Source organism: Halomonas sp. YLGW01, assembly GCF_014840935.1.
Lineage (GTDB): Bacteria > Pseudomonadota > Gammaproteobacteria > Pseudomonadales > Halomonadaceae > Onishia.
Window position 1 is genome coordinate 2,718,990 of sequence record NZ_CP062005.1, and the last position, 57,671, is coordinate 2,776,660.

44 protein-coding genes (2 of these 44 cut by a window edge) are annotated in these 57,671 nt (G+C 67.0%); 23 read left to right on the forward strand and 21 right to left on the reverse strand.

Features of this window, described 5'->3' with window-relative positions; genetic code table 11:
- The 7 genes from IEJ03_RS12465 to IEJ03_RS12495 all read left to right on the forward strand — a co-directional run.
- Window positions 1-60, forward strand: the 3' portion of a protein-coding gene (locus tag IEJ03_RS12465; RefSeq protein WP_242457966.1) for an FCD domain-containing protein. 744 nt of this gene lie to the left of the window's left edge; only the last 60 of its 804 coding nucleotides appear in the window; the start codon falls outside the window, past its left edge; its stop codon occupies window positions 58-60.
- Between the two features lie 55 nt (window positions 61-115).
- Window positions 116-1,264: a galactonate dehydratase gene (gene dgoD / locus IEJ03_RS12470; protein WP_192035164.1), complete on the forward strand. Its 1,149-nt coding sequence runs from the start codon at window positions 116-118 to the stop codon at window positions 1,262-1,264.
- A gap of 157 nt (window positions 1,265-1,421) precedes the next feature.
- The gene (locus IEJ03_RS12475; protein WP_192035165.1) at window positions 1,422-2,216 is read left to right on the forward strand and encodes an SDR family oxidoreductase; all 795 of its coding nucleotides are present in this window, start codon (window positions 1,422-1,424) and stop codon (window positions 2,214-2,216) included.
- The gene (locus IEJ03_RS12480; protein ID WP_202884374.1) at window positions 2,213-3,214 is read left to right on the forward strand and encodes a 2-dehydro-3-deoxygalactonokinase; all 1,002 of its coding nucleotides are present in this window, start codon (window positions 2,213-2,215) and stop codon (window positions 3,212-3,214) included. The genes IEJ03_RS12475 and IEJ03_RS12480 overlap by 4 nt, the downstream gene beginning before the upstream one ends.
- 133 nt (window positions 3,215-3,347) lie before the next feature.
- Window positions 3,348-3,962: a 2-dehydro-3-deoxy-6-phosphogalactonate aldolase gene (locus IEJ03_RS12485; protein ID WP_192035166.1), complete on the forward strand. Its 615-nt coding sequence runs from the start codon at window positions 3,348-3,350 to the stop codon at window positions 3,960-3,962.
- A 50-nt stretch (window positions 3,963-4,012) separates the two neighbouring features.
- A complete protein-coding gene (locus IEJ03_RS12490) occupies window positions 4,013-4,942 on the forward strand; it encodes an SMP-30/gluconolactonase/LRE family protein (protein ID WP_192035167.1) in 930 nt (309 codons plus the stop codon).
- Window positions 4,943-5,053: 111 nt separating this feature from the next.
- Window positions 5,054-7,279, forward strand: a complete 2,226-nt coding sequence (locus IEJ03_RS12495; RefSeq protein WP_192035168.1) for an alpha-galactosidase — start codon at window positions 5,054-5,056, stop codon at window positions 7,277-7,279.
- Between the two features lie 163 nt (window positions 7,280-7,442).
- On the opposite strand, the gene IEJ03_RS12500 is transcribed toward IEJ03_RS12495, so the two are convergent.
- Window positions 7,443-9,035 (reverse strand): solute:sodium symporter family transporter, encoded by a 1,593-nt coding sequence (locus IEJ03_RS12500; RefSeq protein ID WP_192035169.1) that lies wholly within the window; start codon window positions 9,033-9,035, stop codon window positions 7,443-7,445.
- A 235-nt stretch (window positions 9,036-9,270) separates the two neighbouring features.
- On the opposite strand from IEJ03_RS12500, the gene IEJ03_RS12505 reads away from it, so the two are divergent.
- The 4 genes from IEJ03_RS12505 (at window position 9,271) to IEJ03_RS12520 (ending at window position 14,746) form a co-directional block, all read left to right on the forward strand.
- Window positions 9,271-10,149, forward strand: coding sequence for an AEC family transporter (locus tag IEJ03_RS12505; RefSeq protein WP_192035170.1), 879 nt, complete (start codon window positions 9,271-9,273; stop codon window positions 10,147-10,149).
- 156 nt (window positions 10,150-10,305) lie between these two features.
- Window positions 10,306-11,046, forward strand: a complete 741-nt coding sequence (locus tag IEJ03_RS12510; RefSeq protein ID WP_242457967.1) for an ABC transporter ATP-binding protein — start codon at window positions 10,306-10,308, stop codon at window positions 11,044-11,046.
- Window positions 11,047-11,101: 55 nt separating this feature from the next.
- The gene (locus IEJ03_RS12515) at window positions 11,102-13,465 is read left to right on the forward strand and encodes an FtsX-like permease family protein (RefSeq protein WP_192035171.1); all 2,364 of its coding nucleotides are present in this window, start codon (window positions 11,102-11,104) and stop codon (window positions 13,463-13,465) included.
- Between the two features lie 3 nt (window positions 13,466-13,468).
- Window positions 13,469-14,746 (forward strand): HlyD family efflux transporter periplasmic adaptor subunit, encoded by a 1,278-nt coding sequence (locus IEJ03_RS12520; RefSeq protein ID WP_192035172.1) that lies wholly within the window; start codon window positions 13,469-13,471, stop codon window positions 14,744-14,746.
- Between the two features lie 204 nt (window positions 14,747-14,950).
- Here IEJ03_RS12520 and IEJ03_RS12525 read toward each other — a convergent pair whose 3' ends face one another.
- The gene (locus IEJ03_RS12525) at window positions 14,951-17,236 is read right to left on the reverse strand and encodes a CehA/McbA family metallohydrolase (RefSeq protein ID WP_192035173.1); all 2,286 of its coding nucleotides are present in this window, start codon (window positions 17,234-17,236) and stop codon (window positions 14,951-14,953) included.
- 195 nt (window positions 17,237-17,431) lie between these two features.
- Between IEJ03_RS12525 and IEJ03_RS12530 the strand changes: the two genes are divergently transcribed.
- Window positions 17,432-18,640 (forward strand): PQQ-dependent sugar dehydrogenase, encoded by a 1,209-nt coding sequence (locus IEJ03_RS12530; protein ID WP_242457968.1) that lies wholly within the window; start codon window positions 17,432-17,434, stop codon window positions 18,638-18,640.
- 79 nt (window positions 18,641-18,719) lie between these two features.
- On the opposite strand, the gene IEJ03_RS12535 is transcribed toward IEJ03_RS12530, so the two are convergent.
- Complete coding sequence (locus IEJ03_RS12535; RefSeq protein WP_192035174.1) at window positions 18,720-19,826, reverse strand: hybrid-cluster NAD(P)-dependent oxidoreductase; 1,107 nt, start codon at window positions 19,824-19,826, stop codon at window positions 18,720-18,722.
- Between the two features lie 349 nt (window positions 19,827-20,175).
- Here IEJ03_RS12535 and IEJ03_RS12540 point away from each other — a divergent pair, with 349 nt between their 5' ends.
- From IEJ03_RS12540 to IEJ03_RS12570, 7 genes are all read left to right on the forward strand, one after another.
- Window positions 20,176-21,462, forward strand: a complete 1,287-nt coding sequence (locus tag IEJ03_RS12540) for an aromatic ring-hydroxylating dioxygenase subunit alpha (protein ID WP_192035175.1) — start codon at window positions 20,176-20,178, stop codon at window positions 21,460-21,462.
- A gap of 186 nt (window positions 21,463-21,648) precedes the next feature.
- Window positions 21,649-22,095: an Lrp/AsnC family transcriptional regulator gene (locus tag IEJ03_RS12545; RefSeq protein ID WP_192035176.1), complete on the forward strand. Its 447-nt coding sequence runs from the start codon at window positions 21,649-21,651 to the stop codon at window positions 22,093-22,095.
- A 479-nt stretch (window positions 22,096-22,574) separates the two neighbouring features.
- Complete coding sequence (gene dctP / locus IEJ03_RS12550) at window positions 22,575-23,672, forward strand: TRAP transporter substrate-binding protein DctP (RefSeq protein WP_192035177.1); 1,098 nt, start codon at window positions 22,575-22,577, stop codon at window positions 23,670-23,672.
- 32 nt (window positions 23,673-23,704) lie between these two features.
- On the forward strand, window positions 23,705-24,241 hold the full coding sequence (locus tag IEJ03_RS12555; RefSeq protein WP_192035178.1) for a TRAP transporter small permease subunit: 537 nt from the start codon (window positions 23,705-23,707) through the stop codon (window positions 24,239-24,241).
- Between the two features lie 102 nt (window positions 24,242-24,343).
- Window positions 24,344-25,666: a TRAP transporter large permease subunit gene (locus tag IEJ03_RS12560; protein ID WP_192035179.1), complete on the forward strand. Its 1,323-nt coding sequence runs from the start codon at window positions 24,344-24,346 to the stop codon at window positions 25,664-25,666.
- Between the two features lie 64 nt (window positions 25,667-25,730).
- On the forward strand, window positions 25,731-26,564 hold the full coding sequence (locus tag IEJ03_RS12565; protein WP_192035180.1) for a sulfite exporter TauE/SafE family protein: 834 nt from the start codon (window positions 25,731-25,733) through the stop codon (window positions 26,562-26,564).
- An 8-nt stretch (window positions 26,565-26,572) separates the two neighbouring features.
- Window positions 26,573-28,174: a gamma-glutamyltransferase family protein gene (locus IEJ03_RS12570; RefSeq protein WP_192035181.1), complete on the forward strand. Its 1,602-nt coding sequence runs from the start codon at window positions 26,573-26,575 to the stop codon at window positions 28,172-28,174.
- A gap of 113 nt (window positions 28,175-28,287) precedes the next feature.
- On the opposite strand, the gene IEJ03_RS12575 is transcribed toward IEJ03_RS12570, so the two are convergent.
- The 3 genes from IEJ03_RS12575 to IEJ03_RS12585 all read right to left on the reverse strand — a co-directional run bounded on the left by IEJ03_RS12575 (window position 28,288) and on the right by IEJ03_RS12585 (window position 33,186).
- On the reverse strand, window positions 28,288-28,542 hold the full coding sequence (locus IEJ03_RS12575; RefSeq protein WP_192035182.1) for a hypothetical protein: 255 nt from the start codon (window positions 28,540-28,542) through the stop codon (window positions 28,288-28,290).
- Window positions 28,543-28,605: 63 nt separating this feature from the next.
- Complete coding sequence (gene fdhF / locus IEJ03_RS12580) at window positions 28,606-31,455, reverse strand: formate dehydrogenase subunit alpha (RefSeq protein WP_192035183.1); 2,850 nt, start codon at window positions 31,453-31,455, stop codon at window positions 28,606-28,608.
- Between the two features lie 12 nt (window positions 31,456-31,467).
- Window positions 31,468-33,186, reverse strand: a complete 1,719-nt coding sequence (locus IEJ03_RS12585) for an NADH-ubiquinone oxidoreductase-F iron-sulfur binding region domain-containing protein (RefSeq protein WP_192035184.1) — start codon at window positions 33,184-33,186, stop codon at window positions 31,468-31,470.
- A gap of 444 nt (window positions 33,187-33,630) precedes the next feature.
- Here IEJ03_RS12585 and IEJ03_RS12590 point away from each other — a divergent pair, with 444 nt between their 5' ends.
- The gene (locus IEJ03_RS12590; RefSeq protein ID WP_192035185.1) at window positions 33,631-34,053 is read left to right on the forward strand and encodes a universal stress protein; all 423 of its coding nucleotides are present in this window, start codon (window positions 33,631-33,633) and stop codon (window positions 34,051-34,053) included.
- 50 nt (window positions 34,054-34,103) lie between these two features.
- Complete coding sequence (locus tag IEJ03_RS12595) at window positions 34,104-35,774, forward strand: BCCT family transporter (RefSeq protein ID WP_192035186.1); 1,671 nt, start codon at window positions 34,104-34,106, stop codon at window positions 35,772-35,774.
- Between the two features lie 196 nt (window positions 35,775-35,970).
- Here IEJ03_RS12595 and IEJ03_RS12600 read toward each other — a convergent pair whose 3' ends face one another.
- From IEJ03_RS12600 to dctP (IEJ03_RS12620), 5 genes are all read right to left on the reverse strand, one after another.
- Window positions 35,971-36,699: a 3'-5' exonuclease gene (locus tag IEJ03_RS12600; protein ID WP_192035187.1), complete on the reverse strand. Its 729-nt coding sequence runs from the start codon at window positions 36,697-36,699 to the stop codon at window positions 35,971-35,973.
- 22 nt (window positions 36,700-36,721) lie between these two features.
- Entirely contained in the window at window positions 36,722-38,617 is a 1,896-nt protein-coding gene (locus IEJ03_RS12605; RefSeq protein ID WP_192035188.1) for a DUF294 nucleotidyltransferase-like domain-containing protein, read from the reverse strand.
- 177 nt (window positions 38,618-38,794) lie between these two features.
- Window positions 38,795-39,187, reverse strand: coding sequence for a DUF4168 domain-containing protein (locus IEJ03_RS12610; protein WP_192035189.1), 393 nt, complete (start codon window positions 39,185-39,187; stop codon window positions 38,795-38,797).
- 244 nt (window positions 39,188-39,431) lie between these two features.
- Entirely contained in the window at window positions 39,432-41,636 is a 2,205-nt protein-coding gene (locus IEJ03_RS12615) for a TRAP transporter large permease subunit (protein WP_192035190.1), read from the reverse strand.
- A 147-nt stretch (window positions 41,637-41,783) separates the two neighbouring features.
- Window positions 41,784-42,938: a TRAP transporter substrate-binding protein DctP gene (dctP, locus tag IEJ03_RS12620; protein ID WP_192035191.1), complete on the reverse strand. Its 1,155-nt coding sequence runs from the start codon at window positions 42,936-42,938 to the stop codon at window positions 41,784-41,786.
- A 611-nt stretch (window positions 42,939-43,549) separates the two neighbouring features.
- On the opposite strand from dctP (IEJ03_RS12620), the gene IEJ03_RS12625 reads away from it, so the two are divergent.
- Both IEJ03_RS12625 and IEJ03_RS12630 read left to right on the forward strand, forming a co-directional pair.
- Window positions 43,550-44,335, forward strand: a complete 786-nt coding sequence (locus tag IEJ03_RS12625; protein ID WP_192035192.1) for an EAL domain-containing protein — start codon at window positions 43,550-43,552, stop codon at window positions 44,333-44,335.
- A 10-nt stretch (window positions 44,336-44,345) separates the two neighbouring features.
- Window positions 44,346-45,275 (forward strand): sensor domain-containing diguanylate cyclase, encoded by a 930-nt coding sequence (locus IEJ03_RS12630; RefSeq protein WP_192035193.1) that lies wholly within the window; start codon window positions 44,346-44,348, stop codon window positions 45,273-45,275.
- 7 nt (window positions 45,276-45,282) lie between these two features.
- Here the strand turns inward: IEJ03_RS12630 and IEJ03_RS12635 are convergent, their stop codons facing one another.
- From IEJ03_RS12635 to IEJ03_RS12680, 10 genes are all read right to left on the reverse strand, one after another.
- Complete coding sequence (locus tag IEJ03_RS12635) at window positions 45,283-46,140, reverse strand: electron transfer flavoprotein subunit beta (RefSeq protein ID WP_192035194.1); 858 nt, start codon at window positions 46,138-46,140, stop codon at window positions 45,283-45,285.
- Window positions 46,130-47,488, reverse strand: coding sequence for an electron transfer flavoprotein subunit alpha/FixB family protein (locus tag IEJ03_RS12640; RefSeq protein WP_192035195.1), 1,359 nt, complete (start codon window positions 47,486-47,488; stop codon window positions 46,130-46,132). The genes IEJ03_RS12635 and IEJ03_RS12640 overlap by 11 nt, the downstream gene beginning before the upstream one ends.
- On the reverse strand, window positions 47,488-49,503 hold the full coding sequence (locus IEJ03_RS12645) for a (Fe-S)-binding protein (RefSeq protein WP_192035196.1): 2,016 nt from the start codon (window positions 49,501-49,503) through the stop codon (window positions 47,488-47,490). The genes IEJ03_RS12640 and IEJ03_RS12645 overlap by 1 nt, the downstream gene beginning before the upstream one ends.
- A 67-nt stretch (window positions 49,504-49,570) precedes the next feature.
- Window positions 49,571-51,670, reverse strand: coding sequence for a dimethylglycine demethylation protein DgcA (dgcA, locus tag IEJ03_RS12650; protein WP_192035197.1), 2,100 nt, complete (start codon window positions 51,668-51,670; stop codon window positions 49,571-49,573).
- A 12-nt stretch (window positions 51,671-51,682) separates the two neighbouring features.
- On the reverse strand, window positions 51,683-52,243 hold the full coding sequence (locus IEJ03_RS12655) for a DUF5943 domain-containing protein (RefSeq protein WP_192035198.1): 561 nt from the start codon (window positions 52,241-52,243) through the stop codon (window positions 51,683-51,685).
- 92 nt (window positions 52,244-52,335) lie between these two features.
- Window positions 52,336-53,313, reverse strand: coding sequence for a dipeptidase (locus IEJ03_RS12660; protein ID WP_192035199.1), 978 nt, complete (start codon window positions 53,311-53,313; stop codon window positions 52,336-52,338).
- Between the two features lie 181 nt (window positions 53,314-53,494).
- Window positions 53,495-54,196 carry a monofunctional biosynthetic peptidoglycan transglycosylase gene (mtgA, locus tag IEJ03_RS12665; protein ID WP_192035200.1) on the reverse strand — a complete coding sequence of 234 codons (702 nt, stop codon included), beginning with the start codon at window positions 54,194-54,196 and terminating at the stop codon, window positions 53,495-53,497.
- A 176-nt stretch (window positions 54,197-54,372) separates the two neighbouring features.
- Window positions 54,373-55,545, reverse strand: a complete 1,173-nt coding sequence (locus tag IEJ03_RS12670; RefSeq protein WP_192035201.1) for a GlxA family transcriptional regulator — start codon at window positions 55,543-55,545, stop codon at window positions 54,373-54,375.
- 470 nt (window positions 55,546-56,015) lie between these two features.
- Window positions 56,016-56,873, reverse strand: coding sequence for an S-formylglutathione hydrolase (fghA, locus tag IEJ03_RS12675; RefSeq protein WP_192035202.1), 858 nt, complete (start codon window positions 56,871-56,873; stop codon window positions 56,016-56,018).
- Window positions 56,874-56,890: 17 nt separating this feature from the next.
- On the reverse strand, window positions 56,891-57,671 hold the 3' portion of the coding sequence (locus IEJ03_RS12680) for an S-(hydroxymethyl)glutathione dehydrogenase/class III alcohol dehydrogenase (RefSeq protein ID WP_192035203.1). It continues 329 nt past the right edge of the window; only the last 781 of its 1,110 coding nucleotides appear in the window; its start codon lies beyond the right edge, outside the window — the gene reads right to left on this strand; its stop codon occupies window positions 56,891-56,893.

A 57,671-nucleotide genomic window follows, 5' to 3' on the forward strand; every position in this document is an offset into this window, starting at 1 on the left:
GGTGGGCGCCAGCTCAGGCAGTCGGCGACGTTGTCTGACGGATCAGCACTCGCCGACTGAGACCGGCCGCGCCGCGCCACCTTCTGCCATTTGCCCGACAAAAAGGATCCATCGCATGAAAATCACCCGACTCAAGACCTGGCAGGTGCCGCCGCGCTGGCTGTTTCTGAAGATCGAGACCGACGAGGGCTGCTACGGCTGGGGCGAGCCGGTGGTAGAGGGCCGTGCCGCCACCGTCGAGGCCGCCGTCCACGAGCTGTCCGACTACCTGATCGGCCAGGACCCGCGCCACATCGAGCACCTGTGGAACGTGATGTACCGGGCCGGCTTCTACCGCGGCGGACCGATCCTGATGTCGGCCATCGCAGGCATCGACCAGGCGCTGTGGGATCTCAAGGGGCGCGATCTGGGGGTGCCCGTGCACCAGCTGCTCGGCGGCCCGGTGCGCGACAAGATGCGCATGTACGCCTGGACCGGCGGCGATCGCCCCTCGGACGTGGGTGCCGGCGCCAAGGCGCTGGTCGAGCAGGGCTTCACCGCCTTCAAGATGAACGGCACCCCGGAAATGCAGATCGTCGACTCCCACAAGAAGATCGATGACGCCGTGGCCCGCGTGGCCGAGGCCCGTGACGCCGTGGGACCGGACGTCGGCATCGGCATCGACTTCCATGGCCGCGTGCATCGCCCGATGGCCAAGGCGCTGATGCGCGAGCTCGAGCAGTTCCACCCGATGTTCATCGAGGAGCCGGTGGCGCCCGAGCATCTGCCGGCCCTCAAGCACATCGCCGAGGGCATCGCCACGCCCATCGCCACCGGGGAGCGCCTGCACACCCGCTTCCAGTTCCGCGACCTCCTGGCCGACGGCATGGTCGACGTCATCCAGCCCGATCTCTCGCACTGCGGCGGCATCAGCGAGGGGCTCAAGATCGCCACCCTCGCCTCGGCCCATGACGTGGCGCTGGCCCCGCACTGCCCGCTGGGCCCGCTGACGCTGGCCGCCTCGCTGCAGCTGGATGCGGTGTGTCACAACGCCTTCATCCAGGAACAGAGCATGGGCATCCACTACAACCAGGACAACGACGTGCTCGACTATCTGGTCGACAAGTCCGCGCTGGCCATCGAGGACGGCTTCTGTGCCATCCCCCAGGGCCCGGGGCTCGGTGTCGAGATCGACGAGGCCTTCGTCGAGGAGCGCGCCAAGGTCGGTCACCGCTGGCGCAACCCGGTATGGCAGCACGAGGATGGCTCGGTCGCCGAGTGGTAAGTTCCGGCCGATCCCGGGCATCCGCCCCCGTCGGGCGACGGCCGTAGGCGCCGACTCGTCCGTCCCCAATCACGCCACACCCACGCGGCTCCCATGGGCCTGCGTGGGTGACCGACAGGCCGCCGGCGGCCTGTCATGAATGAAAGATGGAGCCCTCATGACCGCTCAGACAGCAGCCTCTAATGCCCCCGCCTTCGCCGACTTCCGCTACCCGGACCTCGACGGCGCCAGCGTCTTCATCACCGGTGGCGGCTCCGGCATCGGCGCCGCCCTGACCGAGGGCTTCCTCGCCCAGGGGGCCAAGGTGGCCTTCGTCGGCCTGTCCGACGCCACGCCCTTCTGCGATGCCATGGAGGCGAAGTACGCCAATCGCCCGCTGTTTATCCGCTGCGACATCCAGGACATCGCCGCCCTTCAGGGCGCCATCGTAAAGGCCCGCGAGGCTCACGGCCCGATCGGCGTGCTGGTCAACAATGCCGCCCGCGACACCCGCCACAAGCTCGAGGAGTGGACGGTGGAGCAGTGGGACGAGTCGATCGCCACCAACCTGCGCCCGCAGTTCTTCACCGCCCAGGCGGTGGCCGCCGACATGCGCCGCCTGGGCGGCGGTGCCATCATCAACCTGTCCTCCAACAGCTATATGCTGGGCCTCGATGGCTACCCGACCTACGTCACCGCCAAGGCCGGCATCATGGGCCTGACCAAGGCGCTGGCCCGGGAGCTGGGGCCGGACGCCATCCGCGTCAACTGCCTGATTCCCGGCTGGGTGATGACCGAGCGCCAGCGCGAGCTGTGGGTCAACGACCGTGACCTCAAGGAGTGCATCGATCAGCAGTGCCTCAAGGAAGCGATCCCGGTCGAGGACATGATCAATCCCTGCCTGTTCCTGGCCTCCTCCGCCTCGCGGATGATGACCGGCCAGCCGATGGTGGTCGACGGGGGCCGGGTGTGAGCGCCGTGGTCATAACGCCCCGCTGGATCGCCGTCGACTGGGGCTCCAGCAACCTGCGCGCCTGGGCGCTGGACGGCGATGATCGGGTGGTCGCGCAGGCCAGCAGACCCCGCGGCATGCTGGGCCTCGCCCCGGACGACTTCGAGCGCGTGCTGCTGGAGGTGATCGGCGACTGGCTCCCGGCGGCGACACAGGGCCAGGCCATTGATGTGCTGATCTGCGGCATGGCGGGCGCTCGTCAGGGCTGGGTGGAGGCCGCCTATCTGCCGCTGGAGCAAGGCGCGACCGATCCCCTCGACCGTCTCGGCAGCCAGCTGAAACCGGTGACCACCCAGGACGCGCGCTTGCACGTGCAGATCGTGCCGGGGCTTTGCCAGCGCGCCGCACCGGACGGCGGCGACGCCTTCGACGTGATGCGTGGCGAGGAGACTCAGCTGTCCGGTCTGGTCGCCAGGCGTCCCGGCTTCGAGGGGGCCGTCTGCCTGCCCGGCACCCATGCCAAGTGGGTGCGACTCGAGGCGGGCCACGTCTCAGGCTTCACCACCTTCATGAGTGGCGAGCTCTTCAAGCTGCTCAGCCACGACTCGGTGCTCAAGCATTCATTGGGCGCCGCTGAACGTGCCGGGAGCCTCGCCGATGAGGCTCAGCGGGCGGCCTTCCTGGATGGCATCGACACCGCCATGGCGGCCCCCGAGCGCCTGAGCGCCGAGCTGTTCGGCATCCGCGCCCGGGACCTGCTCGATACCCGGCTGCCCGCCGACGAGGCTCGGGGCACCCGGCTCGGTGCCCGGCTCTCGGGCCTGGTGCTGGGCCTCGAGCTTGCCGGTGCCACGGCTGGCTTGCCCGCCGGCAGCCAGGTGGTGCTGATCGGCGACGAGGCGCTGTGCCGGCGCTATCGGCTCGCGCTGGAGTATCTGGGCTTCTCGGTCGAGATCGAGGCCAATGCCGACATGATCCTGGCCGGGCTGGGGCGCATTCATCACGCCACCGCCCACTGACCCGGACCATTGCCCCATACCGCGGCCCAGACCGCTGACAGATCCAAGCCCTGCCCGGAGCCTGAACGGCCGAGGGCGCCGCTGACGGCGTCTGTCCCTGATGTTTCATCCTTCCCCCTGCCAAGGAGTTGTCATGAGCCTGCCACTGGTTGCCATCCTGCGCGGCGTCACGCCGAACGAAATCCTCGCCATTGCCGATGAAATCATCGCGGCCGGCATCACCCGCATCGAGGTGCCGCTCAACTCGCCGCAGCCCCTCGAGAGCATCGCGAAGCTGGCGCGTCACTGCGCCGAGAAGCACGGCGGCGAGGTTCTGGTCGGGGCCGGCACCGTGCTGACCCCCGAGCAGGTGCGCGACGTGCACGCCGCGGGCGGTCGCCTGACCGTCTCGCCCAACATGAACGAGGCGGTGATCCGCGAGAGCCGCCGACTGGAGATGGTCTCCATGCCCGGCATCGTCACCCCGACCGAGGCCTTCGCCGCCCTGGCCGCGGGCGCCTCCGGCCTCAAGCTGTTCCCGGCCACCCAGGTCGGTCTGGCGGGCATGAAGGCGATGCTGGCCGTGCTGCCCCAGGGCACCGAGCTGTATGCCGTCGGCGGCATCGGCGTCGACAACTTCGCCGAGTGGCGCGCCGCCGGCGTGCAGGGCGCGGGCCTCGGCACCGCCCTCTATACGCCGGGGCTGTCCGCCGAGGAGGTGGGCGAGCGGGCCCGTGCCCTGGTCGCCGCCTGGCAGGCGAGCGACTGATTCACACCCACCGACCTGGCGCGTCTCGCGTATCGACAAGGAGCACCAGAATGAGTGATGTCCCGACACCGTCGTCCCCCTGCCTCGGCCGGGCCGAGGTCCGTGTCGCAAGCGCCTGCGAGCTGGGCGAAGGCCCGGGCTGGGATGGGGCGCGCGGCGACGTGCGCTGGCTGAACATCCTGGCCGCCGAGCTGCACCGCGCCCGCGCCGATGGCAGTGAGCATCGGGTCACGCAGCTTAAGCGCCGCACCTCCTATGCGGCCCTGACCCGTGATGGCGACTACCTGCTGGTGGCGGAAGGCCAGCTCTCGCGCTTCGACCCGCAAAGCGGCGAGAGCACCGCCTTCCTGCCCTTCGAGGCCGACAACCCCGTCACCCGCAGCAACGATGCCCGTGTCGATACCCACGGCAGCCTGTGGCTCTCCACCATGGGGCTTGGCGCCGAGAAAGGCGCCGGCAGCCTCTATCGCCTGCATCGTGGCGAGCTCACCTGCCTGCGCCGGGGGCTCACCATCCCCAACGCGTTGTGCTTCTCGCCGGATGGCCGCCATGCCTACTTCACCGACACCGCGATCGGCTGGGTGATGCGCTGGACACTGGACGCCCAGGGCTTCCCCGAGCGCGGCGACGATGGCGCGTTCAGGGAGCCCGAGCCCTGGGCCGACCTGCGCCACTCGGGCGGCGGCCCGGATGGCGCCGTGATGGATGCCGAGGGCTGCATGTGGATCGCCCTGTGGGGTGCCGGTCGTGTGGCCCGGCTCAACCCCCAGGGCAAGGAGATCGCTCATGTGGCGCTGGCCGCCCGTCAGCCCTCCTGTCCGCTCTTCGGCGGACCTGGCCTCTCCACCCTCTACATCACCACCGCACGGGAGGGCATGACGGCGCCCATGGAGCATGACGGCGCGCTCTTTGCCATCGACCTCGCCGACGCTCTGCCCGGCTGCCACGGCGCCGCGGAACCCGCGCTGCGCCTCGGTTGAGCGCTGCCAGAACGTTTCCAGAGCTTGGCCAGAAATGCGCCTAGGCGCTGTCTGAAACCTGCCTGCGCTCGCCAAGCCCGACGCCCCGAACGAGCCCAAGAGACTGACCGCATGACGACCACCGATTCGACCTCAGCGCCCCACAGCCGCCACCTGCCGGAGGCGCAGTGGCTGACCCTGACCGCCGCCGGCGTCCAGCTGCAGCTGGACCTCGACCAGGGCAGGCTCAAGCTCGCCCACTTCGGCCGCCCCCTGGCGGTGGACCCCGCCACCCAGCGTCGCCTGAGCGGAGGCGCCACACCCCAGGCGAGCCTCGACCGGCTGCCGCTCAACACCCTGTTCAACGACGCCGGCCGCGGCTTCGCCGGCCAGCCGGCGCTCAGCGGCGACCGCGACGGCCGGGACTGGCTCAGCGACCTGCACCTGACCGACGTCGACTGTCGCCACGATGCGCAGGCCGCCCGCGCCCTGCTGACCCTGCGCGATGAGCAAGGCCAGCTGGCGGTGCATCTCTCGCTTCAACTGACCGCCGAGGGCGTGCTGCGACAGCAGACCACCCTGAGCAACCTGGCCGCGACCCCCTATCGCCTCGAGTGGCTGGCCGCGTCCTGCCTGCCGCTGCCGGTGCGCTACGAGGAATACCTGACCTTCGGCGGCCGCTGGGTGCAGGAGTTCACCGAGACCCGTCATGCCATCGGCGAGGGCCTGTTCGCCCTGGAGAACCGTCGCGGCCGCAGTTCGCACCAGCGCGTGCCCTCGATCGTGGTCGGCACCAAAGGCTTCAGCGAACAACGTGGCGAGGTCATCAGCGCCCATCTGGCCTGGAGCGGCAACCATCGGGTGCTGGTCGAGCGACAGTTCGACGGCAGCACCCAGCTGCAACTGGGTGCCCTGCTGCTGCCAGGCGAGCAGAGCCTGGCGGCCGGTGAGTCGATCACCACCCCGGAGGTGGTGCTGGCCTGGTCCGACAGCGGCATCAACGGCGCCAGTCAGCGCCAGCATGCCGCCCTGCGCGCGCGCCTCGACTGGCCGCAGGCGGACAAGCCACGCCCGGTGCACGTCAACACCTGGGAAGCGCTCTACTTCGACCACGATGCCGCCCGTCTCGATGAACTGGTGGTGGCCGCCGGGGAAGTGGGCGCGGAGCGCTTCGTGCTGGATGACGGCTGGTTCGTCGGCCGCGACGACGAGCGCGCCGCCCTGGGCGACTGGTATCTGGACGAGGACAAGTACCCCCAGGGCCTCGGCCCGCTGATCGAAGCGGTTCACGCCCAGGGCATGGAGTTCGGCCTGTGGGTCGAACCCGAGATGGTCAATCCGGACAGCGACCTGTATCGCCGCCACCCGGACTGGATCCTCGGGCTCGAGGGCCGCGACCAGCCGCTGGGTCGCTACCAGTGCGTGCTGGACCTGACCCGCCCCGAGGTCGGCGACTACCTGTTCGAGCGCCTCGATGCGCTGCTCGCCGAGTACCCGATCCGCTATCTCAAGTGGGATATGAACCGCGACCTGACCCATGCGGCCAGCCAGGCCGGCGAGCACGCCGGTCGCCCGGCGGCTCATGCCCAGGTCGAGGCTCTCTATGCCCTGTTGGCCCGCCTGCGCGCCGCGCATCCCGAGGTCGAGATCGAGAGCTGCGCCTCGGGCGGGGCCCGCACCGATCACGGCATCCTGCGCCACACCCATCGCGTCTGGACCTCGGACTGCAACGACCCTCACGAGCGCGTGCACATCCAGCGCGGTGCCGGGCGCTTCCTGCCGCCGGAGCTCCTGGGCGCCCACATCGGGCCCGAGCATGCCCATACCACCTCGCGCCGTACCAGCCTGGCCTTCCGCGCCAGCACCGCCCTGTTCGGGCATCTGGGCCTGGAGCTGGATGTCAGCCGGCTCGACCGCGACGAGCGCACCGAGCTCAGGGGCTGGATCGTGCGCTACAAGGCGCTGCGCGGCCTGCTCCACGGCGGTGTCGGCTGGCGCCTGGATTGCCTCGACCCGCACCAGCAGGCGCATGGTGTGGTCAGCCCCTCCGGCGACGAGGCGCTCTACAACGTCAGTCAGCTGGCCATGCCGCGCCATGCCCTGCCGGCGCCGCAGCCACTGGCGGGACTCGACCCGGCCCGCCGCTACCGGGTCGAACTGCTCGAGCTCCCCGAGCATCCCGAGCGTCGCATGAAGGATCTGCCGGCCTGGATCGACGCCCAGCTCACCCGGGGCGAGGCGCTGGAAGCGAGCGGCGAGCAGCTGATGACCCTGGGCCTGGCCCTGCCGGTGCTCGACCCCGACCAGGCCCTGCTGCTGCACCTGCGCGCCTGCGACTGCGACTGCAACTTCGACTAAGAACACCCCGGCGCCCTGGAAGCCGGGTGCAGACACTGGGTACCAGCCACGAATTGCCAATGACGGACTCAGAATCCGTCCGACCCTCGCACCATCCCCCAACGACAGACGCCCGGGCCAATGGCCCGGGCGTCTGTCGTGATCGGGTGTCCCCGATGATGCCTCAGATGAAGGCGATATAAATCGTCAGCACCAGCACCACCAGCACCGCACCCGCGACCTTGGCGCCGGCCCAGGGCGTCATGTCGATGGCCTTGACGTCTTCCTGCACCCAAGGCTCGCTGCGCGGCGCAAACTTGCCGAAGGCCAGCATCATCGCGATCAGCGCCACCAGCACGATGGTGATGAAGTGGAACTCGTGCAGCCCGTTCAGCAGGCCGTTGAAGAAGGGCACGAAGGAGAACAGGCCAATCACCACGCAGCCCAGCACCAGCGCCAGGCTGGCCGCCTTGGCGGGCACGTAGCGGCTCAGCAGGCCGACCAGTACCACCGCGAACAGCGGAATGTAGTAGATCGAGCTGACCTTCTGCAGGTAGATGAACAGGCTTTCCTGCCCGCTCAGCAGCGGTGCGATGGTCATGGCGGCCGCGGCCATGATCCAGCCGGCCCACTTGGAGACCCTCACCACCTGCTCGTCGCTGGCGTCAGGCTTCAGGCGGGCCTTGTAGATGTCGAGGCTGAACAGGGTGGTGGTGGAGTTCAGCGCCGAGTTGAAGGACGACAGGATGGCCCCAACCATGGCGGCGGCGAAGAAGCCGGTCAGCGGCGCCGGCAGCACGTCGAACACCAAGCGGCCATAGGCGGCATCGGCCTTGATGCCTTCGCCGGCATAGAGGTAGAAGGCGATGATGCCGGGAATCACCAGATACAGCGGCCCGAGCAGCTTGAGCAGGCCGGTCAGCATCACGCCCTTCTGGCCCTCGGCCAGGGTCTTGGCGGCGAAGGTACGCTGGATGATCTGCTGATTGGTGCACCAGTAGAACATGTTGAGCACCAGCACCCCGGTAAACAGGGTCGAGAAAGGCACCGACTGACCCTCGCCGCCCAGCGAATGCAGTTTCTCCGGGTTGGCGGCCTTGAGTTCCTCCCAGCCGGCCAGCGCACCCTGGCCATCGCTCACGGCGTCCAGGCCGAAATAGACGATCAGCAGCCCGCCGATCAGCAGGCCGATACCGTTCAAGGTGTCGGAGATGGCGATCGAGCGCAGGCCACCGAACAGTGCATAGACCGAACCACCTAGGCCGACCGCGACGATGGTGCCGACCAGCAGCACCTGGTTGGATTCGATGCCGGTGAGCGTCTTCAGGTCGAGCAGGCCCATCAGGCCCAGGCCGCCGGAATAGAGGATGCTCGGCAGCAGGATCACCGCGTAGGCCAGCATGAAGATGATGTTGGCGATCAGCTGGGTGGTGCGGTCGAAGCGCAGCGCCAGCAGTTCCGGGATGGTGGTGATGCCACTCTTCAGGAAGCGCGGCAGGAAGAACAGCGCCGCCGCCACCAGCGCCACCACCGCGATGACCTCCCAGGCCATCACCGAGAGGCCATCGGTGAAGGCGGCCCCGTTGAGGCCCACCATCTGCTCGGTGGACAGGTTGGTCATCAGCAGCGAGCCGGCGATGACGGGGAAGGTCAGGCTTCGCCCCGCCAGGAAGAAGCCGGTGGAGTGCCGGTGGTCGTCATTCCGGGTCATTCGCCAGGTGATGAAAGCGACCAGCCCGGTGAAAAAAACGAAGGAAATTAGTGTAAGCGCATTCATGGGTTGTCCTTTTTGTGGACGCAGGCGTGTACTCGCAAGAGAGCTGACCGACAGTCTAGCGAGTCAAATAACCGACACCATTACCCATTTGTCTTACTTGTATTGTCATTTGTCTGACAATTAGGGCACATTTCTCATGATCAAGCCCCCAGGCCGGCGTTGCATGGAAGTTGCATGGCGGTGGACAGGATCATGACAATACCCGGACTCGCTCCCCCACCGACAAGGACCGCCGATGCTTGCCCAACTCTTCGCCGTCATGGCCCCCGTGCTGATCGGAGCCGGTCTGGGCTTCACCTGGGTGCGGCTGGGCCACGACTTCCCGGTGCCCTTCGTCACCAAGCTGGTCTTCAACATCGGCACCCCAGCGCTGATCCTGGCCTCGCTATCGGGCGCCGAGGTCGATGCCCAGAGCTTCACCCTGACGATGCTCGGCACCCTGCTGGTGCTCGCCGTCATGGCCATGGCGACCTTGCTGGTGGCGCCGCTGCTCGGCAAGCCCTGGCAGGTACTGCTGTCGCCGATGATGTACCCCAACACCGGCAACATGGGCCTGCCGGTGGTGCTCTATGCTTTCGGCCCGTCGGCCTTCGCCTTCGCGGTCGCGGTGATGGTCACGGTGTCGTTGGTGCAGTTCACCTTCGGCATCGCCATGTCGAGCCGCAGCGGCCGGCCACTGCGCACCCTGGCCCGCACTCCCGCCCTCTATGCCATCGCCATCGCGCTGACGCTGCTGCTCACCGATACCGACCTGCCGCTGTGGCTCGACAACACCCTGGAGCTGATCTCGGGCTTCACCGTGCCGCTGATGCTGATCACCCTCGGGGTGTCGCTGGCCAACATCCGCGTCAGCAACCTCGCCGCCGGCCTGGGCTTCAGCGTGATGCGCATCCCGCTGGCCGCGCTGCTGGCCTTCGGGATCGGGCACCTGCTCGCCCTGCCGCCGCTGGCCCAGAGCATCCTGGTGGTGCAGATGAGCATGCCGGTCGCGGTGTTCAACTACCTGTTTGCCCAGCGCTCCGGCCGCGAGCCCGAGTACGTGGCGAGCCTGGTGTTCTGCTCGACGCTACTGGCCTTCCTCTATCTGCCGGCGCTGCTGGCCTTCCTGCTCTGAACTCGGCTCCCGGTCCCTGCTCCCTGCCTGGATCGCCGGCCAGCCGATCACTTGATCCATAACAGCCGTCGCTCGGGCGGCAGTCGCTATACTTCCTGCAGGGGCTTCTCTAGCGGGTGGCTTCTCGAGAAGCAAGCCGTCAGAGAGGCTCGACCGGTGATCACTCCATCGCCCCAGCAGGACTCCAGCACGCCGCCGGTGGCGCTCAAGGCCCGCGGCCTGACCAAGACCTATCGCATGGGCGCGGTGGAGGTCGCGGCCCTGCGCGGCGTCGATGTCGACTTCGCCGAAGGCGAGCTGGTGGTGCTGCTCGGCCCCTCGGGCAGCGGCAAGTCGACGCTGCTCAACCTGCTCGGCGGGCTGGATGTGCCGACGAGCGGCGAGGTGTGGTTTCACGACCAGCGATTGACTCACCATGATGAGCGCGCCCTGAATCGCTATCGCCGCGAGCACGTCGGCTTCGTCTTCCAGTTCTACAACCTGATCCCGAGCCTCACCGCCCGGGAGAACGTGGCCCTGGTCACCGAGATCGCCCGCCATCCCATGACGCCCGCCGAGGCGCTTGGCATGGTCGGCCTCGGCGAGCGCCTCGATCACTTCCCCGCCCAGCTCTCCGGCGGCGAGCAGCAGCGGGTGGCGATCGCCCGGGCCATCGCCAAGCGCCCCGATCTGCTGCTCTGCGACGAGCCCACCGGGGCTCTGGACAGCGCCACCGGCATCCTGGTGCTCGAGGCGATCCTCACCGTCAATCAGACGCTGGGGACCACCACGCTGCTGATTACCCACAACGCCGTGATCGCCGACATCGCCCATCGGGTGCTGCGCTTCGCCGACGGCCGCCTCGTCGAGACTCAAGTCAACACGAGCCGCCGCGCGCCGGCCGAGCTGGCCTGGTGAGCGCCATGCCGCGACTCACCCCACTCACTGTCCCACTACCACGGGACGCGCACCGATGAAGGCGCTGGATCTCAAGCTCGCCCGCGGACTGTGGCGACTGCGCGCCCAGGTGCTGGCGATCGCCCTGGTGATCGCCTCGGGCACGGCGCTGCTGGTCATGGCGCTGACCACCATCGAGGCGCTGGAAGACACCACCGACGCCTACTACGAACGCGCCCGCTTCGCCGATATCTTCGCCCAGGCCAAACGCGCCCCCGAGGGCCTGGCCCGGGAGATCGCCGCCCAACCCGGCGTGCGGCTAGTGGAGACCAGCATCCGCGAGGGGGCGATCCTCGACATGCCCGACCTGGCCGAGCCGGTGACCGCCCAGCTGGTGTCGCTGCCCGCTTACGGCCCCCAGCGGCTCAATGTGCTGACCCTGCGCACCGGCCGCCTGCCTGCCCGCCATCGCCCCGACGAGGTGGTGGTCAACGAGGCCTTCGCCGAGGCCCATGACCTGGTGCCCGGCGATAGCTTCGGGGCGGTGCTGAGCGGCCAGCAGCGCACCCTGCGTCTGGTCGGCATCGCCGGAAGCCCCGAGTTCGTCTATGTCATCGCCCCGGGGGCGCTGATGCCGGATGACGCCCGCTACGCCATCCTGTGGATGCACCGTGAGGCCCTGGAAGCGGCCTATGATATGGACGGCGCCTTCAACAGCATCGCACTCACCCTCGAGCGCACCGCGCAGACCGAGGAGGCGATTCTGCGCCTGGACAGTCTGCTTGCTCCCTACGGAGGCACCGGCGCCATCGCCCGTCCCGACCAGCTCTCGAACTGGTTCTTGCAGAACGAGATCCGCCAGCAGAAGAACATGTCGCGGATCATGCCGAGCATCTTCCTGGCGGTCGCCGCCTTCCTCACCCACATGGTGATGGCGCGGCTGATCGCCACCGAACGCCACGAGATCGGCCTACTCAAGGCCTTCGGCTACAGCGACGGGGCGATCGGCGCCCACTACGCCAAGCTGGTGCTGGTGATCGCCACCCTCGGCGTGGGGCTCGGCGCGGTGATTGGCGGCGTGCTCGGGCACTGGAACACCCAGCTCTATGCCGCGCTGTTCCGCTTTCCCTTCCTGCTCTATCAGCCGGGGCCTCTGAGCTTCGTCATCGCCGGCGGCGTGAGCCTCGCCGCGGCGCTGGCCGGCAGCCTCTTCGCGGTGCGCCAGGCCATCGCCCTGCCGCCGGCAGAGGCGATGCAGCCGCCTTCGCCGCCGATCTATGCGCAGAGCCGAATGTCGCGCTCTGGGCTTGCCCGCTTCCTCGACGAGCCCACCCGGATGATCCTGCGCCGCCTGCTGCGCTGGCCGCTGCGGGCCTTCATGGCAAGCCTGGGACTCGCCATGTCGGTGGCCGTGCTGGTCACCGCCCTGCAATGGCTGGACGCCATCGACGCCATGGCCGACAGCGTCTTCATCAGCGGCCAGCATCAGGACGCCACCCTGAGCTTCCACCAGCTCAAGCCCTGGGCCGTCATCGAGGCGGTCGAAGACCTGCCCGGGGTGCTGGCCGCCGAGCCCTTCCGCGGCGTCGCGGCGCGCCTCTCACACGGGCGCAATCACAAGCGCCAGGGGCTCAGCGGCGTCCCCGCCGGGGCCACCCTGAGCCCGGTGATCGACAGCGCTGGCCAGCGGATCCCGCTGCCCGAGGACGGCCTGCTGCTGTCGCGCATGCTGGCCGAGGTGCTCGAGGTCTCGGTCGGCGACCCGGTGCGGGTGGAGGTGCTCGAGGGGCGCCGCCCCATCCTCACCCTGCCGGTGGTACGCCTGTTCGAGACTCACCTCGGCACTCCGGCCTATCTCGACCTTCAGGCCTTGAACCGTCACCTGGGCGACGGTCGGGTGGCGGGTGGGGTGCATATCACCGTCGACCCCGCCGGGCGCGCCGAGTTGCTCGCCCGGCTCAAGGAACTGCCGGAGGTGTCGTCCATCCAGTTTCGACAGGCCGCCATCGACACCTTCTACGAGACCCTGGGCAGCTTCCTGTACATCTTCGTCGGCTTCTTCATCGCCTTCGCCACCACCCTCTCGGCGGGCGTGACCTACAACGCCATTCGCATCGCGCTATCCGAACGGGCTCGGGAGCTCGCCACCCTGCGGGTACTGGGCTTCAGCCGCTGGGAAATCTCCTACCTGCTGCTTGGCGAGATCGGCCTGCTCACCTGGCTGGCCATGCCGCTGGGCTGCGTGATCGGCTACGGCCTGGCCTGGTACCTGACCTCGGCCTTCGAGACCGAGCTGTTCCGGGTGCCGCTGATCGTGATGGACGCCACCTACGCCAAGGCCTGCCTGATCACCCTGGCCGCGGCCATCATCTGCGCGGCCATCGTACGCCGTCGCCTCGACCACCTGGACCTGATCGCGGTCCTCAAGACCCGGGAGTAGCGCGTGGACGTCAAGCGTCGCCGAACCCTCATCTGGGGCGGGCTGGTGCTGGTACTGGCGGCCGGCCTCGGCTATGCCCTGCGGCCCCAGCCCGTGCCAGTGGATCTGGCCGTCGCCGAACGGGGCCGGCTCACCGTGACCATCGACGAGGAAGGCGAGACCCGGGTGCGCGACGTCTACACCCTGGACGCGCCGCTGGCCGGTCACCTTCAGCGCATCGATGCCGAGGCCGGCGACCCGGTCGAGGCCAACGTCACCGAGCTCGCCCGCATCGCCCCCGCCCCGCCGGACTTCCTCGATGTGCGTAGCGAGGCCGAACAGCGCTCCGTCATCGCGGTGGCCGAGGCGGCCCACGACCTGGCCCGGGCCGAACGCGAGCGTACCGAGGCCGATCTGACCTTCGCGGCAAGCGAACTCGAGCGCGCCCGGCGCCTGCGGCGTGCCGGCAACATCGCCCAGCGCGGCCTGGACGACGCCGAGCACCTCCACCGGGTCGCCCGCGCGGCGCTTGCCAGCACCCGGGCGGCGCTCGCCATGCGCGAGCATGAACTCGCCAAGGCCCGCTCACGGCTGCTCAGCCGCGTCGAGATCGCCAGCGCCAGCGAGGCATGCGAATGCCTGCCGGTGACCGCCCCGGTCAGCGGCGTGGTGCTGCGGGTACTGCGCGAGAGCGCCGGCGTGATCCCCGCCGGCACGCCACTGCTCGAGGTCGGCGACCCCACGGCGCTCGAGATCATCGTCGATCTGCTCTCAGAGGATGCGGTACGCATCGCCCCGGGCCAGCGGGCGCGGATCGTCGGCTGGGGCGGGCCGGCGCTGGAGGCCCTGGTGCGGCGTATCGAACCGCTGGGCCGCACCCGGGTCTCGGCGCTGGGCATCGAGGAGCAGCGGGTCGATGTGCGCCTCGACCTGACCGGCCCGCCCGCCGGCTGGGCGCGGCTCGGCCACGGCTACCGGGTCGATGTACAGGTGATCCTGTTCGACGAGACGGTGCTGAAGCTGCCGCTGGGGGCGCTCTTTCGCCCAGACGATGGCGCAGGCAACGATGTCGTCGGCAACGATGCCGCTGACAAAGACACCGCTGAAGACACTCGCGTCGCCCCGGAAAATGGCTGGGCGGTGTTCGTGGTCGAGGACGGCGAGGTGCACCAACGCAGGGTGACCGTCGGCGAGCGCTCGAGCCTCGAGGTGGAGATTCGCGAGGGGCTAACGCCCGGCGAGCGGGTGGTGCTCTACCCGAGCGACCGGCTCGGCGATGGGGTGAGGGTGACGGCGCGCTGAGGGCGCCGCCGGCGGGCTCGATCCAAAGGCTTATCGGAATATCCGGGACCAGGAGACAGGAGCCAGTGAACAGGAGCCAGACGACAAGAGGCCGCGCCCGGGCGCGGCCTCTTGCCAAGCATCTGGCGATGGCGAGATGAGGGAGAGCGAACGGCCCAATCGGCATGGTCCGCCCCTCCGCCTCATTCAGCGCGCATCAACCGATCATTCGCCGGCGGCCGAGACGTAGGCCGTGCGGTCCTGACGCTTGATCCACACCGGGTTGCTCCAGGCCTGATCGCCGTCGGCATCCTCGACTTCCAGGGCGACCCAGCCGTCGATTTCTGCGTCCAGCGGGAAGGCCAGGGTGGCCTGCTTACCGTCGAGCTCGCGGGTGGCGAGCACCTCGCCGCCGCGGCCAAGCAGGCGCGCCTCGGCCAGACCGTCGACCGCCGCGACATCGACATGCCAGGTGGCGGGCTCGTCACCGGCCAGGCGCAGGGTATCGCCGAACAGGACGTTCTGCGGATACAGCAGCGGCCCCTGGGTCGCATAGCCGTGGCCATCCTTGAGGGCACGGGCGAAGGCGCGCGGCGACAGCTCGCCGGGTACCCGTGCCATCATGCGGATGCGACCGGTCAGGTCGTTCCAGGCGTCGTGGGTATCGGTGCCGGCGGTGAAGTAGATCGCCGTGCCTTCGTCCCACAGCGCATGGGCACTCTCGAGGGTCTTGGCGTTGTCGACCTCGGCGTTGAGCTCGAGCAGGTCGAAGTTCGGGGTGAAGCCACCCGGCACCTTGTCACCCGCCAGGTTGCTCAGGTAGCCGTAGTCGTTGTGCGGGTGGTTCATCGGAATCACCTCGGCGCCCAGGCGACGGGCATCCTGAATGATGTCCTGTACCTCATCGGTGCCCGGATCGACCATCAGCTCACCGCCCAGGGCGATGGGGAAGGGATTCATGTGACCCCAGGACGGCGAGATCTCGATCGACGGAATGAAGGGCACGCCGCGGCTGTCGGACAGGGCCTGGAAGGCCTCATGATTGGCCGTGGAGTCGTGGTCGCTGACGAAGGTCAGGTCCAGATCGGTGGCGAGCTGCGCGCTGACCACGGTCTCCGGGGGCGTGGTGCCCTCGAGGATATTGGCGTGGTGGTGCAGGTCGGCGCCGTACCAGCCGCGGGCGTTGGGCTCGGCCAGACGGTCGATCTCGACGGTGCGCGCGAGACGCTCGCCGGACTCGAGGCTCACCTCGAGGGTCTCGCCCTCGGCGGTGAAGCCTGCCCCGGCATTCACCGCCAGGCGATAGTCGCCCGGTGCCAGCGACAGCTTGGCACTGCCGGCCGGGTCGAGGTCGGTGAAGAAGGTCTGCTTGCCGAGGAACTCCACCGCCGGCTGCTGGCCCTCGAGAATGGTCAGGCGGGCATCCCGCGGGAGATCACTGCCGCTCTCGACGACATCCAGCGCCAAGGTGCCCGGCCCCTCGAGGCCCGCGAAGTCCAGCGTCTGCTCACCATCGGCGGCCACGCGGATCTCGCGGGGCGCGCTGTTGGCATGGCCAAGCCCGGTGGCATAGACCTGATAGTCGCCCGCCGGCAGATCCATCGCGAACCGGCCGTCCTCGGCCAGGGTCCAGGCATAGGGATGGCCCTGCTGCTCGACCATCACCAGGCCGTCTTGCGGCGCCTCGCCGTCATCGTTGGTCAGGCTGCCACTGATCCGCCCGGCCGGCTGATCCTTGCGCTCTATCTCGTTGGCCACCACCGGCGCCAGGTCGCCCTTCGGCACCACCTGCAGCGAGCCCTTGAAGACCCGGCGCTCGCCCGGCGCCAGGTCATGCTCGAGATACATGTCCTGGCCTTCGTAGTTGACGCGGTCGAAGTAGGGCGCGTGCAGGGCGATCACCCAGTCCCGGTCATAGGCGACCATGCGATCGGTCAGGGCCTCGTCGGCGACGGTTTCCTTGGCATCGCCAAGCCCCGGCACGCCGAACAGAAACCCGGTGTCCGGCCAGAGGGTGAAGCCGGAACGGATCGCGGTCAGGGCCTCGTCACCGCCGTTCTCCATTTCGGTCTCGAGGCGAATGCGGTCGCTGCCGGCATCGAGCCGGTAGGTGGTGATCACCCAGGCATCGCCCCAGTTGCGGCGCACCTGCACGATGGCACGCTCGGGGCTGTCCTCGAGGATCATGACCTCCTTCTCGCTGTTCGGCCAGGCCGACCAGTTGTTGGGAATGAAGTCGGCAAAGGCGACGCGATCCAGGTCCATCTCACCATCCTTGACGGCCGCCAGATCCACCAGCGTGCCGCGCGGCACGCCCCAGGGCGGCTGGGACTCGACGGCCAGGGAAAAGGCCAGGTGGTCGTTGGCGATGGTCAGGTCGTCGGCGGCGGTGGCTTCCCCATCGGGAATCGAGGTAGCGCCCCGGGTCAGGCTGACCTCGGCCTGAGCGGGGGCGGCAAGGCCGAGTGCCAGCCCGGCCACCAACCAGGTGCGTCGCGAATGCAGCAACATGGGCATGATCCTTTTTTATTTCCATGTATTATCAAAGTAGACAAAATGCATTATCAATTATTTTATTTGGCCATTCAAACTAACGAGTAGTCCTAGGTTCAACGCCTGGCGTACTCTCGTATGAATGCCGGTGACACGCCAGGCTCCCGCGGGTGCTAGGGTAAGGAGGACTGCTCAAGGATGGGAGTTCTTGCCGTGACACACCTGATGCGCCTTGCCGTAACACGACTGACAACGACATTGCTGACCACGAGCCTGCTGACCACCACATCGTTGGCGATGACGCTGCTGGCTCCGGGGACGGCCCTGGCCGCGGAAACGATCGCCGAGCGCCTGCCCGGCACGCCACATGCGTTTCGCCTCGAACGCCTGGCCGAGGGCCTCAGGCATCCTTGGTCGCTGGCCTTCCTGCCCGACGGCCGCTTTCTGGTTAGCGAACGCCCGGGGCGGCTGGCCCTGGTCGACATAGGGGGCAGGGTCGCGCGCCTCAAGGGCGTGCCGCGGGTAGTGGCCAAGAGTCAGGGTGGCCTGCTCGACCTGTCCCTGCACCCGGACTTTGGCGATGGCGAACATGACTGGCTCTACTTCAGCTATGCCAAGGCCGGTCCCGGGGGCAGAGGCACCGCAGTGGCCCGGGCGCGGCTCTTCCTGAACGGCCCGGGCGGGCCGCGGTTGGAGGACGTGGAGCCGGTGTTCGCGCAGAACCACTTCACCTCGCCCAAACACCACTACAGCGGGCGGCTGGCCTGGCTGCCAGACACCACTCTGCTGCTGAGCATCGGCGATCGTGGCGATGCCGATCGGGCCCAGGACGGCGCCGATCACGCCGGCAGCGTGCTGCGTCTGACCGCGGCTGGCGAGGCCCCCGCCGACAACCCCTTCGTCGGCGACGCCTCAGTGGCCGACGAGGTCTTCACCCTGGGCAATCGCAACATCCAGGGGCTGACGGTGTTGCCGGACGGCCCCATCTGGTCAAGCGAGCACGGCCCGCGCACCGGGGACGAGATCAACCGCCTCGAGGCGGGGGTGAACTACGGCTGGCCGGAGGTGACGCTCGGGCGCGACTACAGCACCAACCTGCCGATCGGTCGCGACCACGCGCCGGGCATGCGCGATCCCGCCTATGTGTTCGAGGGACGCTATGCGCCGTCGGGGCTCGCCTGGGTGGATAGCCCGCACTTTCCGGGCTGGCGGGGGAACCTGCTGGCCGGGGGGCTGCGCAGCGAGACGCTGACGCGCCTGACGATCGAGGGTGATACGGTCAGTCGCGCCGAGGTGCTGCTCGAAGGCGAGATCGGCCGCATCCGCGATGTGCGCCAGGGACCGGACGGGCTGATCTACCTGCTCAACGACCGCCCCAGGGGCGGCCTGTATCGCCTCGTCCCCGTCGACCACCCGCGCTAGCCACGCCGGAGACGGCTAGAAGACACGACAGCGCCGCCGAGAACAGGCCCCTCGGCGGCGCGACATCAGGACGAGGAAATCAGAAATCCACCACCACGTTGCCGGTGGGCTTGCTGCAGCAGGACAGGATATAGCCCTCGTCGATATCTTCCTCGGTGATGCCACCGTTGTGCTCCATCTCCACCTGCCCCGCGCTCAGCGGCACCCGACAGGTGCCACAGATGCCCATGCCGCAGGCCTTGGGGATATGCAGGCCGAGCTTGGCCGCGGCGGCATGCACGGTCTCGCCGGGCTGCACCCGCACGCTCTTGCCGGTGGCGCTGAACTCGACGCTGTACATGTCGGAGACGTCGAGCTCCTCGGCCTCCGCCTCGGCCTGTTCGGCAAGTTCCAGCACCTCTTCCTGCACGTCCAGCGGCGTGGCGCCGAAGGATTCCTCATGGTAGCGGCTCATGTCGAAGCCGTTGTCCCTAAGGATGCGCTTGACCGCGTTCATGTAGGGCGTCGGGCCGCAGCAGAATATCTGGCGTTCCATGAAGTCCGGCGCCATCAACTCGAGCATCGGCTGGTTCAGATAGCCACGGAAGCCCGCCCAGGCCTCGCAGAGCTCGTCGCTGCGCTCGCAGATGATATGCAGTTTGAATTCGGGGATGCGCGAGAAGATATGATCCAGCTCGCGGTGGAAGATGATGTCCTTCGGCGAGCGGGCGCTGTGCACGAAGGCTAGATCCACCGAGGCGTTGGTATCGAACAGCCAGCGGGTCATCGACATCAGCGGCGTGATGCCGACCCCGCCGGAGAGCATCAGCACCTTGTCGGCGGCATGATCGATGATGTTGAAGTTGCCGACCGGCCCGTGCACCGCCAGTTCGTCGCCGGCCTTCAGGGTGTCATGCAGCCAGTTGGAGACCTGTCCTCCCGGCATGCGCTTGACGCTGATCGAAAAGCTGTAGGGCACCGAGGGCGAGCTGGAGATGGTATAGGAGCGCATCACCTGTTCGCCGTCGATCTCGAGCTCCAGGGTCACGAACTGCCCCGGCTTGAAGAAGTACAGCACCGGCTGCTCGGCCATGAAGCAGAAGGTGCGCACGTCCCAGGTCTCCTGGATGACCTTCACGCAGCGCACCTGATGGCGGCCGTTGGTCCAGGTCTGCGTGGTTACCGGATTGAGGAAGGCTGACATCATGATGATTTCTCGCTTGGACGTGCCGGCAGGCGCCTCGAGGGCGCCCCGCGCCTGGCACCTGAGCCGGTGAAGCCTTGCCTGAATTCTGCGCCACGAGAACGCCTGCCCACTTGTCTGTCTGCGACACGCACATGTCCATGGCGTCCAGCCACCCTGCCACCGGCGGCGGGCCTCGTCGCCGGCGAATCACCAGATGTCGCCGGCAGACAACTGCTCCCCTGCTTACCGCTCCACACTTCATGGCATCTTCTTTCATGGCATGTCGCACGCCCCTCGCGGCGATGCCTCCCCCTCACCGCGACTGAGCGTTCGGCTCGCGCATTGGCCCTGTTTGATGAGGAAACGCGCCATGGACTCCCTCTCCCCTGTCCGTCTGGACGATCCCCTGGCCGGCGCACGAGAAGCCACGGTCGAGATGCTTAATCAGCGCACGCCGAAGTTCTCGCTGCCGCAGCCCTTCTACAACGACGAGCGACTGTTCGCCCTGGACATGCAGGAGATCTTCGAGAAGGAGTGGCTGTTCGCCGCCCTGAGCTGCGAGATTCCCGCCAAGGGCAACTACGTGACCCTGGAGGTCGGCGACAACTCGATCATCCTGGTGCGCGGCGGCACCGGGGAGATCCATGGCTTTCATAACGTCTGCCGCCACCGCGGATCGCGGCTGTGTCTCAAGGAGAAGGGCAAGGTGGCCAAGCTGGTGTGCCCCTATCACCAGTGGACCTATGAGCTCGACGGTCGGCTGCTGTTCGCTGGCAGCGACATGGGGGCGGACTTCGACCTCGCCGCCTACGGCCTCAAGCCGGTGCAGGTGCGGGTGGGCGGCGGCATGATCTATGTGAGCCTGGCCGAGAACCCCGCGCCGATCGACGACTTTATGGCCAGCCTTGAGGAGTACCTCGCCCCCTACCAGATGGACGACGTGAAGGTGGCGGCGGAATCCAGCATCGTCGAGCAGGCCAACTGGAAGCTGGTGGTCGAGAACAACCGGGAGTGCTATCACTGCAACGGCTCGCACCCGGAACTGCTCAACTCCCTGCTGGAGTTCGACGACAGTGACGACCCGCGTGCGACCCCGGCCTACCGGGCGCACGTGGCCCGCAAGCAGGGCGACTGGGAGGCCGCGGGCATCCCCTGGCGACTCAGGCGACTCGGCCGGCGCAACCGCCTGACCCGTACCCCGCTGCTCGCGGGCACCGTTTCGATGACGATGGACGGCACACCGGCCTGCCAAAAGCTGATGGGCCGGCTGCCCAATGCCGACATGGGCTCGCTGCGCATCCTGCATCTGCCCAACTCATGGAACCATTTCATGGGTGATCATGCCGTGGTGTTCCGGGTGCTGCCGCTGGGCCCGCAGACGACGCTGGTGACCACCAAGTGGCTGGTGCACAAGGACGCCGTGGCCTCCGTCGACTACGACCCGGAGGCGATGCGTAAGGTCTGGGACGCCACCAACGACCAGGATCGCCGCCTCGCCGAGGAGAACCAGCGCGGCATCAACTCCCGGGGCTACGAGCCGGGCCCCTATTCGGAAACCTACGAGTTCGGCGTGATCGATTTCGTCGACTGGTACAGCGAACGGATGCTCGCCAACCTGGGGGAGAATGTGCCCTCCCTGCAGCTGGTGCAGCCCTGAGCGAGCGGCCTGCCGGTACCGGCAGGCCGCTGATCCCGGAACGACGCCCCGACCACCATGCCTCGACATGGTGGCTTTATTTGTCGCCGCTTTGTCGCCACCGGCCGGATGAGGGAAGATAGGGTCTTGTCATAGCGTGTCTCGCCACGGCGTAGGCGAGCCTCGCGTCCGCAAAGGCCCCTTGCCATGAACACGACCGATACCGAACTGCTGAACCTGCTGATCAAGGACGGGCGCATGTCCTATGCCGATATCGCCCGCCAGTTGGGCATCTCACGGGCTCATGCCCGCACCCGGGTCAACGCCCTGGTGGAGGAAGGCGTGATCGAGCAGTTCACCGCGGTGGTCAACCCGGAGAAGCTCGGCAAGGCCATCTCCACCTTCGTCGACCTGAGGGTCGCACCCGCTGCCCTGCAGCAGGTCGCCGAAGAGCTGTCCGACTGCCCCGAGGTGGTCAGCCTCTACATCATGAGCGACCTGCAAAGCCTGCATATCCACACCCTGACCGATACCTATACCAGCTTCGATGCCTTCGTCCGCGAGCGCATCTTCAACCGCCCCGAGATCCTGTCGGTGGACTGCAAGAGCCTGATGTCGCGGGTCAAGCATCGTCGCGGTGGGGCACGCCTGTAACGGGGATTGCACCTTGCCGGCCCCCGGCTCTCAGCTCTTGCCATATTTCCTCCCCCGCAGCGGCGGCCCAGCGGCCGCCCCAGCTTGCGTTCTCACGCCTTCGCGCCACGATCAGGGCCTGGCGGACAGGGGGCACCCAAAGGGTGCAGACGCCTCACAAGGGTGCCGCCCTTACTTTTGACACCCTGCCCTCCCTCGATGGCGACCGTTTGATGGCTCCGGGTCGCCCCTGAGCATACAAATGCTCGATTCCCTGCCCCCACCTCACCTTTGTCAACTCCTGCACTCGAGCAGATGCCCCGAGATCGGACGATGATCCCGCGCGCGCCGCGCCTGACAAGCCAATCTCTTACAAACCCATCATACTGAAATATATGGAATAAAAATGAATAAGGCATGACTGGCACATGCTGTGCTTAAAGCTCCCTTAGAAGATTTACATTCGTCAATCTTCCTTCGCCACATCGGGAGTCACCGTCATGACCTTCAATCGTCGCAAGTTCCTGAGCACCGCCCTGGTCTCCTCCACCGCCGGCCTGGTGATGGGGGCACCGGCCATCGTCCGCGCCCAGTCCAGCCAGACCGTCCAGTGGCGGATGACCAACGCCTACGGCCCCGGCTCTCCCTTCTATGTCGAAGGGCCGGGTAGCCCCACCGACTTCTGCAAGAAGGTGGAGGAGATGTCGGGCGGCCGCATGAAGATTCAGCACTTCGCTGCCGGCGAACTCGTCCCGGCGCTCGAAGGCTTCAACGCGGTCTCGGCGGGCATGGTCGAGATGAACGCCGGCAACGCCTACTTCTGGTCCGGCAGCCTGCCCGCCGCCCAGTTCTTCACCACCGTGCCCTTCGGCATGAACACCCAGGGCATGAACGCCTGGCTGTATCACGGCGGTGGCCTGGAGCTGTGGCACGAGCTCTACGCCAAGGTCGGGCTGGTGGCCTTCCCGATGGGCAACACCGGCGTGCAGATGACCGGCTGGTTCCGCGATCCGCTGGAAAGCGTCGACGACCTGAAAGGCCTGAAGATGCGCATCCCGGGCCTCGGCGGAAAGGTCTACAGCGAGCTCGGCGTCGCCGTGCGCCTGCTGCCCGGCGGCGAAATCTTCCCGGCCCTTGAGCGGGGCGTCATCGATGCCGCCGAGTTCGTCGGCCCCTATCAGGACCGTCGCCTGGGCCTGCACAAGGCGGCCAAGTACTACTACACCACCGGCTGGAGCGAGCCCACCAACGCCACCGAACTGATGATCAACAAGCAGGCCTGGGACGCACTGCCCGCCGACCTGCAGGCGATCGTCAAGACCGCGGCCATGGCCTGCAACATCGAGAGCCAGGCCTGGTGCGAGTCGGTCAATGCCGAGGCCCTGAGCGATCTGGTGGAGAACGAGGGCGTGATCGCCGGGCCGCTGCCCGGCGACATCATCAGCCGGCTGCGCGAGGTCACCGCCGACACCCTCTCCACCATGGCGGCGGCGGATGCCGATACCCAGCGGGTCTATGACTCCTTCATGGGCTTCCGCGCCAAGCATCGCGAGTGGGAAGCCTTGAGCGAGAAGGCCTTCCTCGACCTGCCGAGCTGATCCCGACTCCATCCCCGACCGGAGACCTAACCATGGCGTCGCTCATCGAAACCATCGAGCACGGCATCGGCATCCTCGGCGGCTTCGCCCGACTCTGCCTGCTGGCACTGGTCGGGCTGGTCGCCACCGATGTGCTGCTGCGCTACTTCTTTTCCATCAGCCCGGTGGGGCTGCAGGAGCTGGAGTGGCACCTGCTCTCACCGATTGCCCTGCTGGGCGTGTCCTACGCCCTCAAGCACCGCGCCGACGTGCGGGTGGACGTGATCTACGACCGTCTGCCTGCCGGCGGCCAGCTGCTGATCGACCTGATCAGCGGCCTGTTGACCCTGGTGACCGCCCTGGCGATCGTCTGGCTGTCCTGGCCCTACGTGATGCAGTCCTTCCAGCTGGGGGAAGGCTCCCCGGACCCGGGCGGCTTGCCCCACCGCTACCTGCTCAAGGCCTTCCTGCCGCTAGGCTTCGCGGCCCTGGCCCTGCAGGGACTCGCCGATCTGCTGCGAGCGCTGCTGGCCCTGTGCGGTGCACGGGTGCCGGCCTCGCCAACCGCCCCGGATCAAGCCAACGCCTGACGAGGGCCAGCGCCTGAGCGCAGGCCGGCCTCTTCACCGGCACCCGATTACCCTTGCCGCCGAGCGCCGCTCGGCCCCCTTTCTCTGTGGAGTATTTCTGCAATGGCAAATGAATGGCTACTGATCGGCATGATCGGCGGCTTCCTGGCCATGATGCTGATCGGCATCCCGGTGGCCATTTCGCTGGCCGTGTCCGGCTTCATCGCCGGCCTGCTGGGCTTCGGACCGATGCTCTTCGGTCTGCTGCCCCAGCGCCTCTACGGCGTGGTCTCCAACTACACCCTGATGGCCATCCCGCTGTTCGTGTTCATGGGAGTGATGCTCGAGAAGTCCCGGGTCGCCGAGGCCATGCTCGACACCATCGGCCACGCCATGGGCCGCCTCAACGGCGGCATGGGCATCGCCATCGTGCTGGTCGGGGTGCTGATGGGCGCTTCTACCGGCATCGTCGGCGCCACCGTGGTCACGGTAGGCATGCTGACCCTACCGACCCTGCTGCGCCGGGGCTATGCGCCGAGCGTGGCCTGCGGGGCGATCTGTGCCTCGGGGACCCTTGGCCAGATCATCCCGCCGAGCCTGGTGCTGATCCTGCTGTCACAGATCGTCGGCGAGTCGGTGGGGGCGCTGTTCGCCGCCGCCTTCATCCCGGGCCTGGTGATCGCCCTGACCTACATGCTGTATCTCGCGGTACTCGGCTGGCTGCGGCCGGACTGGGTGCCGGCGGTGCCCGAGGCCGAGCGCGCCACCCTCTCGCGGCGCCAGCTCTATCGCGACCTGCTGGCCACGGTGCTGCCGCCGCTGGCGCTGGTGGTGGCGGTGCTGGGTTCCATCGTCGGCGGCGTGGCCGCCCCCACCGAGGCCGCCGCCATGGGGGCGCTCGGCAGCCTTTTGATCGCGTTGATCGGGCGCAAGCTGAACTTCGCCACCCTCAAGGCGACCCTGCATGGCACCCTGACCATCACCGCCATGGTCTACTTCATCCTGCTGCTGGCCCAGGTGTTCTCGCTGTCCTTCCGCGGGCTCGGCGGCGAGCAGATGGTGCATGATCTCTTCGACATGCTGCCCGGCGGCGAACTCGGGGCGCTATTGTTCTTGATGCTGATCCTCTTCGTGTTGGGCTTCTTCCTCGAGTGGATCGAGATCTCCTACATCGCCCTGCCGATGTTCCTGCCTGTCTTCATCGGCTACGGGACAGACATGGTGTGGCTGGCGATCCTGGTGGCCATGAATCTGCAGATGTCGTTTCTGACCCCGCCCTTCGGCTGGGCGCTGTTCTTCCTCAAGGGCGTGGCACCGCCGGAGGTCTCGACCCGCGATATCTATGTGGGGGTTGTGCCTTTTGTCGGGCTGCAGGTCATTGCCGTCGCACTGGTATTCTGTTTCCCGGGCATCGCCACCTGGCTCCCCCAGGCGATCGGCTGGTAGCCGCCCTCCCTCGCGGGTCGCCGAGGCGACCCGCGCCGACCTCAATCATGAAGGAAGCCACACCATGGAATTGCTGGATACGTCATCCCTGACCGGGATCCTCGGACTGATCGCCGCCCTGCTCGCCACCGGGGCGGTGGCCGGCGTGATGGCCGGCCTGCTGGGGGTCGGCGGCGGCATCGTCATCGTGCCGGTGCTCTTCCACCTCTTTTCCCTGCTCGGCGTCGACGAGGCGGTACGCATGCACCTGGCGGTGGGCACATCGCTTGCCACCATCATTCCCACCTCGATCATGTCGGCCCGGACGCACCGCCAGAAGGGCAGCCTCGACGGCGCCGTGATCAAGCGCCTGGTGCCCGGCGTGGTGATCGGCGTGCTGCTGGGCGGCTTCGCCAGCCGCTACTTGAGCGGAGCGGCCCTGACCGGACTCTTCGCCACCATCGCCCTGCTGGTCGCCGCCAACATGTTTCGCCGCCACACCCGCATCCTGCGCGAGGGCCTGCCGGGCCCGGTCGGCAGCGGCCTGATCGGCATGGTGATCGGCGGCATCTCGTCGCTGATGGGGATCGGCGGCGGCACCCTGAGCGTGCCGACCCTGAGCGCCGTCAACATCCCGATCCGCATCGCCGTGGGCACCGGGGCCGCGCTCGGCCTGGTGATCAGCATCCCCGGCACCCTGAGCTTCATGCTCAGCGGCCTGGGCGTACCCGACCGGCTGCCCGGCTCGATCGGCTTCGTCAACCTGCTGGGCTTCGCCGCCATCGTACCGATGACCATGCTCTGTGCCCCGCTGGGGGCGAAGCTCGCCCATGCCATCGACCCGGCCCTGCTCAAGCGGCTGTTCGCCCTCTTCCTGCTCGCCACTGCGGTGCGCATGTACATCGACCTGTTCTCCTGAGGCGCCCCATGCAACACACCACTCGTGCCTATGGCGGCATGACCGTCGCCCCTCACCACCTGGCGGCCCAGGCCGGCCGCGACATCCTCGCCGAGGGCGGCAATGCCGTCGAAGCGATGGTCGCCATGGCCTCGACCATCGCCGTGGCCTATCCGCACATGAACGGCATCGGCGGCGACGGCTTCTGGCTGATTCACGAGCCCGGCAAGCCGCCGCTGGCCATCGATGCCAGCGGCCCCTCGGCGGAGCTGGCCAGTCGCGACTTCTATGCCGAGCGGGGCATCGGCGCCGCGGAGGGCATCCCCACCCGAGGGCCGCTCGCCGCGCTGACCATGGCGGGCACCCTCGGCGGCTGGCAGCTGGCTCTCGACCAGGCCGCCGCCTGGGGGCCCACTCTGCCGCTATCACGCCTGCTCGAGGCAGCCATCGGCCATGGCCGCAACGGCGTGGCGGTGAGCGACAGCCAGGCGGCACTCACCGCCAAGCACCTGGCGGCCCTCGCCGCGGCGCCGGGCTTCGCCGAGACCTATCTGGACGCCGGCCAGGCGCCCGCGACCGGCTCGCGGCTGCGCCAGGCGAAGCTTGCCGACACCCTCGAGCACCTGACCCGCGCCGGGCTCGACGACGCCTACCGGGGCGAGCTCGCCGCCAGCATGGCCGCGGACCTCGAGGCGCTGGGCAGCCCGCTGCGCCGCGATGATTTCACCCGCTACCATGCTCGGGCCGTTACTCCACTGGAGGTTCGACTCGGGAAGGCGCGCGTCTTCAACCTGCCCCCACCCACCCAGGGGCTGGCCACGCTGATGACGCTGGGTGTCTTCGAGCGCCTGGGTGTCAGCGAGGGCGAAGGCTTCGCGCACCTGCACGGCCTGGTGGAGGCCACCAAACGTGCCTTCATGGCAAGGGACACCACCGTCACCGACCCCGGCCGGCTGCCCCGCGCCCCCCAAAGCTGGCTCACCTCCGAGGCGCTGGATCGGGAAGCGGCACAGATCGACGCGAGCCGCGCCCTGCCCTGGCCCCATGAGCCCGCCGAGGGCGATACCATCTGGATGGCCGCCGCCGATGGTAAGGGACGGATGGTCAGCTTCATTCAGAGCGTCTATTGGGAGTTCGGCAGCGGCGTGGTGCTGCCGCAGAGCGGGGTGATGTGGCAGAACCGCGGCATCAGCTTCTCGCTGGACCCGCAGGCGCTACAGACCCTGGAGCCCTATCGCCAGCCCTTCCATACCCTCAACCCGTCGCTTGCTCGCTTCGACGACGGTCGGGTGATGGGCTTCGGCACCATGGGCGGCGAGGGCCAGCCCCAGACCCAGGCCGCGATCTACAGCCGCTATGCCCACTTCGGCATGGACCTGCAGCAGGCGATCAGCGCCCCGCGCTGGCTCCTGGGCCGCACATGGGGCGAGGCCAGCACCGGGCTCAAGCTCGAGAAACGCTTCCCAGCCCCGCTGGTGGAGGCACTCAAGGCGGCAGGTCACGACGTCACGGTGCTGGACGAGGCCTTCAGCGACACCATGGGCCACGCCGGTGCCATCGTGCGCCATCCGGATGGCCTGCTGGAGGGTGCCCACGACCCGCGCAGCGACGGAGGCGCCGCCGCGCTCTAACCCCGACGATGTCTCCTTCCCAATACCCCAGACTGCTGTCCACGCTCAACGCCACGCTCGCCTGACGGCGGGCGTGGCGTTGAGCATTGGCCAGCCACCGGCCGGTGCCTCGCTCAGGACGAACGAGGCAACGCCAGCATCGGCAGCAGGTGCGCCTCTATGGCACGGCGCACCGAGGGCAGCATCACATCGCTGTGCGCCATCAGCTCGGTGACAGCGACCTCGAGCCCCGGCACGCCCACCTCCAGGTACTTGCGTCGCGCCATCCGCGCGCAGGTCTCCGGGCAGGCCCCCTCCGGGATCAGCACCCCCAGGTCCACCAGCGTGTGACGGAAATCATCTCCATCGATCAGTTCGACGATCATCATCCTCGTGTCCTCCTGCCTCATGAGTGGTGTTCGGGGCCTCCCTGACGCGGCCGCTTGGCCGAGTCAGGAAGTCGCTACCGGTGCCTCGGCCGGGGCCAGCCAACAGGCGGCGTACTTGAACTCGGGTATCTTGCCGAAGGGATCCAGTGCCGGATTGGTCAGCAGGTTGGCGGCCGCCTCGGCGTAGCAGAACGGCACGAACACCATGCCTTCGGCCATCAGCGGATCGACCCGCACCCGCAGGACGATGCTGCCGCGCCGGGTGGTAATGCGCATCCACTCCCCGGCCGCAAGCCCCAGCCGGCGCAGCTCGCCGGGGGCGAGGCTCGCCACCGCCTCAGGCTCGAGGGCATCGAGCACTTGGGAGCGGCGCGACATCGAGCCGGTGTGCCAGTGCTCGAGCTGACGGCCGGTGGTCAGCACCGTCGGGTAGTCGCCATCGATCGGTTCGTCCGGCGGCAGCGGCAGGGTCGGCGAGAACTTCGCCCGGCCCGAGGCGGTGGGGAAGGCATCGCCGAAGACCACGTCCCTGCCCGGGGCGTCCTCCGCCGGGCAGGGATAGGTCACCGAGCCCTCGCGCTCCAGACGCGCCCAGCTGATGTTCTCGAGCGAATGCATGCCCTGCTTCATCTCGGCGAAGACCTCGCGGGGATGGCCGTAGTCCCAGGGAAGCCCGAAGCGCCGGGCGATCTCCTGGATGATCCACCAGTCGGGCCGGGCCTCACCGGGCAGCGGCACGGCGGCACGGCCGAGCTGCACCTGGCGATTGGTGTTGGTGACGCTGCCGTCCTTCTCCGGCCAGGCGGAAGCCGGCAGGATGACGTCGGCGAACTGCGCGGTCTCGGTGACGAAGATATCCTGCACGACAAGATGCTCGAGCCTGGCCAGCGCCGCCCGAGCGTGATCCAGGTCCGGGTCGGACATCGCCGGGTTCTCGCCGAGGATATACATGCCGCGGATCTGGCCGGCGGCGATGGCGTTGATGATCTCGACCACGGTGAGCCCCGGCCGGTCATCCAGCGGCATCTGCCATAGCGCCTCGAAGGCGGCGCGCAGCTGGGCATTCCCCACCGGCTGGTAGTCGGGCAGCACCATCGGAATCAGGCCCGCATCCGAGGCGCCCTGGACGTTGTTCTGGCCGCGCAGCGGGTGCAGGCCGGTGCCTGGTCGCCCGGTATGACCACAGGCCAGCGCCAGCGAGATCAGGCAGCGGGCGTTGTCGGTGCCGTGCACGTGCTGGGAGATGCCCATGCCCCAGAAGATCATCGCCCGCTCGGCTGTGGCGTACTCCCGGGCCACAGCGCGGATCTCCTCGGGGCTCATGCCGCAGCTATCGGCCATGGCCTCGGGCGTCAGATCCTGCACATGGGCCTTCAGCGCCTCGAAGCCCTCGGTGTGATCGCGGATATAGGCCTCGTCATAGAGCGCCTCGGTAACGATCACGTTGAGCATGGCATTGAACAGCGAGACGTCGCTGCCCGGGGTGAAGCGCAGGGTCTGGTGGGCATAGGCGCCCAGCGCCTGGCCCTTGGGGTCGATGATGATGATCCGGGTGCCGCGCTTGGCGGCCTGCTTGAAGAAGGTCGCCGCCACCGGGTGATTCACCGCCGGGTTGCAGCCGGTGAGGAGCACCACGTCGGCCTGGCTCGCCTGCATGAAGGAAGCGGTCACCGCCCCGGAGCCGATGCACTCCATCAGCGCCGCCACCGAACTTGCATGACAGAGCCGCGTGCAGTGATCGACATGGTTGGAGCCGAAGCCGGTGCGCACCAGCTTCTGGAACAGCCAGGCCTCCTCGTTGGAGCACTTGGCGCTGCCGAAGCCGGCCAGGGCATCGCGGCCATGAGCGGCCTTTATCTCGGTCAGGCCTCGGGCGGCCACCTCCAGCGCCTCGTCCCAGCTGGCCTCGCGGAAATGGCTGGTCGGATTGACCGGATCGAAGGCCGGGTCGAGCCCCTTGGGCACGCCGGGCTTGCGGATCAGCGGTCGCGTCAGCCGCGCCGGATGGCGCGGGTAATCGAAGCCGAAGCGGCCCTTGACGCACAGCCGGCCGTGGTTGGACGGCCCATCAAGGCCGGAGACGTGCAGGATGGCATCGTCCTTAAGGTGGTAGGTGAGCTGACAGCCCACCCCGCAATAGGGACACACCGATGCGACCTCCCGATCGGCGGCCCGGGAGTCGCCACGGCCGGCCGCGTCGACCAGGGTCGCCGGCATCAGGGCCCCGGTCGGGCAGGCCTGGACGCACTCGCCGCAGGCCACGCAGGTGCTCTCACCCATGGGGTCGTCGAAGTCGAAGACGATCTTCGACGCCGTACCGCGGTGGGCCAGGCCGATGACGTCGTTGACCTGCACCTCGCGGCAGGCGCGGACGCAGAGGGTGCATTCGATGCAGGCGTCGAGGTTGACGCGCATCGCCGAATGGGAGCGATCCTGGGCCGGCGCGGCCGGGTGGGCCGACGCATGATGCACGATCGGGGCGGCGCGCTCGCCGCGGCGCGGCAGCCATTCCCGCACCGCCGTGGCGTCGATGGCCAGTGCATCGGCCATGTCCCAGAAGTGGCTGGAGCGGTCGGGGCCGGCCTCGCGGTCCGGCTGATCGACGGCGAGCAGTTCCAGCACGGCCTCGCGGGCGGTGCGGGCACGCTGGGAGCTCGCGCTGTGCACTACCATGCCCGGTGACGCCTCGCGCAGGCAGCTGGCGGCCAGTGCCCGCTCGCCCTCGATTTCGACCATGCAGGCGCGGCAGTTGCCGTCGGCCCGGTAGTCGGCGGCATCGGTGAAGCACAGGTGGGGAATCGTCTCGCCGGCGCGCCTGGCGACCTGCCACAGGCTCTCGCCGGGGTAGGCGCTGACCTCGACACCGTCCAGGGTCAGGGTGAAACCCTCGTTACCGCTCTCGTGGGTGATCATGGTCTCGCTCCCCTAGCCCTTGACGATCAGGTTCTGCGCGGCGAGGCCGTCGCGAAAGTCCTTGAGCAAGCCAAGGACCGGATTGGGCGCCGCCTGGCCGAGCCCGCAGATCGAGGCGTCCATCATCACGGTGGCGAGGCGCCTGAGCGCCTCGGCGTCCCAGACCTCGCGCTCGAGCAACGTCAGCATCTTCTCGGTACCGACCCGGCAGGGCGTGCACTGACCACAGGACTCGTCGGCGAAGAAGGCCAGCAGGTTGGTGGCCACCGCCCGCAGGTCGTCCTGGTCGGAGAACACCACCACCGCCGCCGAGCCGATGAAGCAGCCCTCGGCCTGCAGGGTGTCGAAATCCAGCGGAATATCGGCCTTCGATGCCGGAAGGATGCCACCGGAGGCGCCGCCGGGCAGGTAGCCGGCCAGGGTGTGCCCTTCCTGCATGCCGTCGCAGTATTCCTCGATCAGCTCGGTGAGGGTGATGCCCGCCGGGGCCAGATGGACGCCTGGGCGCCTGACACGTCCCGAGACCGAGAAGCTGCGCAGTCCCTGACGCCCATGGCGGCCCTGGCCTGAGAACCAGTCGGCGCCGCGCTGATGGATCAGCGGAATCCAGTAGACGGTCTCGACGTTATTGACCAGGGTCGGGCGGTCGAAGAGCCCCTTCTGGGCGACATAGGGCGGGCGATGGCGGGGCTTGCCGGGCTTGCCTTCCAGCGACTCGATCATCGCCGACTCCTCGCCGCAGATGTAGGCCCCGGCGCCGCGTCGCATCACCACATACCCCGGGGCGACGAGCTCCGCCGCCTCGAGCTCGGCGATCGCTTCATGCAGTACTCGATGCAGGCCCGGGTACTCGTCACGCAGGTAGATGTAGAGCGCGCAGGCCTCGACCGCCCAGGCGCTGACCAGGGCGCCCTCGAGGAAGCGGTGCGGGGAATGCTCCAGGTAGTAGCGGTCCTTGAAGGTGCCCGGCTCGCCCTCGTCGGCGTTGATGGCGCAGTAGCGCGGCCCTGGCGCCTGGCGCACGAAGTGCCACTTCCTGAAGGTCGGAAAGCCCGCTCCGCCGAGCCCTCGCAGGTTGGCCCGCTCCAGCTCGCCCATCAGTGCCTCGACCGTAACCTCGCCGGCCCGGCACTGGGCGAGCAGCTCATAGCCGCCCTCGCAGCGATAGTCCTCGAGCTTCTGCCAGTCGATGGCCTCGGGGTGGACGTGGCCGGTGTCGATGACCGCCTCGACCGCCTCCCGGGTCGCGTGCAGGAGATGCCGGTGGCCGACCTCGACCACCGGCGCCATGTCGCAACGTCCCATGCAGGGGGCGCGCAGCACCCGTACCGCCTTCGGGTCCGTGCCGGCGGCGAGGGCTTGTTTCAGCGCCTCGGCGCCAGCCAGCTGGCAGGACAGCGAATCGCAGACCCGCACCGTCATCGCCGGCGGTGGCGTCTCGCCGTCGGCGATCACATCGAAGTGAGCATAGAAGGTGGCGGTCTCGTAGACCGCGGCCATCGGCAGGTTCATGTAGGCGGCGAGCGCCCGCAGCATCGGCAGCGCCAGATGGCCACGAGTGTCCTGCAGCGCATGCAGATGCTCGATCAAGAGGTCGCGGCGGGCGAGTTCGGGATGCTCGCGCTCGTCGCCGAGCAGTGCTCGCAGCTCATGGAGACGGTCGGCCTCAAGTTCGCGGCCACGGGGCGTGCCGCGAAAGCGGCGCTTGGGAGTCAGGGTCTGAACGGTCATGGCGGGCTCATTGTTATGGTGGTCGCGATCCTGAAGGCGTCGCGACGCTTTTCCGTGATGGTGGCACCGGCCAATGACGACGACAATGGCGGCCTGTCCTGCACTGGAGCGGGCAGCTATGCGGGTGTCGCTCTCGGCTAAGTCCGTCGCCTGGTCCGCTATCGGGGTCGAGATATCGCCCCGACTGCTCCATGTTTCAGCCTAGCCAACCTCGCGCCGTCCGGGGAGCCTCTTCGAGTCGTATACACGACACCCTGTCGCCATCATCTGGCGGATACTGCTCGGGCCAACCACGTGCCATGCTTAGGGAGCTCAGCCCCCCCAACGTTGAGGACGATACTGGCAATTTAGCTTATAGATCATCAGACTATAGGAGTCTTTCAGGCCGAACCCATCGCGACATCGAGGTAATACCTTCAATAACAACCTCCAGGAGTCACGAAAATGTTCAAGAAAATCATGGTCCCCGTGGACCTGGCACACCAAGAGATCTTGAAGCCCTCGCTCGATCTGGCGGCGGATCTGGCCAAGCTGTATCAGGCCGATACCTGCTACATCAGCGTGACGGCCACTACGCCCGGCTCGGTCGCCAGGACTCCGGAGGAGTATGCCCGGAAGCTCGAGGCCTTCGCTCAGGAGCAGGGGCGGCTACATGGCCAGGACGTCAGTTCCAGGGTCGTCACCTCCCCCGACCCCATCGCCGACATGGATGACGCCATCATCCAGGCCATCCATGACACCGGTGCCGATCTGGTGGTCATGGCCACGCACCTGCCGCATCGTATCGATGCCGTGATGCCCTCCAACGGTGACAAGGTCGCCGCGCATACCGACATTTCCGTCTTCCTGGTTCGCCATCGCGACTGACGGCCTGAAGCAGTCACGCACTTTTTCGTCTCATCAACGGAGGTTTCCCCGTGGAAAAACACTCCCCCCAATCGGGCAGTGATGCGCCAGCCGCATCCACCGAAGGCGTGCCCGCGCCGGAGGGCCCAGCCAACCTGATCGATACCGATTATGTGATCGGTCAGGATAACGTCACCGCGCGCAAGTTCGGCCTCGATGTCGACCTGCACGGCAAGGTCTTCACCATCTCGTCGCTGCTGATCCTGGTCTTCGTGATCCTGACCCTGGCGCTGCAGAACGAGATCGAGCCGATCTTCGACAGCATCTTCAGCTTCCTCACCGGCAACCTGAGCTGGGTATTCCTGCTGGGTGGCAACATCTTCGTGCTGGTCAGCCTGGGCATCGTGGCCTCGCCGCTGGGCAAGGTGCGCATCGGTGGCGCTCATGCCACGCCGGACTTCAGCTACGCGGGCTGGTTCGCGATGCTGTTCGCCGCCGGCATGGGCATCGGCCTGATGTTCTATGGCGTCTCCGAGCCCATGTCGCACTTCTCGACCGCGCTGGGAGGCACTTCAGTGGGCGAGGATGGCGTGCGCACCGACTGGGCGCCGCTGGGCGCCGCCGCCGGTGACGAGATTGCCGCCCAGAAGCTGGGCATGGCCGCGACCATCTTCCACTGGGGCCTGCACCCCTGGGGCGCCTACGCCATCGTCGGCCTGGCCCTGGCGATCTTTTCCTTCAACAAGGGCCTGCCGCTGACCATGCGCTCGATCTTCTACCCGGTGTTGGGTGAGCGCGTCTGGGGCTGGCCGGGCCATGCGATCGATATCCTTGCCGTGTTCGCCACCCTGTTCGGCCTGGCCACCTCGCTCGGCCTCGGTGCGTCCCAGGCAGCCGCCGGCCTGAACTATCTGTTCGACATCCCCAACAGCGATCTCACCATGGTGCTGCTGATCATGGGCATCACCGCCGTGGCGCTGTGCTCGATCGTGCTGGGTGTCGACAAGGGCGTGCAGCGTCTGTCGCAGCTCAACATGGTGCTGGCCTTCCTGCTGCTGATGTTCGTGATCATCGTCGGTCCGACCCTGATGATCGCCACCGGTTTCTTCGAGAACCTGTTCGCCTACGCGGTCAATCTGCCTGCCCTGTCGATGCCGTTCGGTCGTGAAGATGCCAACTTCAGCCAGGGCTGGACTGCCTTCTACTGGGCCTGGTGGATCTCCTGGTCGCCGTTCGTCGGCATGTTCATCGCCCGCGTCAGCCGCGGCCGCTCGGTGCGTGAATTCCTGACCGCCGTGCTGCTGGTGCCGACCCTGGTCTCGGTGCTGTGGATGACCGCCTTCGGCGGCACAGCCATCGATCAGTTCGTCTCCGACGGTTTCGAGGGCGTTCAGGACGCGGCGCTGGAGATCAAGCTGTTCGCTATGCTGGCCGAGCTGCCACTGTCCGCCATCACCTCCTTCGTCGGTATCATCCTGGTGATCGTGTTCTTCGTCACCTCCTCCGACTCTGGCTCGCTGGTGATCGACTCCATCACCGCCGGCGGCAAGGTGGATGCACCCAAGCCCCAGCGTATCTTCTGGGCGATCATCGAAGGCGCCATCGCCATCGCCCTGCTGCTGGGCGGCGGCCTGACGGCCCTGCAGACGGCCTCCGTCTCCACCGGCCTGCCCTTCACCCTGGTACTGCTGGTCGGCTGCTATGCCGTCGTCAAGGGTCTGATGTCTGAACCCAGGAGCTGATCCTGGCCTCCCCCGGCGCCGCCGGGGGAGCGCTCTGTCTCTTCGCCACGGGCGGCCCATCGGGCCGCCCGTGGTCGTTTCGGGGCTCTGATGCAGGGCCCTGGTGCAGGGCTCAGGTTCAGCTCTGCGTCGGGAGGGGCTTCGGGGCTTTTCTTGGGCAGCCTGGCGGCCGACTCGAGCCGGTGCTCGGGAGGCGTCAGTGCCAGAACCGATGCAGCGGCGCCTGAGGATCGAAGTGGGTCGCCAGCTGGGCCTGGAAGAGCTCCGCGGTGGCCAGGGCATCGACCAGGGCGTGATGCCCCTGATAGGGCGGCAGGCCATAGCGCAGGCGGCTGTCATGCAAACGGATCGAGGCCGGCGGCCGACCGATCCAGCGCTTGAAGCGGGCCCAGCGCGACTGGCGGTGCAGCTGCGCCTCCAGCGACATGGTATCGATCACCGGAAAGCGCATTCCCTCGCCGCGTCGCGCCTTCACCGCCGCATCCAGGAAGGGCCGCTCGATATGGCGGTAATGCACCACCACCAGCCGCCCGGCCAGGGCCTCGAACAGCTCATCGAGGATCTCGTCCAGGTCCGGTGCCTCGGCGATCTCGGAGTGGGTGATGCGATGAAAGGTGATGGAGCGCTGGCTCAGCGGCCGTGGCGGCTTGACGACCCAGTAGCGGCGCCTGGGCAGCTGGATACGCTGCTGGGTAAAGGGCACCAGACCGACGCTGACGATGGCATGACGCCGCTCGTCGAGGCCGGTGGTCTCCAGGTCCAGCGCCACCAGCGGTACCTCGCCGATCGGCATCGCCGGGTCGAGGTCGTAGGCACCGAAGAAGCGCTTGAGCGCAGGATCCCGAACCCGACCGGCGCGGTCGGCCAGATAGTCGGGCCAGGCGTTCTGGCCATGATGGGGGGTGCCAAAGGGAAGCTTGTGCATGAGCCTGCGCCAGCGTTGGGCCCTAGGAGGGCAGGGGATAACGGAACTTCAGGAACTTCTGGGCGTTACTCAGCACCTGGAAGGCATCCTTGAGGTTATGACGCTCGGTGTCGGAGACGTTTTCCGGTTCGATGTTGTTGTCCGGCTCCCGCTCCTCCTGGATATCGATGACCTGATGACGGATACGCACCATGGAGATGAATTCCAAGGCATAGCGGATCCGCTCGCTGGAACGCCCGACCAGCAGCTGCGTCTTGGCGATGTCATCGAGCCGGTCGAAGGAATTCTGCGCCCGTGACCCGCAGGCCAGCGCATGCACGCGGATCAGGTCCACCAGCGGCGCCGTGCCGCGGCGCTTCAGGTTGATCGAGTTGTTCTGCTTGCCGTCCTTCTCCATCACGAAGGTGCGGAAGAAGCCCAGGGGCGGCGTACGATTGAGGGCATTGCGCGCCATGGCGGCCAGGAACCGCGGGCTCTGCGAGGCCTGATCGGCGACCAGGTCCTGAAGCTCTTCGACGAAGTCCTCCTCGCCGTAGACGTGATCCAGATCGAAGAAGATCGAGCTGTGCAGCAGGCGCTCCGGATTGGGGTCCGCGATCCAGTCATGGAAGTACTGCTTCCACACCCGCAGTGGCTGCCGCCAGCGTGGGTTGGTGGCCATGATATCGCCCTTGCAGTAGGTATAGCCGCAGGCATCCAGGCCATCGCTGATCCGCTGCGCCAGTGCCAGGAAATAGGCGTCGTGGCGCTCGTGATCGAAGCTGTCATCCAGCACCAGGGCATTGTCCTGGTCGGTGACGATGGCCTGCTCGTTGCGCGCCATCGAGCCCATCACCATGAAGCAGTAGGGCACCGGCGGCGGTCCCAGCTCTTCCTCGGCCAGCTCGATCAGCCGGCGAGTGAAACTGCGGCCGATGGTGGACAGGGCACTGCCGACCATCTGCGAGTTGGCACCGTCCTCGATCAGGCCGACGAAGCTGCGTCGCACGTCGGCCTCCAGCCGTTCCAGGCCCTTGAGGCTGCTCTGGCTGTAGATGTTGCCGACCAGATAGAGGCTGCTGTTGGTCTCGTAGCGGATGATGTCGGAAAGGTGCAGCACCCCGACCGGACGGCGGCGATGCAGCACCGGCAGGTGATGAATATTGTTGCGCAGCATGCACAGCATCGCCTCATGCACCGATTCGTCGGACTGGATGGCGATCAGCTCTCGCGTCACGACCTCGGCGACCGGCATGGCCGCATCGAGCCCGGCGGCCAGCACTCGGGTACGCAGGTCCTGGTCGGTCAGGATGCCCAGGGTGCGCCACTGCTTGCCGTCGCCCAACACGAAGGTGCGCGATGAGGCCTCTTCCTCGGCGCTCAGTACCAGCACCGAGGACACGTTCTCATCGCACATGGTGGCGGCGGCCGTCTGAATGGTGGCGTCGGCCTCGATCATCACCGGCAGACGCGAGATCAGCTTGCGCACCCGGGTCGTCATCATGGTGTTGTCGTGGTGCTGATGGTCCACCGTCGTCTCTAGTCGCGGGCGCCCCACCTCGACGAAGTCGGCAAACTGCTCGTCCTCGTCGCAGAGACGACGAAACAGCTCGTCGGGGATGAAATAGACCAGAGTGTCCTCGATCGCCTTGACCGGGAAGCGGACCCGCTGATTCCTGAGCAGGTCGAAGTAGCCGAAGATGTCGCCTTCGCCGAAGCGATTGAACAACTCTCCGTTGCGCCGGTAGACCTCCACGGCGCCGCTGCGGATGTAGTACAGATCCTTGGTCGGCTGGCCGTCCTCGCAGATCATGGTGCCGGCACGGAAATAGCCGACCTCGACCGCCGCGGCCACCTCATCGAGCAGGTCATCGCTGAGCGTATCGAAGGGCGGATTGCCCACCATATGCTGGCGGATATCCAACAGTTCCACGTCCATGCTCTGCCTCGCCCCGGGGGTCTAGATTGAATAAGGGTATCTTGCAGACTCAAGTCTCCAACGCCCGTCAGGGCCTGTAAAGGGCCGCCCTGCCCTCTGCCTTCCGGACATGAAGAAGGCCACCCGAAGGTGGCCTCATCCATGACATGACCGGCGCAAGGTGGCCGGTGTCGGGCATCACTCGGCCGGCTGCTGGACCATGGCCTGAACCCGCTGCATCAGCGCCGGGTCCTGCTGGATGGCCTGACCGATGGCGTTGAAGGTGCTGACCTCGAGACCGCTGTCCTCGACGATGGTGACCATCTCCTCATTGGCCTCCATGCGGATCTTCTGCTTGGCGGCCTCGTCCTCGGCACCCTGCAGACGCTCGGTGTACTCGCGAGACACGCTGGCAATTTCCTGGGAGGCATCGGCGAACTGCTGAAGCGTCTCATCGGAGAAATCGGTAGCCGGTGCGGCGGCCTGGGCTTGTGCCGCCTCGGCGGCGGCGTCTTCCTGCGCCATGGCAGGAGTGGACAGGATACCGGCGCTCAGCAGCGCGGCCGTCAGCAGGGCAGTCAGGCGTTGCATCTAGAAATACCTCCAGGGAAATGCTGTGGATGTGGCCCCCATGGGACGACAGGGGGCCGGTGGCGTTCAACTGTTCCATGTAATGATTTGCAACAACAGGCATCCACCACCAAAGGCGCCGCAACGACACATGGCCGGGTACAGGGCCCGGCCACCCTTCGCTGCGGGTCGCCAGGCCGCCGCCTGGCGAGGATCATCGAGGCACTGAGTCATAGTTCTTAGCCATAGCGCTTAGCCATAGCGCTTAGCCATAGGCCAGGTTGGGCAACCAGGTGACCAGGGCCGGGAAGAGGATGACCAGCAGCAGCCCCAGCGCCTGGATGCCGAGGAACGGAAAGGACGAGCGGAAGATCTGCGCCATGGTGATGTGCGGCGGACACACCCCCTTGATGTAGAACAGCGCATAGCCGAAGGGCGGGCTCAGGAAAGACATCTGCATGTTGACCAGGTAGATGACGCCGAACCACAGCGAGACATCCGCCGGAGCCACCCCGGGCAGGCCGAACACGCCATCGAAGGAGAGCCCCTGGATCAGCGGCACGAAGATCGGCACGGCCAGCAGCAGGATGCCGACCCAGTCGAGGAACATGCCCAGCGCCACCAGCAGCACCATCATCAGCGCCAGCACCGCATAGGGGCCGAGGCCGGCGCCGGAGATCAGTTCCTGCACGAAGGTCTGCCCCCCCTGCAGGATATAGAAGCCGACGAAGATGCTGGCCCCGAAGATGATCCACATCACCATCGCCGAGGCGACCAGGGTGGTCATGCAGGCGGCATGCAGGTTCGGCCAGGTCAGGCGCCGATGCATGGCGGCCACGATCAGGGAGCCGAAGGTGCCGACGCCGGCCGCCTCCACCGGCGTGGCGATGCCGGTGAAGATGATGCCGAGCACCAGGATCACCAGGATGATCGGCGCCAGCATGTTGCGCAGCAGGCGCAGCTTCTCCTGCATGTCGACCCGGTCCTCGACCGGCATCGGCGGCGCCAGCTCGATATTCAGGGTGCCGCGCAGCCAGCAGTAGAAACCGTACATGAAGGCCAGTAGCAGGCCGGGAATCAGCGAGCCCAGGTACAGCTCGCCCACCGACTGCTGGGCGATGACGCCGTAGATGATGGCAAGGATCGACGGCGGGATCAGAATCCCGAGCGTCCCTCCCGCCATAATCGAGCCGATGGCGATCTCCGGGTTGTAGTTTCGCTTGAGCATCGCCGGCAGGGCGATCAGCCCCATGGTAACCACGGCGGCCCCGATGACGCCCACCATGGCGGCCAGCAGGGTAGAGGCGATGACGGTGGCGATGGCCAGCCCCGCCTTCAGCCCGCCCATCCACTTGTAGACGACGTCGAATAGCTCCTCGATGATGCCGGCCTTCTCCAGGACCGAGGCCATGAAGATGAACAGTGGAATGGCCGACAGCTGGTAGTTGGTCATCATCGGGAAGATGCGTGACGGCATCAGGTTCAACATGAACTGATCGCCGACCAGATAGAGGAAGACCACCCCCAGGCCACCGGTGACGAAGGCCAGCGGCAGGCCCGCTACCAGCACCACCATCAGGGCACCAAACATCACCAGCGTCAGGCTACCGATGCCGACGGTGCTCAGGCTATTCTCTAGGCTGAACGGCAGGCTTTCATAGTCGGTCACCGCGACGTTGACCATCTCGAACAGGGTCCAGCCTCCCAGGAGCACGGCGAGCAGCAGCATCACCCGGGCGAAGGTGCGACTGCCTTGGTGCAGCCGCCAGTGATGGCGCAGGGACTGAACGTCACGGATCAGCTGGCCGAAGCCCTGCAGCAGCAGCAGCAAGGCACCGAAGAAGAGCATGAACTTGACCGGGTAGAACTGGATCGCCCATTCGGTGAAGGAGGTCTCGTTGGCATAGCTCGAGCCGAAGAAGTACTCATCGCTCACCGACTGGGAGAAGAACTTCCAGCCGGTCACCATCAGGGCGATGGTGAAGATGAAGAAGAACACCGAGGTCATCACGTCCAGCGCCGCCTTGTTCACCGGCCTGGCGCGCTGGTAGAGGATATCGACGCGCACATGCCCGCCCTCGCGCAGGGCAAAGGCACCCGCCACCAGGTACTGCATGCCGAACATCAGCGTCATCGACTCGTGCACCCAGTTGGTCGGCGAGTTGAAGGCATAGCGCAGCAGCACCTCGTAGGCGAAAGCGAAGGGTGCAATCAGCGCCCAGTAGGCCACATAGCGCCCGGAAAACCCGGACAGCCGGTCGACGAGTGTCGTGAACAGGTTGCCGGGGGGCCGGTAGGGGATATCGCCCCCTTGTCCTTCTCCGGCGGGCACTTCGGCGGTGTCCCCGCCATCGACGCGGGCCCCGCGGCGGAAGCTGCGGTCGACGAAGAACATCACCACCAGTGGCAGCAACCCAAGCACCGACCAGTAGAGCCAGTGCGGCAGGACAAAATTGATCTCAAGAGTCATGGGCACTCCTCCGCGATACCATCAGCTCCCGCCGATGGCAACGGAACATCGAGTCTAGGGGATGCGGGACAGACAGTGATCCTTCTCCCCATGCCGGATGGTGCGGCCCGCAGATCACAACACCCGGCATGGTGGGGCAGACCAGGCTTACAGGTTGAGCTCGTAGTCCTTGATGTCTTCCGGCGTGATCAGCGCCACCGCCGGATCCATCATGGTGTCCAGATGCGCCTTGAAGAGACGAGCCGCGTCCTTGTCCTTGTTGGCCCACTTGAACCACAGCGGCACGGCAATCTCACGGAAGCGGTCGGCATCGTTTTCCGTGAGGTGGATGACCTCGACGCCCTTCTCCTTGTACTTCGGCCAGGCCTCGGCGTTGGCCTTCTGGATCGCCGCGTAGTGCTCCCGGGAGTAGGCGGCCACCAGGTCGTGCATCAGATCCTGGACCTGGGGAGACATGCGTTCGAACACGCGGCGGTTGACCGAGATATCCATGAGGTCGACCGCCTGGTGCAGGCAGGGCGTGGAGGGCGGGCCCATGATGATGTAGTCGGCGACTTGCCAGAACCCCAGCTCGTAGTTGTTGGCCGCGCCCGTGTAGTCGGCGGCGTCGATGGTGCCCTTCTCCAGCGCCGGATACACCTCGGAGCCTGGCAGCAGGGTGGTGCGAGCGCCGGCCGCGGCGAAGGTCTCGGCAACGATGCCACCCGGCATGCGCAGCTTGATCCCCTGGAAGTCATCGAAGCTGCGCAACGGTTTCTTGGAGTGGATCAGGTTCATGTCATGGTGGACATAGCCCAGCAGCTCCTGGCCCTGCTTGCGGTACAGGTCCTTGGCGAGGTCGAAACCTCCGTAGGCACCGAACATGATGTCCCACTGATGGGGCATCGACAGGCCCATCGGATAGGCGGTCAGGAACACGCCGGCGGGCATCTTGCCCGGCCAGTAGACGGTGAACCAGTTCTGCCCATCCAGTACGCCGTTACGCACCGCATCGGCGACCTCGAAGGCACCGGCCACGGCCCCCGCAGGGAAGGGCTCGATGCTCACTTCACCGCTGGTCGCCTCGACGACCCCCTTGGCCCACTCCTCGAAGATGCGATAACCCGGGGTGCCCGGCGGCCAGGAAGACTGCATGCGAATGCGAATCCCCTCCTGTGCCTGGGTATTGCCGATCCAGGGGGCCGCCGCGGCGGCGGCGGAACCGAGCGCAGCCGTCTTCAGGAAGCTACGGCGACTGGCCGGGACGCTGGTAAAGGTGTCGGCCGATGAGGCGCGGCGAGAAGAATGCTTGTCGTCTTGCATGGCATGAACTCCTGAGATGGCCTCCCGCCCCGGACGGGCGAGATGGAGCGCTTGTTGTTATGGATATCCATGGTTCTCGTCTGGAGACGAGACACGCCGATCGGCGGGATCATCGGGCCTCGAGGCCAATACCGCCGTCGCTCTCTTACGCTTTCAAGCTAGCGAATATCGACAGTCTCGCCATAGCGCCATAAAACATTACATAAACGCTCATGATCGTTAGGATTGGTTCGACCATTGCGCCAGGCATCGCCAGCACAGGGAAGTTGGAAATCTTTTCCGGTATGAAACCCTCGAGGAGCCGCCCCTTCCTACGACCAAAAGACGAGGGCAGACAGGGTCCGCTGATGGCCTCGACGCCAGTGGCCGACCGGCAGGGAGCGAGTCTCACCGGTGCAGGAAGGCGAGCAAGCGGCTGGGGAATGCAAGCTGTCGTGGAGCGAAAGAATGAAAGAAGAGGGTCCCGACATCAAGTCGCCGGACAGATTGCCGATTAACCATCTCAGCGGTCTGCTTCCCGCAGGCCTGCGCGACTCGAGCCCGCCCTGCCCAGAGACACTTCATGCCTGTGCCGTGATGCCAGGCCGATCCATGCCGACAAGGATGACAAGATGGCAAGATGCGCGAGACATGACCACGCCTGTGGCCGCTGCGACACGCCCCTCCCCTTCGACTTCACGATGGCCTTCCAGCCGATTGTCGACCTGGAGGCCGGGGGCATCCGCGCCTATGAGGCCCTGGTACGTGGTCCTCAGGGCGAGTCGGCGGGCAGCGTGATCAACCAGGTCACGGACAGGCTCATGTATCGCTTCGACCAGGCCTGCCGGGTCAAGGCCATCGAACTGGCCAGCCACCTGGGCATGCGTGAGCCGCTGTCGATCAACTTCCTGCCCAATGCCGTCTACGAGCCGGAGGCCTGCATTCAGGCGACCCTGGAGGTCTGCGAGCGGGTGGGCTGGCCCATCGAGCGCATCAACTTCGAGATCACCGAGACCGAACGGGTCAAGGATCGCCAGCACCTGCGCAGTATCATCGATGCCTATCGGGCGATGGGATTCACCACGGCGCTGGATGACTTCGGCACCGGCTATGCCAACCTCGATCTGCTCACCGACCTGCAGCCGGATACCCTCAAGCTCGATCGGGAACTGGTGCGCGACTGCGATCGGGATCGGCGCCGTCAGGCCATCGTGCGGGGGGTGATCAGATTGGCCGCCGAGCTCGAGATCCAGCTGGTGGCCGAGGGCATCGAGCGGGAGGCGGAGGCGTTATGGCTGCGCGATCAGGGTATATTCCTCCAGCAGGGCTTCTTCTTCGCCCGGCCCGCCCTGGAAGCCTTGCATCCACAACTCGCCGAGCGCCTGACGCCCTATCGCCGGACCGCCTCCCACTCCTGAAAGGAACCGCATGACCGAGCGTGATGATCTCAAGGCCTGGGGCGAGCGACTGGGCGAGCGACGTAACGACACCGAGCAGGTGATCGAGGCCGCCCCCCTGGGCATCGCCATGATCGACCGTAATGGCTATTACGAGCGGGTCAATCCGGCCCTGTGCGCGCTCTATGGCTATCGCCGCGAGGAACTCGAGGGCAGTCACCTGACGCGGCTGTGCGAGCCCGCCGACCATGCCAGGATCATCGCCCAGCACCGGGCGCTGTTCGAGAGCGATGACCCGCTGCAACTCAGCGACGAGCGACGCATCATCCACCAGAGCGGTGCGCGTCTCACCGTACTGGTCAACGCGGTGCGCCTCGAGAGTGAGAACGGCCGGCCGTACAAGGTCAGCTTCGTGCTCGATATCACCGAGCGCAAGCGCATGGAGGAGGAGCTTGAGGCCATGAACGGGCGGCTGACCTATCTAGCCACCCATGATGACCTCAGCGGCCTCTACAACCGCCGCGCCGGCCTGGACCGGCTCGGCCAGGAGTGCCACCGCAGCGATCGCTATGGCACGCCACTGTCGCTCGCGATCCTCGACCTGGATCACTTCAAGGCGGTCAACGACCGCTATGGCCATGCCACCGGTGATCAGGTCCTGCGCGAGGTCAGCGCCTCCTTCGCTGAATGGCTGCGCGATAGCGACATTCCGGTGCGGCTGGGCGGCGAAGAGTTCCTGCTGATCATGCCGGGTATCGATCCGCATGGCGCCCGGCACGCCGTCGAACGCCTGCAGGAACGGCTGGCCCAGCGCCTCCTCACCCCCAAGCGCCTGAGCATCACCTTCTCGGCCGGCCTCGCCGCCTACCGGGCACAGCCCCAACAGGCCCTGATGGAAGAAGCCGACAGGGCTCTGTTTGTCGCCAAGTCGGCGGGGCGCAACCGGGTCGAGACAGCCTGAACTCTCGTCAGCGCAGCACCCCAACCTCGCGCAGCAGCGCATGGATCGCCTCGGCGCCGGCCTCCGGAGTGATGTCGGTGAGTACCTGCCCGCCGGCTCCCTCGGCCTTGGCGGCCGCGGCCTTGAAACGCTCCCGGGCCGAGCTGGCCTTGACGATCTTGAGCCGCTTGGGCCGCTTGCGGGCCGGCTGGACTTCGCCAATGGTCTCCAGGCCATCCGGGCAGGCATCCGCCACCAGCGACTCGCAGCCGCCACGCCGCGCCGGCCCATAGGCACTCTGGCGTGCCGCGGGCGCAGCACTGTCGACGGTGACGATGGCGGGCAAGCGCACCTTGAGCCGTCGACGCTGTCCTCGCGGCAGCGCCTGCAGCAGCGTGGCCACGCCCTCCTCGATGGCTTCGACCCCGGCCACCCCCTGCACCAGCGGCCAGCCCAGCCGCTCCGCGAGCAAATACGGCAGCATGCCAGAGCCCTCGCCCTGCTCGGCCCGCTCACCGGCAATCACCAGCTGCGGCGCCCAGTCCTCCAGCACCTCGCCCAGGGCCACGCTGACATCGCTGCCGGGCGGCTGATCGAGCAGCGTCAGGGTCTCGAACCCCATGCCCAGGTAGCCGCGCAGGGCGGCTTCGCCGCGCTCATCCCACTGCCCAGCATGCAAAAGGCGGGTCTGAGCCCCGTGCAGTGACAGCGCCAGCTCCACGCCGCGGGCGTCGCGGTCGGCGCGCCGCTCCCGGGCGGTCAGCGGGTGGCGTCCGATGGAGACCAGCGCCACCACCTCCAACGCCGGGGTCTCCTGTGAGGAGGCCTGGGCCGCGGCCGGCGACGAGGACCGATGCCCATCGGGTGCGTGACGATCAGGCGACATGGCGGGCCTCCTGGCGGGACGAAGATGGGCCGGTGGTGCCTGTCGCGGACGAGGCCGCGACGCCTTGTGGGGACGTCGCCTCCTCCTCGGGCAATGCCGGATCGCGGCTCACGCGCACCCGCGCGACCAGCGCCGCGAGGATCTCGGCCGCATCGCCGATCACGGCCAGGTCGGCGCGTTTGATCATGTCACAGCCCGGGTCCAGGTTGATCGCGATCACCTTGTCGCAGGACTGGATACCCTGCAGGTGCTGGATGGCGCCGCTGATGCCCACCGCGAGATAGACCCGGGCGGTGACCCAGGTGCCGGTGGCGCCGACCTGACGATGGCGCGGCATATGGCCATCGTCGACGGCGACCCGGGATGCCCCCTCGGTGGCGCCGAGCACCCGAGCGGCCTCGTGGAAGCCATCCCAGTCCCGCACGCCGTTGCCGGCGGAGAGGATGAACTCGGCCTCGGCGAGCGCCACCCCTGCAGGATCCACCGCCACCGGCCCTAGGTCCTCGATCCGCGAGGCGCCTGCGTCCAGCACCGTAGCGGACCGAGATAGCGCCAGCGGCGTGGCGGCATGGCGGGTCTCGCTGACCGGCTCGGCGCACTCCTCGAGCGCCAGAACGAGACGCGGCAACGGCCGGATCAGATCCTGTCGACCGGCGGCGGCACGCGCGGTGCCCAGCCAGCCCAGCGGCGCCTCGTCATCCCGGGCGAGCTGCCACACTCCAGTTGCCGGCCGCTCGCCGAGCCTGGCCGCCAACCGCCGTCCCAGATCGCCGCCGCCAAGGACCGAGTCCGGCAGCAGCCAGTGCCGCGGCGCCAGTTCCCGCTCGACGGCCTCGAGCAGCACCAGGCGTCGCTCGGGGTCGAAGTCCTCGAGCGCCTCGAGCTCGAGCAGCCGGTCGGCGCCGGCCTCGGCGAGCGTCTCAGGGCCCGGCCCGAACGTCACCACCGCCACCGCGCCCGGCGTGGCCGGATCGGCATCGGCGAGCCGGCGCGCCAACCCCAGCAGGTCCCGGTCATGGGACGACAGGTGCCCGCCGCTCATGTCCGGCACCACCGCGACCAGGAAGGCCGGCACGGCGATTTCGATCAGCGGCTTGCGTGCGACACCGACGCCGGGGCGGTCCGCCTCCCTCGCGCCCTGCTGGCCTCCGCTGCGATCGATGCGCTTCACGCCGTGGGGGCCGAGGAACCCCACCGCCCGCGGATCCTTGCGCTTGAGGCCGTTGGGACCCAGCCACTCGCTGGGCGAGGCTCCCCCTAAAGTCGCCAGCACTTCCAGATGCAAGGGGTGCAGGCGATTCCGGGTGATCCACTCCTGACGCGGATCGCGACGCTTGATCTCGCTCATCACATCACCTCCACGGTCTGGTGCCGCTGCGACGGTGCCTCGCCACTGGGGAGTACCTCCGCCAGGGCATCGGCCACCAGCTCGGCGATATCGCGTACCTCGGCGGTCGCGTCCACCACCCCCTCCAGCATGGCGGTGCACTGCGGGCAGCTCACGGCCACCAGCTCGGCGCCGGTCTCGCCGACATCCTGCATGCGCATGTCGGGAATCCGCTGCTTGCCGGGCACGTCGGTGATCGGCGCCCCGCCGCCGCCGCCACAGCAGCGTGAGCGGAAGCCCGAGCGGGCCATCTCGACGACCTCGATGCCGAGAGCCTTGAGCACCCGGCGCGGCGCCTCGAACTCGCCGTTGTAACGACCGAGATAACAGGGATCGTGATAGGTCACGCGACCACCCCTCCAGGGCGCGAAGGAAAGCCGACCGATGTCATACAGCTCGGCGATGAAGGTCGAGTGATGCTGAACCCGGTAGTCGCCCCCCAGCGCCCCGTACTCGTTGCCCAGTACATGGAAGCTGTGGGGGTCGCAGGTGACGATGCGCCGGAAACGATACTTGGAGAGCGTGGCGATGTTGCGGCGGGCCAATGACTGGAAGGTGGCCTCGTCGCCCAGACGCCTGGCCACGTCGCCGCTGTCGCGTTCCTCATCGCCGAGCACCGCGAAGTCCACCTCGGCTGAGCGCAGCACCTTCACCAGGGCGCGCAGGGTGCGCTGGTTGCGCATGTCGAAGGCGCCATCGCCTAGCCACAGCAGCACCTCGGCCTCGTCCACCTCACTCATTTGCGGCAGGTTCAGATCCGCCGCCCAGTGAAGACGCGAGCCGGGGGCGAAGCCGCCGGGATTGTCGGTGGCGATCAGGTTGTCGAGCACCTCGGCGCCCTTGCCCGGGGTGTTGCCGTGCTCCAGGGTCAGGAAGCGGCGCATATCGACGATGGCATCGACGTGCTCGATCATCATCGGGCATTCCTCGACGCAGGCCCGGCAGGTGGTGCAGGACCACAGGGTTTCGGCGTCCACCAGGGCCTTTCCTTCGCGAGCCACGATGGGTCCATGGGGGTTACCCTGATGCTCGCCCGGCGAATTTCCCTCACGCCCTTGTGAAGGGTGGGGACTGCCGGCATAAGCGGCGTCGCTGCCACCGGTCATGCCGATCACCATGTCCTGGATCAGCTTCTTGGGGTTGAGCGGCTGCCCGGCGGCGAAGGCCGGGCAGACCGCCTCGCAACGCCCGCACTGTACGCAGGCATCGAAGCCCAGCCGCTGGGTCCAGATGAAGTCGGCCGGGGTCTCGACGCCGAGCTTGGCGGTCGGATCGTCGAGATCCAGCGGCTTGAGGCCGGTGGAGCGCACGCCCTCGCCCCGGGCGCTGGAGAAGCGCTCGCCGCGGCGGTGGAAGGCCAGATGCAGGGCGCCGGCGAAGGCGTGCTTCATCGGCCCGCCCCAGGTCATTCCGAGGAGAAGCTCGGCGAGGCCCCAGACGATGCCGGCGGCCAGCACCAGCCCCAGCAGCCAGCCACCCCATTCTGTCAACACGGCCGCCGGAACGACGCCGACCACCGGCAGGGTGATCAGGAAGAAGCTCAGCGAGAAGGCCATCAGGCTCTTCGGCAGGCGCTGAAAGGCGCCCCTGGAGAGCCGGGCCGGCGGACGGCGGCGCCGGCGCGCCACGAAGAGGCTGCCAACGAACATGGTGCCGCTGGCTACCAGCAGCGGCCCGCCGAGCCAGGGGCTGTCGAGCCCCAGGCCATGCACCGGCACCGCCAGCAGCATGGCGGCAACGAAGCCGCCGGCGGTGGCGACGTGGGTATGGGCGATGTAGCGGTCGCGGGCCACTACATGGTGCAGGTCGACCATGTAGCGCCGGGGCACGGTCGACAGGGCCCGCAGCACGCCGCTAAGCCCCAGGGGCGGGCCCTCCCGGCGGCCCTGGCGCCACAGGCGTATGCGGCGCACCGCCCCGATCCCCGCCAGCACCAGCGCGGAGAAAAGCAGTATCGGCAGGAGGGTATCGAGCATCTCGCTCACCTCGCTATCGTGACGTTGAGATCGGCGTGGCTTGAGGCGGAAGGACCGACTCGGGCGCCTAAAAGTCCTTGCACAGCCGAAGGGCGTCGTAGATCGCCGCATGAATGTTGCGGGGCGCGTTGCAGTCCCCCAGCCGGAACAGCAGGAAGTCGCCGCCCGCGCGCTCTTCATCGAGCCGGCTCAGACAGGGCTGCGGCTGGATGGCATAGAGCGCCTCGATGTCGATCTGCCCCTTGTTCAGCGATTGCGGCTTGAGGGCGTAGTAGAGCGCCTCGTCGGGGCGCACGCCGTTCTCGACCACCACCTGATCGACCACCCGTTCCTCCTGAACGCCGGTGTACTCGTTCTCGAGCACCGCCACCAGGGACTCGCCCTCCCGGTAGACCCTATGCAGCGCCAGGTCGGAGGTCATGATCACCTCCTTCTCGTAGAGGCTGCGGTAGTAGGTCGGGAAGGTGGTGCCGCCCACCGCGGCGCCGGGCTTGATGTCGTCGGTGACGATCTCGACCCTGGCGCCCTTGTCGGCGAGGAAGTCCGCCGCCGAGACCCCGGCGAACTCGCAGATGGCGTCATAGATCAGCACGTTCTTGCCCGGCGCGACCCGACCCTCGAGAATGTCCCAGGTGGAGACGACCAGGCTCTCGCCGTTCTCGTCATCGTCCGTCGCGACATGGCCCCAGGCGGGGACCTGTTCGAGGAAGGGGCGGCCACCCACGGCGAGGATCACGATATCCGCGCGCAGGTCATGAAGGGTCGCCTCATCGGCTCGGGTACCCAGGCGCAGGTCGACCCCGAGGCGATCCAGCTCGAGCTGAAACCAGCGGGTGATGCCGGCGATCTGGTCGCGCTGCGGCGCCTTGGCGGCGATGGTGATCTGGCCGCCGAGCGCCTCCCTGGCCTCGAACAGGGTCACCTCGTGGCCCCGCTCGGCACTGACTCGGGCGGCCTCCATGCCGGCGGGCCCGCCGCCGACCACCACCACCCGGCGCCGGGGCCCCTCGCTCTTGTCGATGATATGCGGCAGGCCCAGGTACTCCCGGGAGGTGGCGGCGTTCTGGATGCACAGCACGTCGAGGCCTTGATACTGGCGGTCGATGCAGTAGTTGGCGCCGACGCACTGCTTGATCTGGTCGATCTGGCCCATCTTGATCTTGGCGATCAGGTGAGGGTCGGCGATGTGGGCGCGGGTCATACCGACCAGGTCCACGTAACCCCCCTCGAGGATGCGTTGCGCCTGATTGGGGTCCTTGATGTTCTGGGCGTGGATCACCGGGACCGAGACCACTTCCTTGATGCCCGCTGCCAGGTGCAGGAAGGGCTCCGGCGGGTAGGACATGTTGGGGATGACATTGGCGAGGCTGTTGTGGGTGTCGCAGCCCGAGCCGACCACGCCGAAGAAGTCCACCTGGCCGGTGGCATCGTAGTAGGCGGCGATCTGCTTCATGTCCTCATGGGTCAGACCATCCGGATGGAACTCGTCGCCGCAGATGCGCATGCCGACCACGAAGTCGTCACCGACCTCGGCGCGCACCGCCTTGAGCACCTCCAGGCCGAACTTCATGCGACCCTCGAAGCTGCCGCCCCACTCGTCGGTCCGCTTGTTGACCCGCGGGCTCCAGAACTGGTCAATCAGGTGCTGGTGCACGGCGGACAATTCGACGCCATCCAGGCCACCCTCCTTGGCCCGGCGCGCCGCCTGGGCGAAGTCACCGATGATGCGCCAGATCTCCTCTTCCTCGATGGTCTTGCAGGTCGATCGATGCACCGGCTCACGGATGCCGGAGGGCGACATCAGGCTCGGCCAGTCGTGGCCGTCCCAGCGCGAGCGCCGGCCCATATGAGTGATCTGGATCATGATCTTGCCGCCGTGCTCGTGCACGGCATCGGCGAGGTTCTGGAAGTGCGGGATGATCCGGTCGGTCGAGAGATTCACCGAGCTCCACCAGGCCTGGGGGCTGTCAATGGAGACCACCGAGGAGCCGCCGCAGATGGCGAGGCCGCAACCGCCCTTGGCCTTCTCCTCGTAGTAGCGGACGTAGCGCTCGGTGGTCATGCCGCCGTCGGTGGCATAGACCTCGGCATGGGCGGTGCTGACGACGCGATTGCGGATGGTCAGCTTGCCGATCTGGATCGGCTCGAAGAGTGCGTCGAATGCCATGGTGGTGACTCCTCAGACCCGGGGATTGTCGAGCGAACGGGAAGCGAGCGGCCGGGTGACGAAGACGCCCACCTCGCAGCCATCCTCGGCCGCGCTCTGGACCTGCTCGGCGACGGTGCGCAGGGCGCTGCCGCGGGCGTCGAGGATCTGATTCATGGCGCCGGCGAACCAGCCGGTGAACATGTACTCGACCCGGCGCCCGACCTTGCCGAGCTGATAGACGAAGGCGCTGTGCTCGAGGCGCACGCGGCAGGTGCCGGCGCCCAGATCGATGGCCTCGATGATGAACCTGCCCCAGCCACGCTGGGACAGGCGGGTCATGTAATGCGTGAACACCGCCTCGCCTGTGATGCCATGCAACGCGGCCTCCTGCTCGCACCAGTGCCAGGCGCTCTTATAGCCGGCGTGATAGAGGATCTCGGCGTACTGCTCCGCCCCCAGCGCCTCCTCCACCGCCACGTGATTGTTGATGAAGAAGTGCCGGGGCACGTAGAGCATCGGCAGGGCGTCGGAGGTCCAGACGCCGGTCTCGGCATCCACCTCGATCGGCAGTTCGGGGGCCAACTTGATCACGGTCGGTTCCTCTGGGAGCTCTGAGGGCATTGTTGTTATCGAATCGGGGATGGTCGTCGCGGCGCTCGCGCTATTCGAAGCAGCCTTGAGCATCAGGCGCCCCAGACGTCCTTGAGGGTGCGTAACCAGTTCTCGCCCATGATCTTGCGCACCTGACGCTCGCTCATGCCGCGGCGCAAGAGCGCCTCGGTGAGGTTGGGGAATTCGCCGATGGTGCGGATCCCCTCGGGATTGATGATCTCGCCGAAGCGAGTCAGGCGGCGCGCATAGCCCTTGTCGTGGGTCAGCCACTCGAAGAAGTCCTGGCCATGGCCCTGGGTGAAGTCGGTACCGATGCCGATAGCGTCCTCGCCGACCAGGTTCATCACGTACTCGATGGCCTCGACGTAGTCGTCGACGGTGGCGTCGACCCCGGCGCGCAGGAAGGGGGTGAACATGGTCACGCCGACGAAGCCGCCGTGCTCGGCGATGAACCTGAGCTCCGCATCGGACTTGTTGCGCGGATGCTCCTTGAGTCCCGAGGGCAGGCAGTGGGAGTAGCAGACCGGCTTGCCGGACTCGAGGATGACCTCCTCGGAGGTCTTGCCACCGACATGGGACAGGTCGCACATGATGCCGACCCGGTTCATCTCGGCGACCACCTCGCGGCCGAAGCCCGACAGGCCGCCGTCGCGCTCGTAGCAACCGGTACCGACCAGGTTCTGGGTGTTGTAGCAGAGCTGGACGATGCCCACGCCAAGCTGCTTGAAGATCTCGACGTAGCCGAGCTGATCCTCGAAGGCATGGGCATTCTGGAAGCCGTAGATGATGCCGGTCTTGCCCGCTTCCTTGGCGCGGGTGATGTCGGCGGTGGTGCGCACCGGGCGTACCAGATCGCGGCACTCGGCCATCAGGCCATTGGAGCGCACGATGTTGTCGACGGTGGCCTGGAAGCCTTCCCAGACGGACACGGTGCAGTTGGCCGCGGTCAGGCCGCCCTTGCGCATGTCCTCGAACAGCGCACGGCTCCACTTGGCGATGACGAGGCCATCGATGACGATGGCGTCCTGGTGCAGCTCGAAGGGGGTCATGAGCGTGGCTCCCGGCAAGAAGATGACTTGCCGGCAGCATAGCTCCGGGGCTTCGCCGCCCGTCGCTTGGAAGCGACCGGGAGTATCCCAAAAGCGTCAGCGCTGTCGTGCTCGCGATATCGGTGCGATAGCTGCGAGATAGCTGCGAGATAGCTGCGCCCGACCGGGGAGAAGAGAGCGCCTAGAGGCGCTCGAGGTAGGCCACGCCGCCGAGGTTTTGCATCTGCTGACGAATCCAGTGGCTGCGGCGCTCGATATAGGGGCCCGGGCGCGAGGCGCTCCATTCGCGGGGGTTGGGCAGGATCGCCGCCAGGCGGCTGGCCTGATGGGCATCCAGGCGAGCGGCGCTGACCCCGAAGTAGTGCTGGGCGGCAGCCTCGAGGCCGAACACACCGCGGTCCCACTCGACAATGTTGAGGTAGACCTCGAGGATCCGCTCCTTGGGCCACAACCCCTCGATGAGCAGGGTAAACCAGGCCTCGAGCCCCTTGCGCAGCCAGTTACGGCCGGTCCACAGGAAGAGGTTCTTGGCGGTCTGCTGGCTGATGGTGCTGGCCCCGCGCAGGCCCCCGCCGTTGCGGCTCGATTCGATGGCGCGGCGAATCTGCTCGAGATCGAAGCCATGATGCTCGGGGAAGCGCTGATCCTCGGCGGCGATCACCGCGACCTTGGCGTGTCCAGACAACTCTGCCCAGGGGCGCCAGCGCTGGTCGATATCAATCGGCTCACCGCTGATCCAGGACTCGAGCTTGCGCTCGACCATCACCATCGAGCCGAACACCGGCACTGCCCGGAACAGCACCACCACCAGGAGCGAGACGGCCACGAAGCCCCCCACCGCCCACAGCAGTCCTCGCAGTAGCTTGCCTCGCCAATCGCTCATTTCGGCCTCGGGACTCTCATCGGGCCGGCAGTATAACAAGGCCATCGGCAAATGCCGCGTCTCGAGGGCCCGGCAATCGAGCGGACAATGGAGAAGACAGGGTCAGCGCCCGGTCATGCGTTCCAGACCATGACTCAGAGCGCATGACCTAAGGCGCAAGGCCTTAAGTTCAGGGCCTAGAGCGGCACGCTGGCATAGGTCGGCTCCCCCTGGGCCTGAGTCAGCGCCAGCACCGCACTGGAGACGGGTTCTTGGGCAAGCGTGGCGTCAGGAAGCGGCGCCGAGGGCCCCTCGGGCTGCGCGGTGACGGCCTGGCGCGCCTGCCGGCTGCCGATCCCCAGCCGTTCGTCCCGGGGAGGCAAACCGAAGTACTCCCGATAGCACTTGGAGAAATGTGGCGTGGAGACGAAGCCACAGGCCGAGGCCACCTCGATGATCGACATCGCGGTCTGCTTGAGCAGCTGTCGGGCCCTTGTCAGTCGCAGCTTGAGGTAATAGCGGGACGGCGAGCAGTGCAGGTACTTCTGGAACAGCCGCTCGAGCTGGCGCCGCGAGACATCCACGTAGCTGGCCAGCTCGTCTAGGGCGATGGGCTCCTCGAGGTTGGCCTCCATCAGCGCCACGATTTCCAGAAGCTTCGGCTGGGTGGTGCCCAGCACGTGCTTGAGCGGCACCCGCTGCAGGTCCTGGTCGCTGCGTGCCCGATCGTAGATGAACATCTCCGAGATGCCCGCCGAGAGCTCACGACCATGATCCATGGCGATCAGGTGCAGCATCATGTCCAGCGGCGCCGTACCACCCGAGGAGGTGGCCCGATCGCGATCGATGGAGAACAACCGGGTACTCAGGGCGACTCGCGGATAGGACTCCTGCAAGGCGGCCATGCACTCCCAGTGGGTGCTGGTCTCATAGCCATCGAGCAGGCCTGCCTTGGCCAGCGCCCAGCTTCCCGTGCAGACCGCGCCGAGCCGACGCGACTGCCGGGCCTGGCCCTGCAACCAGCCGATGTGCTCGCGCTTCACGGTCCGCTGCGGCCCTACGCCACCGCAGACAATCACGGTATCCAGGCTCAGCGGCGTCTGAAGGCCGGCATCCGGCATGACGCGCAGGCCGTCGCTGGCCAGGACCTGTTCCCCGTCGTGGCTCAGCGTGAACCAGCGATAGAGCTCGCGACCCGACAGCTGGTTGGCCATGCGCAGCGGCTCGATCACCGAGGCCAGTGACATCAGGGTGAAGTGCTCGAGCAGCAGGAAGCCGAAGGTCTGGGTCGGCCGGGGCCGAGTCTGGCCGGATTGAGACGACAAGGGCGTGGCGAGGGTCGGTCGCGGTGTCCGGGGAGCGATGGTCATGGTCGGTACTCCAGCACGATGAGGCTACAAGGATCGGGCCGATCCTCAGGTATTGTGATTGTTGTGGTGGTGATGTGGTGGTGAGCGACACGGGGTGGCGCCATCGGCTGGACAGTGCACGGTGTCGTGATCGACATCCTGAACGCGACACCTGGCGGAAAATGGCCGCCACGGCCGGTCGCGCTAACGCGGACATACGTTAAAGCTAATCGCCATGGCGCGATCTGGCATGAAGAATTTGGCTATCGATCGCCGGGATTCGGTGGACTGACACAATGGCGCTCGCAGCGCGGGGGCGAACAAGAAAGAGCAGGCAGCAAAAAGCCCCTGCCGACTTCACGAGGCAGGGGCAAGGGGCTTATTTGGCAAGGACTGATTCGGAAGGCGCCTCATGGGCGAAGCACTTTCTCGCCACCCCCGGTTTACGCGCCTGGCTAGCAAGGTCCAAAGGTCCGCCAGACGCGACGTTCTTAGCGCTTCCTGTGCAGCCGTTCGGCGTGATAGCGCAGGTGATCCTCGATGAAGGTGGCGATGAAGAAGTAGCTATGGTCATAGCCGGCATGCCGGCGCAGGGTCAGCGGGTGATCGCGCTTTTTACATGCCGCCTCCAGCCGCTCGGGCATCAGCTGCTCCTCGAGGAAGTTGTCGGCCTCGCCCTGGTCGATGAACAGTGGCTGACGCGAGGCGCCCTTGGCCACCAGCTCGCAGGCGTCGTACTGGGTCCAGGCACGGCTGTCCTCGCCCAGGTAGTGGGTGAAGGCCTTCTGTCCCCAGGGACTTTCGATCGGATTGACCACCGGCGCGAACGCCGACACTGCCGCGTACTGCCCGGGCCGGCGCAGCGCCAGCACCAGGGCCCCGTGGCCGCCCATGGAATGACCGCTGATCGACTCGCGGCCGTTGACCGGGAAGTGCTGGCGCACCACCGAAGGCAGCTCCTCGGCCACGTAGTCGTACATGCGATAGTGCTTGGCCCAGGGCTCCTGGGTCGCGTTCACGTAGAAACCGGCCCCGCTACCGAAATCGTAGCTGTCATGCTCGCCCGGCAGATCCAGCCCCCGCGGGCTGGTATCCGGGCAGACGATGGCGATCCCCAGTTCGGCGGCGAGCCGCTGGGCCCCGGCCTTCTGCATGAAGTTCTCGTCGGTGCAGGTCAGCCCCGACAGCCACCACATCAAGGGCACCCGCTCGCTCTCGGCCTGAGGGGGCAGGTAGATGGAAAAGACCATCTCGCAGTCCAGCGCCCGCGCGTGGTGCTTGTAGCGCTTGAGCCAGCCACCGAAGCTCTTGGTGGCCGATACCAGTTCCAGGGATTCGGACATGCTCATGGATGAGTCTCCTTCGTTCAGTAATGCAGGACGCTGCGGATGCTCTTGCCCGCATGCAGCAGTTCGAAGGCCTCGTTGATCTTCTCGAACGGCATGTCTTGCGTGATGAACTCATCGATCTTCAGCTCACCCTTCATGTAGCGATCGACATAGCCCGGCAGCTCGGTGCGGCCCTTGACACCGCCGAAGGCAGAGCCTTTCCAGACGCGCCCGGTGACCAGCTGGAAGGGCCGGGTGGAGATCTCTTCGCCGGCACCGGCGACGCCGATGATGATCGACTCGCCCCAGCCCTTGTGGCAGCACTCCAGCGCCGAGCGCATGACGTTGACGTTGCCGATGCACTCGAAGGAGTAGTCGACGCCGCCGTCGGTCAGCTCGACGATGACCTGCTGGATCGAGTCGCTGTAGTCCTTCGGGTTGACGAACTCGGTAGCGCCGAACTGGCGAGCCAGCTCGAACTTGTCCGGGTTGATGTCGATGGCGATGATGCGGCTGGCCTTGGCCATCTGCGCGCCCTGGATGACGGCCAGGCCGATGGCACCGAGGCCGAACACCGCCACGGTGGAGCCCGGCTCGACCTTGGCGGTGTTCATCACCGCACCGATGCCGGTGGTCACGCCGCAGCCGAGCAGGCAGATCTTGTCCAGCGGGGCCTCCTTGGAGACCTTGGCAAGCGACACCTCGGGCACCACGGTGTACTCGGAGAAGGTCGAGCAGCCCATGTAATGATGCAGCGGCTTGCCGTCCAGGGAGAAGCGCGAGGTGCCGTCCGGCATCAGGCCCTTGCCCTGAGTGGCA

Excerpts from the sequence above, each read along its gene's own strand:
- IEJ03_RS12500 (WP_192035169.1), bottom strand. The coding sequence starts at position 9,035 with ATGAATGCGCTTACACTAATTTCCTTCGTTTTTTTCACCGGGCTGGTC.
- IEJ03_RS12560 (WP_192035179.1), top strand. The coding sequence starts at position 24,344 with ATGGCAAATGAATGGCTACTGATCGGCATGATCGGCGGCTTCCTGGCC.
- IEJ03_RS12610 (WP_192035189.1), bottom strand. The coding sequence starts at position 39,187 with ATGCAACGCCTGACTGCCCTGCTGACGGCCGCGCTGCTGAGCGCCGGT.
- IEJ03_RS12625 (WP_192035192.1), top strand. The coding sequence starts at position 43,550 with ATGGCAAGATGCGCGAGACATGACCACGCCTGTGGCCGCTGCGACACG.
- IEJ03_RS12585 (WP_192035184.1), bottom strand. The coding sequence starts at position 33,186 with ATGACCGTTCAGACCCTGACTCCCAAGCGCCGCTTTCGCGGCACGCCC.
- dgcA (WP_192035197.1), bottom strand. The coding sequence starts at position 51,670 with ATGGCATTCGACGCACTCTTCGAGCCGATCCAGATCGGCAAGCTGACC.
- IEJ03_RS12635 (WP_192035194.1), bottom strand. The coding sequence starts at position 46,140 with ATGTCGCCTGATCGTCACGCACCCGATGGGCATCGGTCCTCGTCGCCG.
- IEJ03_RS12535 (WP_192035174.1), bottom strand. The coding sequence starts at position 19,826 with ATGATGTCAGCCTTCCTCAATCCGGTAACCACGCAGACCTGGACCAAC.
- IEJ03_RS12630 (WP_192035193.1), top strand. The coding sequence starts at position 44,346 with ATGACCGAGCGTGATGATCTCAAGGCCTGGGGCGAGCGACTGGGCGAG.
- IEJ03_RS12505 (WP_192035170.1), top strand. The coding sequence starts at position 9,271 with ATGCTTGCCCAACTCTTCGCCGTCATGGCCCCCGTGCTGATCGGAGCC.
- IEJ03_RS12565 (WP_192035180.1), top strand. The coding sequence starts at position 25,731 with ATGGAATTGCTGGATACGTCATCCCTGACCGGGATCCTCGGACTGATC.
- IEJ03_RS12515 (WP_192035171.1), top strand. The coding sequence starts at position 11,102 with ATGAAGGCGCTGGATCTCAAGCTCGCCCGCGGACTGTGGCGACTGCGC.
- mtgA (WP_192035200.1), bottom strand. The coding sequence starts at position 54,196 with ATGAGCGATTGGCGAGGCAAGCTACTGCGAGGACTGCTGTGGGCGGTG.
- IEJ03_RS12615 (WP_192035190.1), bottom strand. The coding sequence starts at position 41,636 with ATGACTCTTGAGATCAATTTTGTCCTGCCGCACTGGCTCTACTGGTCG.
- IEJ03_RS12555 (WP_192035178.1), top strand. The coding sequence starts at position 23,705 with ATGGCGTCGCTCATCGAAACCATCGAGCACGGCATCGGCATCCTCGGC.
- IEJ03_RS12670 (WP_192035201.1), bottom strand. The coding sequence starts at position 55,545 with ATGACCATCGCTCCCCGGACACCGCGACCGACCCTCGCCACGCCCTTG.
- dctP (WP_192035191.1), bottom strand. The coding sequence starts at position 42,938 with ATGCAAGACGACAAGCATTCTTCTCGCCGCGCCTCATCGGCCGACACC.
- IEJ03_RS12600 (WP_192035187.1), bottom strand. The coding sequence starts at position 36,699 with ATGCACAAGCTTCCCTTTGGCACCCCCCATCATGGCCAGAACGCCTGG.
- IEJ03_RS12540 (WP_192035175.1), top strand. The coding sequence starts at position 20,176 with ATGGACTCCCTCTCCCCTGTCCGTCTGGACGATCCCCTGGCCGGCGCA.
- IEJ03_RS12545 (WP_192035176.1), top strand. The coding sequence starts at position 21,649 with ATGAACACGACCGATACCGAACTGCTGAACCTGCTGATCAAGGACGGG.
- dgoD (WP_192035164.1), top strand. The coding sequence starts at position 116 with ATGAAAATCACCCGACTCAAGACCTGGCAGGTGCCGCCGCGCTGGCTG.
- IEJ03_RS12490 (WP_192035167.1), top strand. The coding sequence starts at position 4,013 with ATGAGTGATGTCCCGACACCGTCGTCCCCCTGCCTCGGCCGGGCCGAG.
- fdhF (WP_192035183.1), bottom strand. The coding sequence starts at position 31,455 with ATGATCACCCACGAGAGCGGTAACGAGGGTTTCACCCTGACCCTGGAC.
- IEJ03_RS12485 (WP_192035166.1), top strand. The coding sequence starts at position 3,348 with ATGAGCCTGCCACTGGTTGCCATCCTGCGCGGCGTCACGCCGAACGAA.
- IEJ03_RS12570 (WP_192035181.1), top strand. The coding sequence starts at position 26,573 with ATGCAACACACCACTCGTGCCTATGGCGGCATGACCGTCGCCCCTCAC.
- IEJ03_RS12605 (WP_192035188.1), bottom strand. The coding sequence starts at position 38,617 with ATGGACGTGGAACTGTTGGATATCCGCCAGCATATGGTGGGCAATCCG.
- dctP (WP_192035177.1), top strand. The coding sequence starts at position 22,575 with ATGACCTTCAATCGTCGCAAGTTCCTGAGCACCGCCCTGGTCTCCTCC.
- IEJ03_RS12645 (WP_192035196.1), bottom strand. The coding sequence starts at position 49,503 with ATGCTCGATACCCTCCTGCCGATACTGCTTTTCTCCGCGCTGGTGCTG.
- IEJ03_RS12575 (WP_192035182.1), bottom strand. The coding sequence starts at position 28,542 with ATGATGATCGTCGAACTGATCGATGGAGATGATTTCCGTCACACGCTG.
- IEJ03_RS12640 (WP_192035195.1), bottom strand. The coding sequence starts at position 47,488 with ATGAGCGAGATCAAGCGTCGCGATCCGCGTCAGGAGTGGATCACCCGG.
- fghA (WP_192035202.1), bottom strand. The coding sequence starts at position 56,873 with ATGAGCATGTCCGAATCCCTGGAACTGGTATCGGCCACCAAGAGCTTC.
- IEJ03_RS12660 (WP_192035199.1), bottom strand. The coding sequence starts at position 53,313 with ATGACCCCCTTCGAGCTGCACCAGGACGCCATCGTCATCGATGGCCTC.
- IEJ03_RS12590 (WP_192035185.1), top strand. The coding sequence starts at position 33,631 with ATGTTCAAGAAAATCATGGTCCCCGTGGACCTGGCACACCAAGAGATC.
- IEJ03_RS12475 (WP_192035165.1), top strand. The coding sequence starts at position 1,422 with ATGACCGCTCAGACAGCAGCCTCTAATGCCCCCGCCTTCGCCGACTTC.
- IEJ03_RS12495 (WP_192035168.1), top strand. The coding sequence starts at position 5,054 with ATGACGACCACCGATTCGACCTCAGCGCCCCACAGCCGCCACCTGCCG.
- IEJ03_RS12525 (WP_192035173.1), bottom strand. The coding sequence starts at position 17,236 with ATGTTGCTGCATTCGCGACGCACCTGGTTGGTGGCCGGGCTGGCACTC.